This is a genomic window from Cystobacter fuscus (assembly GCF_002305875.1).
GTDB lineage: Bacteria > Myxococcota > Myxococcia > Myxococcales > Myxococcaceae > Cystobacter > Cystobacter fuscus_A.
The window spans coordinates 11,338,530-11,396,200 of sequence record NZ_CP022098.1 but is presented as its reverse complement, the minus strand read 5'-3'; the positions used below and the strand labels follow the sequence as shown (position 1 = coordinate 11,396,200).

Sequence of the window (57,671 nt, the reverse complement as noted above, 5' to 3'; positions counted from 1 at the left end):
TGTTGCCCAAGCTCACGGAGCTCGCCGGCGCGGGACAGTTCGAGCACCTGGCGCTCGTGGTGGATGCGCGCGAGGGCATCTTCCTGCACGAGGCCCCGCGGGTGCTCAGCGAGGTGCGCCGGGTGGGGCACCACGTGGAGGTGCTCTTCCTGGACGCCAGCGACGACAGCCTCATCCGCCGCTTCAGCGAGACGCGCCGCCGCCACCCGCTCGCGCCCCAGGGCACCGTGGCCGAGGGCATCGCCATCGAGCGCCAGCGGCTCAAGGATCTGCGCGAGCTGGCCGATCAGGTCATCGACTCGTCGGTGCTCAACGTCCATGACTTGAAGCGCATGGTACAGGGGCGCTTCTCCCCCGAGCCCGCCAGCCCCTCCCTGTCGGTGATGAGCTTCGGCTTCCGCCACGGCGTGCCGCCCCAGGCGGACCTGGTGCTCGACGTGCGCTTCCTGCCCAACCCCTACTTCGTCCCGGAGCTCAAGGGGCTCACCGGCCGCGACTCGCGCGTGTCCGCGTACGTGCTCGACCGCGAGGAGACGCAGCAGTTCGTGGACAAGGTGGTGGACCTGTGCCGCTTCCTCTTCCCGCGCTACCAGAAGGAGGGCAAGGCGTACCTCACCGTGGCGCTGGGCTGCACCGGCGGCAAGCACCGCTCGGTGGCCATCGCCGAGGAGCTGCGCCAGCGCCTCTCCGGGGACCATCCGCGCGTGCAGGTGTGGCACCGCGACATCGAGAAGGAGTAGCCGGGACACCCTCGCTCCTTCCGGACGGAGCGCTCGTGACGGGTGCTCGCCCCCTCGTCTGCCAGACGACAACGCGGGGCGTCGTCGAGAGTGAAATTTCGGGCGTGCCGTGCCGTTCGGCCTTAGTTTGATAGAAGGGTGACAAGGTGGGAGCAGGTAGGGAGTCGGGATTGGGCGGCAACGAAACTTTCGGTGGGGGTTGCGCGTCGTTCCGTTCAGGCGTAGTCAGGCAGCCCCGGGGGGCTGGTGGAGGTGATCATGGTCGGCCTCGTAGTGGCATCGCACGGACGTCTGGCGGACGAACTGGTGACGACCGCGGAGCAGATCGTGGGCAAGCTGCCCGCGGTGGCGACCTGCAACATCGAGCCGGGAACCTCTCTGGAGGATCTCCGGGCGAAGATGCGGCAGGCCGTGACGGAGTTGGACCAGGGCGATGGCGTCATCGTCATGGCCGACCTGTTCGGCGGTACGCCCTGTAAGGAATCGCTCATGATGTGTTCGGAGCGGTGTCAGGGGCGGCTGGAGGTGCTGGCGGGGGTGAACCTGCCCATGCTCCTCAAGGCCAACTCGCTCCGGTCCGAGGAGATGCCGCTGGCGGAGATGGCCGCCCAGCTCGCATCCTACGGGCAGCGCAACATCACCTGTGCGTCGGCCCTGTTGCGTGAGGCGCAGCAACGTCAGCAGCAGAGTGTACCGCGAACTTGACGTCCCTCCCCGGGTAGGCGATTCGAGACTGCCGTGATCTCCCTGGTCCGTGTCGACAACCGCCTCATCCATGGACAGGTCGTCGAGGCCTGGCTGCCGCACTTGAAGGTCTCGCGCGTCATCGTCGCGGATGACGAGGCCGCCGCCAGTCCGCTGGTGCGCGCGGCGATGGCCCTGGCGGTGCAGAGCGCCATCGAGGTGCAGATCCTCCCCTTGCAGCAGGTGGACTTCGCGGGGGCCTCGCGTGACGGCCTCAAGACGCTGCTGCTCCTGCGCGACGTGGCGGCGGTGCCCTTCGTCCAGACCCACGGGCTGAAGCTGGAGCACCTCAACCTGGGCAACGTGCACTTCGGCACGGGACGGCGCCAGGTGTCCCCGTCCGTCTTCCTGTCCGAGTCGGAGCTGCAGACGCTGCAGCGGCTGGGCCAGGACGGCGTGCGGGTGGAGGCACGGGCGGTGCCCACGGAGAAGCCCGTGGAGCTGCCGGAGCTGGTGGAGCGCTGGGGAAAGGCGGGGTGAGTCCGTGAGCGTGGGCTGGACCCAGGTGGCGCTCGCCGGCGTCTGGGGCGGCCTCGTCGCGGTGGAGCGCAAGGCCTTCCTCCAGGCCATGTTCTCCCGGCCCCTCGTGGCGGCCACCGCCATGGGCGTCCTGCTCGATGACGTGCCCTCGGGGCTCTTCGTGGGCCTGGTGCTGGAACTCTTCCACCTGGGCTCGGCCAACCTCGGCGCCTCGTTGCCGGACCATGACACCGTGTCGGCCACGGGCGCCTCGGCGTCGGCGGCGTGCATGGCGGCCGCCACGGGAGCCGGCTCCACCCCGGCCATCTGGTCGCTCTCCGTTCTTCTCTTCCTGGGCCTTGGCCGCCTGGGCCGCGAGGTGGATCGCTTCCTCGAGCGCTATGCGGCGCGGCTCGCCAAGAAAGCCCTCGCCTCGGCCGAGGCGGGCCAGCTCACCCGTGCCATGCGGCAGAACCTCTGGGGCATGTGGCCGCACTTCGTCCTCTTCGGCGCGATGACCAGCGTGTGCGCCCTGGTGGGCTTCCTGCTCGGACCGCTGCTGGAGCAACTGCCGCTGCGCGTGCTCCGGGGGCTCGCGTGGGCCTATCCCGCCATGGCCTCGGTGTCCGCGGCGATCGCCGCGCGGGGCAGCCATGCCAAGCGCGCCTCCTTCTTCGCGGGCCTGGGCGCGGGCGTCGTCACCCTGACCGCGTCCCTGCTGGCGCTCCGGGAGTGGCTGTGAGCACGCCGGCCCTCTCCTTGTCCTGGTGGGTGTTGCTGCGCGTCTTCATGCGCTCGCTCTTCCTGCAGGCCTCCTGGAATCCGCAGGGCATGCAGAACCTGGGGCTGGCCTACGCCGTCTACCCGGCGCTCGAGCGGCTCTACCCGGAGCAGCGGGACCTGGAGGCCGCGGTGCGCCGGCACCTCGTCTTCTTCAACACCCACCCGTACGTGGCGGCGGCCATCGTGGGGGGCGTGCTCCACCACGAGCAGCGCATCGCCCGGGGCGAGGAGACGCCGGACAAGGTGGTGGCCTTCAAGGCGGCGCTCATGGGTCCGCTGGCGGCGCTGGGGGACGGCTTCTTCTGGTTGTCGCTCAAACCTGCCACCGGAGCGGTGTGCGCGGCGCTGGTGCCGGTGCTGGCGGCGTGGGCGGCGGTGCTCTTCCTCGTGCTCTACAACCTGGTGCACTTCTGGCTCCGGGCCCGGCTGTACGTGCTGGGCCTGTCCATGGGGGACCGGCTGGTGGAGGCGGTGGCCCGGGCGAACCTGCCGGGCCGGGGGGCGAAGCTGCGGTCGGTGGGGGCGGCGTGCGCCGGGGGCCTGGCGGCCTGGCTGGCGGTGGACTTCGGGCTCAGCGCCGGGGGCCGCTTCGCCCCGTTGCTATCCATGGGCTGTCTGGCCCTGGGGGCGGTATCCTACGTCCTGGTGGCCCGGCGGGTCCCCGGCTACGTGGTGCTGTACCTCGCCGCGGGACTGGCCTGCGTGGCGGGTGCTTTCTTGTAGAAACTTCGGGCAAGACATCGAGCGAACAGGGACGGCAATGGCGAGCGTGGTCGAAGGGACATTCGAGATCATCAACGCCCTGGGGTTGCACGCGCGCGCCGCGGCGCAGCTGGTCCAGGTGGCCAACCGCTACAAGAGCGACGTGACGCTCGAGTGCGAGGGTCAGCGGGCCAATGCCAAATCCATCATGGGCGTGCTGATGTTGGCGGCGGCGCAGGGCATGCAGGTGACGGTGACGTGCAAAGGCGAGGACGCCCCGGCGTGCCTCCAGGACATCCAGAAGCTCATCGCCAACCGGTTTGGCGAGTCGCAGTGAACGCCTCCCGTGCCGCGGACGGTGGCCGCGGATGAAGAAGGAACCGTGAGCAGCCAGGCTTCTCCCACGTTGAGTCTCAAGGGCATCGGCGCCTCGCCGGGCGTGGCGGTGGGCCACGCGTACATCCTCGATCGCAAGCGCGTGCGCACCCCCAAGCTGCGCCTGGCCGAGGCCGAGGTGGACCCCGAGCGGATGCGGATGAAGACGGCGCTGGACCTGTCCGACCAGCAACTGTCCGACCTCAAGGAGCAGATCTCCCACTCGGAAGGGCCCGAGCACGCCCTCATCCTCGAGGCGCACCGGCTCATGCTCCACGATCCCATGTTCGTGGACGAGGTGAACCGGCTCATCGTGGAGGATCGCATCAACGCCGAGTGGGCGGTGCGGCGGGTGGCGCGCAAGCTCAAGCACCTCTTCGACAACATCCCGGACGAGTACTTCCGCGAGCGGCGCTCGGACGTGGAGTACGTGGCGGATCGCGTGGTGCGCAACCTGCTCGGCCAGGTGGTGGACGAGGAGGTGGCGGTGCCGGAGAACGCGGTGGTGGTGGCGCACGACCTGTCCCCGGCGGACGCGGCGCTGCTGGCGCGCTCGGGGCAGGTGGCCGGCTTCGTCACGGACCTGGGCGGACAGACGAGCCACACGGCCATCGTCGCGCGCGCCCGCTCCATCCCGGCGGTGCTCGGCGCGGGGCGCGCCAGCGAGCAGATCTCCCCCGGGGACCTGGTGGCGCTCGACGGCCAGCGTGGCGTCCTCCTGGTCAATCCCACCGAGGCCCAGCTCGCGCGCTTCCACGAGACGCGGCGCCGCTACCAGGAGAGCGAGGCGCGGGCCCTGGCGGCCAAGGATCTGCCGGCCCAGAGCACGGACGGCTTCCGCATCCGGCTGGTGGGCAACATCGAGTTCCCCGAGGAGCTGCCCTCGCTCCTGTCCCACGGCGCGGAGGGCATTGGCCTGTACCGCACCGAGTTCATGTTCCTCGACCGCAAGGAGGCCCCGAGCGAGGAGGAGCAGTACCGGGCGTACCGGCAGGTGCTGGAGGCGATGGAGGGCCGGCCCGTCACCATCCGCACGCTGGACCTGGGGGGGGACAAGGTGCCGGGCAAGGGCAAGCACGAGAAGGAGCCCAACCCGGCCATGGGGCTGCGCGCCATCCGCTACTGCCTGGCGAACCGGGAGCTGTTCCGGGTGCAGCTGCGCGCCCTGTTGCGCGCGAGCGTGCACGGCAACATGCGCCTCATGTTCCCGCTCATCAGCGGCATGAGCGAGCTGCGCGAGGCCCGGAGCGAGCTGGAGGCGTGCCGCACGGAGCTGGGGCGCGCGGGCGTTCCACTCGGCAAGCGCATCCCCATTGGCATCATGGTGGAGACGCCCAGCGCGGCGCTCATCGCCGACCGGCTCGCCCAGGAGGCGGACTTCTTCTCCGTGGGCACCAACGATCTCATCCAGTACTCCATGGCCATCGATCGGCAGAACCGGGACGTGGCCTACCTGTACAAGCCCCTGCACCTGTCGGTGCTGCGCTCGCTGCGCAACATCGTGGCGGCCGCCCGGGACGCGCGGATTCCGGTGGCCATGTGCGGAGAGATGGCGGGCGACTCCGTCTACGCGCTGGTGCTGCTGGCGCTGGGCTTCGACGAGCTGTCCATGACGGCGGGGCAGATTCCCACCGTGAAGAGCGTCCTGCGCCAGTCCAGCCGCGCCGAGGCCCAGAAGCTGCTGGACGAGGCCATGGAGTTGACCACCGCGGAGGAGATCGAGCGCTTCATCCGCATGGAGATGGACAAGCGTTTCGCCTCGGAGGGGTGAGCCGGCATGGACGGTGGGGGAAGGCGCGGCATCCTGGACGTCGCGGAGGTCTTCCGCCTCGCGGCGCGCGCGTCCACCCAGGCGGAGCTCGACGCGCTCGAGGTGCCGTTCACCGAGGAGCCGGACGCGGTGGCCTATGGGGAGCGTCTGCGCCTGCTGGAGAAGAATCCCCGCGCGGCCACGGACCTGCGCGGCCTCTCCTTCCAGCCCTCTTTCGTGAGGGATGGGCTCGTCCTCGCGTCGCAGTACGCCCCGCCGGTACGCATGTTCGTGCTCGGCGTGCTGGCCACGGGCCTGACGGACTTCCTCGACCACTTCGCGCTCATCGCCCACCGTGAGGGCACCGCGCCCCCGTCCGCGGAACTCGAGGCCGCGCGCGTGCTCCAGAAGCGCTTCTTCGCCTACTGCCTCGCCCAATGGACCGAGCTGGGGATGGAGTTCGACGAGGTCTTCCTGTCGATGAAGGAGGACGCCCTGGACCTGTTCTCCGCGGCCCAGGTGCGCGAGTGCCTCGATGGAGGGCCGGAGGCGATCCTCGGCTCGGAGCTGTTCACCGAGGAGGAGCGGGCGTTGTGGAAGGACGTCTTCGATGGCGCTCCCGGGGCGTGGACGCGGATGCGGCGGCACCTCGTCGACACGTACCAACTGCCCTTCCGGGCCCTTCCCACGTCGGCGGTCCGGCGCTGACGGACCTTGGTGCCAGGCGGCTCACGGGCGCTTGTCGTTGGGGGGTTCGTCCTCGGCCGGGAGGCGGTACTTCCTGCGCAGGTGGATGATGTGGCGCTCGACGAAGCGCAGGCCCACGAGCGTGATGAGCGCGAGCGCCACGGTGGTGCTGGCGGCCAGGGTGAAGCCCAGCCCACAGGCGAGCCCCACGGAGGCGGTCAGCCACAGGTTGGCCGCGGTGGTGAGGCCCTTGATCTGCGTCTCGTGGCGGATGATGGCTCCGCCGCCGAGGAAGCCGATGCCCACGACGATCTGACTGGCGATGCGGCTGATGTCGGCGCGCGCCTCGTGGGTGGTGTCGCTCACGAGCGGCAGGGCCACGAAGAGGCTGCTCAGGGTGAACAGACAGGAGCCCAGGCACACCAGGATGTGGGTGCGCAGTCCGGCCTGGTGCCCGCGCAGCTCGCGCTCCAGACCGAGCGTGGCGCCCAGTCCGAAGGCGAGCAGCAGCCGCAGGACGATCGTGGTGTCGTCCAGTCCCACGCCTACTCCCCGAGTTCGATCTTCTCGTTCGTGTCCTCATCGTTCAGGAGGGGATTGGGCAGGGTGTCGAGCGTGGCGCTGAGCAGGCGGAAGGAGGGCGCGACATAGGGGCCGGCCTCGGGGCCCAGCTCGCCCGCGTACTGCTCGGTGAGGGCCGCGTAGCGCTTGTCCTCGGAGTTCCAGCTCCCGGCGGCCTCGGCGGCCCAGGTCTCCCCCCCATCCGAGCAGCGCACCAACTGCGCCTTCACCCCGGCCTCCACGCCCTTGCCCACGAGCTTCACGCTCTCGGGCGCCAGCCAGAGCACGCCCTCGATGCCCTCGACGCACAGCTCCTTGAAGGAGGTGTCCTCGGGGGCGCCCGAGCGGGCGAAGTTGGCCTTCACGAGGAAGAGCCGGTTCTGGTTGACGTGGCGGCGGGCGATGAGGCTCCACAAATCGCCGAGCTGCTGCCGGTCGTCCGGCAGGGGCTGGACGACCACGGCGAGCCGCTTCACGCGCGTCTTGTCCGTGGTCTCGTAGTCCGGGCGGACGCGGCTGCTCTTCACGGTGGCGCAGCCAGCGAGCAGCGCGAGTCCCAGCACCAGCACGAGTCGATTCATCGTCGGTTTCCCTCTCCCAGGTTCCGTTCCCGCCAGTGGGAACGGAAGGCGCTTGGGTTCTACCTCACGCGCCCTGGCGGGGCGGAGGGAATGGGAGGGGGTTTCCACCCGGAGGCCGAGTGGATGACAGAAGGCGCCTCAGCGCACCACGAGCAGCACGCCCTTGGACACCGCGTAGACGATGACGGCCATGAGCGCCGAGGCGGGAATGGTGAACACCCACGCCCAGATGATGCGGCCGGCCACGCCCCACTTCACCGCGCGCCAGCCCCGGGTGGAGCCCACGCCCACGATGGCACCGGTGATGGTGTGGGTGGTGGACACCGGGATGCCGAGCTTGGCCAGGGCGATGATGGTGACGCCGCCGCCCGTCTCCGCCGCGAAGCCTCCGATGGGCGCGAGCTTGGTGAGGCTGTGGCCCATCGTCTTCACGATGCGCCAGCCGCCGAAGAACGTACCCATGGCGATCGCCGCGTGGCACGAGATGATCATCCACCAGTCGATGTGGAAGGGCCGGTCCTTCCAGATGGTGCCGAAGAGCACCACGGCGATGATGCCCATCACCTTCTGCGCGTCGTTGGTGCCGTGGCTGAAGGAGAAGATGGCCGACGACACGAGCTGCAGCCGCCGGAACCACGTGTCCACCTTGAGCGGCGTCTGCTTGTGCACCGTCCACGTGCTCGCCAGCATCATCAGCGTGCCGAGCACCATGCCGATGAGCGGCGAGAGCACGATGAAGCCGGCGATCTTCGCGATGCCCGCGCCCACCAGCCCCTGGTAGCCGAGCACCGGCAGCGTCGCGCCGATCATCCCGCCCGCGAGCGCATGCGACGAGGACGACGGCAGTCCCCACCACCACGTCAGCAGGTTCCAGGCGATGGCGCCCATGAGCGAGGAGAAGATGACGAGCAGCACGGCCTCGGAGCCCTCGGCGCGCAGCATGTCGAAGTTGATGATGCCCTTGCCCATGGTGTTGGCCACCTTCACCCCTCCGCCGAACGCGGCGACGAAGTTGAAGAAGGCCGCCCAGGCCACGGCCAGGTTGGGCGAGAGCACCCGGGTGCCCACCACGGTGGCGATGGAGTTGGCCGCGTCGTGAAAGCCGTTGATGAAGTCGAAGACGAGCGCGACCGCGACAATGAGGACGACGGCGGTGAGCAACATCTCAGGAGTGCTCCAGGACCACGCCCTCGATGACATTGCCCACGTCCTGGCACTTGTCCGTGGCCATCTCGATGAGATCGTAGATCTCCTTCCACTTGATGACCGTGAGGGGATCCACGCCGCTCTTGAACAGCCGCCCCAGGCCCGCGCGCAGCGCCTCGTCCGCCTGGGACTCCAGCTTCTTGATGTCCTTGACGCCCGCGAGGATCTGATCCGGCTGCTTGATGAGCCGCAGCGCCGCCACCACCTCGCGCACCTTCTCCGTGCACAGCACGAGCAGCCGCGCGAGCTCCGTGGCGTCCGGCAGGCTCGACTGGATCTCGTAGTACTGCAGCCGGGCCGCCGCCGCGTTCGTCAGGTCCAGCACGTCGTCGATGCGCGAGAGCAGCGAGTGGATCTGCCCGCGATCGAACGGGGTGATGAACTGCTGGTGCAGCCGGTTGAAGGCGGCATGGGTGACCTCGTCACCCTTGTGCTCCACGTCCTTGAGGGCCTTCACCCGGGCATCCACGTCCCGGTAGTCGCTCAGCAGGGCGTGCAGCATGCGCGCGCCCTCCACGGTGACGGCGCACTGCGCGTCGAAGTCGTCGAAGAACTCGTCCGACTTGGGCATCAGCTTCTCGAGCATCGTGCTTCTCCTGGGCGGACCTCGTCCCAACCGGCGGACCCCGTCCGTCACGGGGGCGTCACTACCTCACCTGGAGGCGAGCGCCAACACGAAGATGCGAGGGGTGTATGCACCCCTCATTGACGGCTCATGTCGCTTTGTTTCTTTGTTTCCAGGAGGGGACACACGCCCCCCTTCGCGATCAGACCTTGTAGATGAGATCCATGTATTTCTTGAGCAGGTCGCTCACGAGCCCCCGGAAGGGCACGGTGCCCGCCATGCCGTACACGGGCGCCATGGTTCCCTTCTCGTTCGGATTCGCGCGCACCTCCTCCACGGCGGCGCGCAGGTCCGCGAGGAAGCGCTCGGCCACGCCGGGCTGGGTGTGGCGCTGGGTCACACACAGGTGTACCGCGGGTGGCTTGTGCAGGCCGTTGAGGTTCCAGCCCTTCTCGCTCAGCCGCTCCATCACTTGATAGATGTTCAGGCTGTCCGAGCCGAAGGCGATGACGAAGAGCGGCTCGCCGAGCACGTGCAGGCCGGGGATGGCGCGGATGCCGCGCTTGATGACGTCCGCCGTCTCCAGGATGCGCCGGGTGGCCTCGCGGTAGCCCGCGTCGCCCGTGGACACGAGCGAGGCCCAGGCCGCCGCGATGAGCGCCCCCGGACGGCTGCCGGAGAAGGTGGGCGAGAAGTAGATGCCGCCGGACCACTCGGTGGAGGTGAAGTACTGGTGCGAGCGCAGCGCGGTGCCCCGGTAGAGCACCACGGACGTGCCCTTGGCCGCGTAGCCGAACTTGTGCGTGTCCGCGGAGATGGAGGTCACCCCCGGCAGGCGGAAGTCGAAGTCGGGCACGGGGTAGCCCAGCTCGCGCGCCCACGGCAGCACGAAGCCGCCCAGACACGCGTCGGTGTGGAAGCCGATGCCCCGCTCGCGCGCCAGCTCCGACAGCTCCTCGATGGGATCGATGACTCCGTGCGGGAACGAGGGCGCCGAGCCGATGACCATGACGGTGTTGCGGGAGAGCACCTTGCGCGTGGCCTGCACGTCGGCGCGATAGTCCGCGGCCACGGGCACGCGGATCATCTTCACGCCGAAGTAGTGCGCCGCCTTGTCGAAGGCGGGGTGCGCGCTCGCGGGCGCCACCATCTCCGGGTGCTCGATGCCCCGCTCGGCGCGCGCGTAATCCCGGTACGTCTTCGTGGCGAGCATGATGCTCTCCGTGCCACCGGAGGAGAGCGAGCCACAGATGTGCTCGTCCGGAGCCCTGCCCGCGTTGGCCGCTTCGGCGCCGAGCAGGTGGGCCGTCATGGCCACCACCTCGGCCTCGAACTTGGTGGCGCTGGGCCACAGGTCCACGTGCAGCGGGTTGCTCTGCGAGTTGAGGGCATACACGCGGTTGAGGAAGTCGATGTGCTCGGAGTCGCCGTGGTAGACGGCTCCCGACACGTAGCCCTCCTTCCAGCGGTCCTGCTCCCGGGCGTTCATCTGCTCCATCTCGCGCAGCACCTCCTCGCGGGGGCGGCCCTGCTCGGGAAGCCGGGTGTGGGTGGCCACCTGGCCGCGGTAGGGCTTCAGGCCCCCTTCCATCTCGGCCAGCATCGCGTCGGTCTCCTTCGCGAGCCGCTCGCGGACCATGGGGACACGTTGCAGGTAGCGCTCCGCCACGGAGATCCATCGGGGCGGGACGTGCTTCAGGAAGCGGTTTCCAAGCTCGGGCAGTTCCATGGGTGGAGTCCTCGGGTCACGCGCTGCGCTTGCGGTTGAGGCGCGCGAAGATGGCCTTGTTGTTCTTGTAGATGTTCAGGAATTCGTCGAACAGCTCGTCGTAGAGGGCCCGGTTGCGCGGGTTCGGCTCGAAGGTCTGCGCGATGGGCACCAGCGAGGGGATTTCGTCCACGCTCAGCCGCCCGAGCGCCACCGCCGCCTGGAAGGCCGCTCCCCGGGTGTTGGCGAGCACGGGCTCGTCCACCTGCTGAATGGTCCGGCCGAGCACGTCCGCGTGGATCTGACACCACAGCGGTGAGCGGGCGCCGCCTCCGATGATGCGCACGGGGTTCAGGGTGTGGCCGGCCGCCTTCTCCACGTAGGAGAAGAGCCAGCGCGAGTTGTAGGCCACGCCTTCCATCACGGCGCGCACGAAGTGTCCCCGGGTCGTCTTGAGGGACTGGTTGAGGAAACCGCCGCGCAGCGTGCTGTCGTCCACCGGGCTGCGCTCGCCGTTGAGCCAGGGCAGGAAGATGAGCTGATCACTCCCGGCGGGGATGCGCTCGGCCTCGCGGACGAGCATCGCGTAGCGCTCGGCGGAGTCCTGGGGGGCGCTCTCGGGGCCGAAGAGGATGTGATCCTTGAGGTAGGACAGGCAGATGCCGGCGGACTCCTGCTCGTTGGTGAGCAGGTAGCGGCCCGGGAGCGCCGAGGGGATGCTGCCCAACTGGTGGAAGATGTCGGTCTTCTTGGTGGGCACGTGGCAGCTCACCCAGGAGGACGTGCCGATGCACAGGTGGGCCTCGTGGTTGCGCACGGCGCCCGAGCCCACCGCGGCCGCGAGGATGTCCGGGGCGCCGGAGATGACCTGCACCGAGTCGCTCAGTCCCAGGGCCCGGGCGGCCTCGGGTTGGAGCGGCCCGAGCACGGTGGCGGCGGGGACGAGGTCGGGCAGCTTCTCGCGTTGCAGGCCCGTCATGCGCAGCAGGCCGTTGTCGTAGTCGATGTGCGCCAGGTCGCGGTTGTCCGTCACCCAGTGCAGGGTGATGGAGTCATGGGAGGACACCATGCGGCCACTCAGGCGCTGGTTGAGCCAGTCCTTGGGCTCGAGGAACTTGTAGGTGTCGCGGTAGAGCGTGGGGTGCTCGTTCTGGAGGTACAGGATGTGGCCGACCGGATCCTTGCCGGAGAGGGTGGGCGCGCCGCCACAGATGTGCAGCCAGGTGAGGGCCTTGCGCAGACTATAGCCCTCGACGGACACCAACCCCTGGGCGGCGCGCCGCACGTGTTCGCGTCCGCGCGAGTCCATCCAGAGCAGGGCGGGCCGCAGGGGCTTGCCGTGGGCGTCGACGGCGACGGTGCCGGACCACTGGGAGCTGACGTTGATGCCGACGATGTCGGAGGCCGGGACGGCGCCCGAGTCCAGCAGGCGCCGCGTGCCGCGGACGATGGCGGCCCACCAGGATTCGGGGTCCTGTTCGGCGCCGCCGTCGGGGAGGAGTTGGAGGTCGAGGGATTCCTCGGTGCCTCCGAGGATCTTCCCGCGCAGGGTGACGGCGGCCAGCTTCACGGCCGAGGTCCCGAGATCGATGGCCAGGATGGAGGCGTTACCGGAGGAGCTCACACGGGCAGTGTAGCGAGTCGGTGCTGGCTTGTGGAGAAGAGAGTGCCCTGCCGACCGTTGTGTAGTGGAAACAGGAGGGGGGTATGCCATCTTGCTCGGTGATTTACGATGCTTGAAAATGCCTATTGGCTGGGGAATTGGGTTGGGAGCAGCGGATGTCTTTCCTGGATACATTAAGCGACTATCTTCAGCAGGTTGGACAATCGGGCAAGGTCAGCGGGGATGCATCCCTGGTGGTGGGTATCGACCCTGCTTTTGCGCGCAATGCGCTTATTCGTTGCTTGGAGCGGTTGGAGGCTCAAGACAAGCCAACGGATGAGTTCGGTTATCCTCGGGATGATCCTGCATCGCTTTTCGACCGTTGGCAACATGCTGATGCGGTTGTGAAGTTTGCTAACCAGATGGCCCGGCTGCTTCGCGGGAGCATGGGTAATACTGCGTCAGACAAGGAAATCGATGCTTTGATCGAGGTTGCCATCGCCAGGCAGATCGGTGTGATGGATGCATTACCCAGCCGAATTCGAACGATGGAACTTGATCGGTTGGCAGATATCGCCAAGGGGTTCGCATTTTACACCACGTTGAGTGGGAAGATCGATAGTGCTACATATGCTGAGTCGATTAGAGCGACGAAGAAGCTTGTGTCAGGGAGTCCTCTAACTGCAATCGGGCGGGTTTTTCTCGAACTCAAAGGAAGTGATGCCATTCGTTGGCTGCTTCATGTGGAAGCTGCACAGTCTTTTGGTCCTTCTGATCCCTGGAGAGTCAGCCGTGAAACGGCAGCCCACCTTGTTCAACGGAGGGCATGGTCCTTCTGGGCTGATGATGAGAGTAACTCGGGCTTTCCTCATAACTGGGATACGATCAGAAGGTTGGCTGCCTTGGGGCTTGTTCGGATTGTTGAGGGCGAGCGTGGTTTGCGTACCGATCTTGAGGTTTTGCCTATAGGGCGTCAGTTGCTTTCTGAAATCTCAGAGGTAGGGGTGACGCCAATGTCTGTTCTGGCTGAATCCATCCTTGCGGATCTCACGCTCTCTGCAGCAAATAATGTTGCGGTGAGTTCTGGAAAGACGACAGCCAATATTGAGGCCACCGCTGTGGCGGAAGCTACCGTCCGGCAGTCACGTCTGGTCGCACATGAAATTCGCAACATGCTTGTCCCTGTCAAGACGGCCCTGGGGGCGTTCTACCGGGAGGTGCAGACTGCGGAGCATCCTGGGGACGTGGTCGCCCGGAGAAAAGAAGGCATCGACCGGGGCATTGATTCCGTTTTCCGCTTCATCGGTCAGTTGGTCGAACTCTCCCAGTTCGCGGCAACGCCGCCCGAGCCTTTCGACATGCTGGTGGCCCTTCGCGATGCCGTTTCGGTCATCGAGTCGGAGTCGGGACGCCGCATCGAGCAGGTTCTGCCGGCTCAGCTTCCTCCCGTATCGGGCCATCGTGCCCGTGTCGTGACGGCCATCGCCAACATCCTCCGGAACGCGACCCAGGCCGTGGCCACGGAGTCTCCGGTGATCCGCATCGAAGCCGAATCGATCGAGGGGGCGAGCGCGGTTCGACTCCTGGTCGAGGACAATGGGCCGGGCGTCCCCGAGCCCATGCGGAGGGCCATCTTCGACGAGGGCGTTTCCCTCCGAGGTGGAAGTGGCCTCGGGCTCGCGCTCGTGCGGGAGGTCTTCGAGAAGGAGATGCGGGGCCTGGTCGCCTGTGAGGCCTCTTCTCTGGGAGGAGCGCGATTCGTGGTAAGGGTTCCAACCACTGGGACGGAGCGGCCATGAACCCGACTGGACGAATTCTCATCGTCGATGACGAGCCCACATTCCTCGAGACCTACCGCCTCATCCTCTCCACCGAGGGGTACACGGTGGATGCGGCTGCGGACGGGCCCTCGGCGCTCGCGAAGTTGGAGCAGCCGGGCTGGGACCTGATCCTGCTCGATCGGAAGCTCCAGGGGCGGTATGGGCCTGATACCGGGCTCGACCTCATCCAGTCCATCTTGCAGCGCGCTCCGGACGTGAAGGTCATCCTCGTCACGGGCGTCGCCGATGAGGACTCGGTGAACCGCGCCTTCTCGGCGGGGGCGTACGACTACCTGGAGAAGAACGCCTACTTCGAGGCCATCCTCAAGGTGAAGGTCCGCCATGCCCTGGAAGCTCCACGCGAGCGGCGTATGGCCGCCCTGGCCAATGGGAAGCGGGAGGAGAAGATCCGCGAGTTGTGGAAGAGCGTCCTCACCGAGCGTGACTCCTCGATCAAGGGCGCCTTGCTCGAGGATCTGATGGCGTTGTTGTTCAAGTCCATTCCTGGCTTCGAGCGCACCCAGACGAACCGCAAGAGCCTGGACGAGCAGATCGACATCGTCATCCCGAATGAGTCCACCGCGCCGTTCTGGCAGCAGACCCACTCCCAGTACATCCTCGGGGAGTGCAAGAACTGGTCGAAGCCGGTGGAGCGCAGGGAACTGGATGTCTTCATCAAGGACATCGAGCGCCGCTTCGGCCGTTGCCGGCTCGGGTTCTTCATCTCCATTGGTGGATTCACCAAGGGCTTCGAGAGTGCCCTGGCGGCGGAACGTCGAGGAGATGTGCTCGTGGTGGCGCTCGACAAAGCCCGAGTCGATGAACTGGTTCAGGCACCCAACCGCGAAGCGAAGCTGAAGGAGTTCCACGATCGGGCCTTGATGGCCAGCACCACGGATTCTGTATAGGTCGCGGTACAAGGCCTCCTTCGTCACGGTCCGTGAGCAGAGAGGGTGTCAAAGAACTCGAGCGACACGACCCGGCGCTCCGGCCCCGTCCCCGGCGTCGTCACCTGAGCCCGACGCCGGGAGACGGTAAGGCTCAGGGCTTGAAGACGCCCGTGACCGCGGGCGCGTAGTGGCTCACCGGCGAGTCCTTGAAAGGATTGCTCGGGTCCACTCCCGGCCGCAGGTACGCCGTCACCTGGACGTAGTAGTGCCTGTCCGTCGCAAGCATCCCCGGAGGCAGGCGCAGCTGCGTCTCGGGCGTGTAGAGGGTCGCCATGCTCTGCCGCGAGACGGAGCCGTCCGCCATCACGGAGACCCGGTACAGGCGCAGCTGGTAGTAGGTCGGCGTGCCCAGGGCCGGCACCGTCCAGCTCAGCAGCGGCGTCGTCCCCACGCCCGTCAGATTCTCGGTGGCGACCAGGCCATTGAGCCGCAGCTCCCGGGCCGGCCCCAGCTTCGGGACGATCGTCGGATTCGAGCCGGGCACCAGCGGCTCCCGGGCGGCCGTGTACATGGGGTACGACGGCTGGGCGGTGCCCCCTTCGGGCAGCTCGATGGTGAAGGGGACCTCGGCGGTCACCTGGAAGAAGGAGAACAGGGGCCAGTGGCTCGGGTAGGGATTGCCGAACTCGAACACCGGCTGGATGTCGCCCCTGCCAGGGAGCATGGAGTACGCCGTGGCGACATCCGGTGCGGTCGTGTAACCCCCGTACCGGTCATAGGCCAGCAGCGTGCTGATGCCGAAGTTGTTGTCCCTCACCGTCGCGGCGGGGTGGCCGGCCTGCGCCAGGCTCTCGAACTCCGGAGCGCGAATGGTCAGGGACTGCGTGGTGGTGGGCAGCGGCGCCAGCTGCCCCCTCAGCAGGATGTTGCCCTGCGCCGTGTTCTCCGGGCCGGAGAACAGGATGCTCCGGCGCGCCTCCTGGACGTTGGCGCCCGTGCGCGGATCGGGGCGGCTCACCAGCTGGGTGACGAAGAGGTGGTCCTCGGTCTGGTCCAGCCAATACGCCGAGAGGCCACACTGCTCCGCGAACCAGCTGTAGGGCACAGCGCCCGAGAGGTCCGTCCCCCCCACGGCGGGCAGGGGGAAGACCGGCCCAATACAGCCGAACGTGGACAGGTAGCCGAGACCCGCGGTCTCCGAGTGGAACTGCAGGTCATCTCCGACCTGCCAGGGCGAGAACCCTTGCAGCTCCATCTCGAGGTTGGCCTCCGGCGGCCCGACCACCCGGACCTGACGATGGCCCAGCTCGACCTGGTCGAGCTCCAGGCTCCGCCCGCGGGTCCAGATGTAGCTGTTCGCGTAGCGCAGGAGGTAGGGAGACCCCTCCGTCACCTCGGGGATGACGAAGGTGCCGTGCGCGTGGCCGGTGCCGGCACGCCAGCTATAGGAGAGCCCATCGGACGTGGGCACCCAGGCCCCGAGCGCGACGTTGGTCAGGCCGAACGGAGAGGGGAGGACGGAGCCATCGGCCTGGACGCGGAGGGCATTGCGCATACCGGTCACCATCGCCGGAGTGCACTCCGAGTTCGGGGCTGGAGCGAGGGAGAAGAGCTGGCTGGCCGAGGAGCCGGCCGCGTCCTGGACGGTGACGGTGACGGTCACCGGCCCGCTGAGGCAGGCGGGTGCCCGCCAGTCGATCTCGCTCGAGGTGGCCGTCTGACGGGGAGTCCAGGGGAAGTCACCCTGGCTCGCCGACCAGGAGAAGCTCAGCGCCGTGCCCTCTGGATCGTGCGCGGTGACGCCCAGGGCCACCTTCGCGCCCCCCGAGGCCCCCGGGACGCTCTGCCAGCTCGCATCGATCTTCGGCGCGACATCCGGAGGGGGCGTGGTGCCCGCGTGGAGGATGAGGGTGCCCGAGTGCTGGCCGCCCCGCCCATCCGTGGCCGTCAGCCTGAAGGAGCAACGCCCGTTGCCCGGCAGGGCCGTCAGGGTGAAGGTGGGGCTGGCCCGCGTCGCGTCGTCGAAGCTCCCCGTGCAGGAGGACTCCCAGGAGAAGAGCGGGACGTCCCCGTCGGCGTCCGTGACGGTGGCCATCAGCCGCGCGCTCCCGCCGGGCAGCAGCACGGACGGGACGCCATTCATCGCGGTGATGGAGGGCCAGGTGTTGAAGCTGGCGTTCACCGTGGCGCTCCCCGTGGAGCCGGGCAGCAGCACGCCGATGTCGACGCTCAGGGTGGCGCTCGCGCCGCGCGAGTCCACCACCTCGAGCTGGATGCGCTGCGAGCCCTCGGTGGAGGGAGCCGTCCAGGTGGTCACCGCCGAGCCGGTGGCGCTGAAGGTGCCCGCGGTGGCGCTCCAGCTGTAGCTCAGGGTGTCCCCGGGGTTGGCGTCATGCGCGGAGGCCGTCAGCGTCACACTGCCGCCCGGCTCCACCGGGTTGGTGGAGACCACCAGGGAGTCGATCCGCGGCGCCTCGTTCTCGAAGGGCACCTGCGGCTCCACCTGCTGCAACAGGATGGCCACACTCGCCGTCTTGCCCGGCTCGATGGAGAGGGGGCCCGCCTCGCCCCGGTAGAGCAGCTTCGCGGCCGCGTCGTAGGCGCTGGCCCGGAAGAGCCGCCCCGTCCCCGCCGGGATGCCGGAGATCGTCCCCGTCCACGTGCCGCCGACCTGGACGAGCTCGGTCAACAGGGGCGCGGGGATGCCCGGCCCGGAGAGCTCGACCTGGACACGGGCCACGTCCGCGGCCGAGAGCGCCTGCGGAACCATGACCGTCAACTGAGCGCTCGCGCTGCGCGAGTCGCCACCACAGGCCACGAGCAGGCCCATGCTCAGCAGGGCCACCGCCAACGCGGCGCGCCTGCTCCTATTCCAATGAAACATGTGGGTGAATCCCCCTCTACGGGATGACTCCCGCGCATCCGGCCGCGCACGGGAACGCTACCTTGTTTACGCCGTGAGGAGAGCGCGTCGCAAGAGCACCCGCGGCAGGCGGCCCTACTGCTCGCCCAGGCCTCCCTGCAGACGTGGTGACGACGGCCCCGACGGCGCGGTGGGGAGACTCGAGCGCGGGTTGCAGCAGCTAAGCCAGCTCACGCAAGAACGACGCGACCACTTCTCCCAGGCGCTCGGGTTGTTCAAACGGAAGGCCGTGGGAGGCGCCCTGTACCTGTTCGATTCGCACGCGTGGGTTGAGGCTCCGCAGTTCCGTTGCCATCTCGAGCGTGACGACGGGGCTGCTGTCCCCAATGACGAGGAGGAGCGGGACGTCAATCGCGCTCACCACGTCGCGATACTCGGGGTTGGGCGGCGTGAGAACGTCGAAGGCGCCCATGCGGGTTTTCAGTCTCGCCTCGGCAAGAAGCTCGACGATCTCGGGCGAGCGACGCGGGTGTCGGGCTCGGGCCTGTGCAACGAGGTCGGACTTGTGTGAGCCGAGAGCCCGGCGGTGTTGATCGGCGACGTCGCTGTCGCGCACCTCGCGTTGGCGCTCGGGGCTCAAGAACGTCGGGTCGACCAGGATGAGGCCGCGGATGCCCCCCGCCCCTCGACTCGCCACCACCGCGGCGGTCATTCCGCCCATCGAGTGGCCAAGCAGAACCGGACGAGAGAGCTCCAGGCCGCGGATGAGGCCCACGACGTCGCTCGCGTGATCGTCGTACCGGTAGCCGTGGTGCGGCGCGCTCGAACCGCCGTGCCCTCTGGCGTCTGGCATGACGACGTCGAATTCACCTTCGAGCACGCGCGCCAAGGGAGTCCAGCAGGCGCCGTTCCCGGTCAATCCATGGAGCAGAACGACGGGAGGGTTGGCGCCTCCGGTTCGGAGGTAGTGGATGTTGATGCCGTTCGTTTCGCGGACTCCACTCATCCAGGTCGTCATGGAACTGTTCCAGCCTGCCGCGGCTTCGTCGGTGAAGTTCAATAGTACCTCGCGCCAGCCCACCCGGGAGCGGGAGATTCCCTCTCTTCATTCCCAACTGAGCCGCTCCAGCACATGAACTCCTTCGAAACGGAGCTGCGGCTCCCTCGCCGTCTTCAGCTCCGTCCTGACCGCGGGCCCAGGCTCCCCCCGAGTCGAGAAACGCTCAGCGCTTCTGCTGCCACAGTGCGAGTTGTTCTTCGCGAATCGTGCTCTTCTTCAGCAGACCGACTTCCTTGAAGATCTCTCGGAGCAACGCGACGTTGTCGTTCACCGAGCTTGGATACGCACTTGCAAACGTCCGCTTGTTGCGTGGAAGGTCGACACGCTGCTCCAGATCGGTCTTCTGCTTCTTGAACTCGCGCGCGCCGGTGAACTCACGAGCCCATTTTCCCGTCCGCATGCTCTCGTCGAACGTGCTGGGCCAGCGCTTCTGCTCGCTGTCGGAGACCTTCTTGAGAGATCTGTACGTGAGCTCGACCGTCGCGCACCAGGGGCACGTCTCTTTCGGCTTGAGGCCAAGGGCGCCCGGGTCGTCCGCCCCTTCGTAGGGACAGCAGAGGTGGACATCCTGGCCATCCACGAAGAAGGAGCTGATCCACGCCAGCGCTGCCGGCTCCGCGCAGTTGAAGCTGTGCCAGCGGGTAACACCCGGTGTTGGTTCGGCCAGGGACCCCGTCTGCTCGACATCCCTGTTCGTCATGGTGGCGAAGCTCAATCCCAGGTAGGAGAGCATGGCCTGGCGGCTGGGGAGCCGCAAGGACAGGAGTTCTCTCACACGGTAGTTGATCGCGAGATTGTTCGCGCGCACCATGATATCGTCGTAGTACTGATTGAATTCCACATCCTTCGAGCTGGGATTCCTGGTCTGATCGAATGGATTCTCGCCGAACCGTTGGACTTCCGGCTTCTCTTCGGCGGTGGGAATCGTGCTCGTGTACTTGTAGGCCCTGTAGGGAGGCAGCGCGCACGCGCCGAGCATCGCATCCACGAATCTTTCCTCCTTCCCATTGGGTGAACCTCCCGACATTCCCATGACAGGAACGAGCACACGCTTGTTATTGGTGGCGCACTTCGCGATCACCCAGGAAATGCACACGCATCCGCTGATGTCCGATGCGACATCACTTTTGTAGCGCATGCCGGAGTAGGACGTCCCCAAGACCTGATATTTCATCATCAGCGCATCCGCTGCGCACGCCAACTCCTCGGGGGTCTTGAACTCGTTGCTTTCGAGCGAGATCCAATCTCCACGGGGAAACACTGCGGCGGGCGGAATATAACTCGGTGCAACGATGAACCCAGCCCCGCGCAAGTACCGCCGCAGCCCCTCGAAATAATCATTACCGCAAAGCTTCTTTATCTCCGCCTTCAGCTTGACAGCCTGGTCCTGTAGAGCGACACCCTTCTTTATCTTGGTTTCGAGCCTATCAAGGTTCGTCCACTTCGCCCGCGACGGTTTCCAGGTCTCCTTGATGAGCGTTCGCTGCTCCTTGAGGCGGTCGATGGTGTGCTGGGCGGGGGGGAAGGTCTTGCTCAGCGTCTCGAGGTGGGTGAACACTTTCTGGTTGTCGGCGAGATGTTTCTCGGCGGATTCGTGCGCCTTGCAGACATTGCTCAACCAGCGCTTCTCCAGAGTGAGGATCTCCTCGACCAGGGGACCGAGTTCCCTCTTCAGCCGGAGGCGATGCGCGGCGATCTTCTCCTCATCCTTCTGCGGATCCTTCGAGTCAAGAAGGCCTTCGACGACCCCCTCCAACGCTGGACCAGACTGGAGATTCACGGAGGACAAATGCTGTCTATAGGCCGCGAGGCGTGTCACGAACTCCTTCGAGGCACTCCCTTGCGTCTGCGTTGGCTCCTTCAGTTTGATCTTGTCGACATTGGCATTCGTCTTTTCATCATACAAATCATTGGGCTGCATCAGAATGACCTTTCCGCCAGCGGCTGGGAAACACCAGCTTCTTCCGATTCGTCAGGCTCCTCGTGTCCCGTCCCACGAGATGGAGCCGTCGCGGGGGTCCTGGGTGCCGATCGCGCTCGGGTCGCTCCGCTCGGAGCATCCGTGGCAGCGAGGAACTTGTCCTGATCCGGTCCATTCAGGACTCCACGAAGGTGTCTCCACCGGCCTGGAGCGTCCGATGTCATCGGCCACGGGCCGGTGGAGCAGTGAATCATCCTATCGTAATCAGAAAGCACTGAAATTCAACAGTACCTCTTGAATCGTGCTCCGGCCATGGCCTCTGGTGGTGCGGCAGGGGGCCGCAGAACCAGAAAGGTCCTGCGCGCTATGTCACCTCGGTCCACGAGCACGTCCCGTTGATGGGCTCCTCGGCGTACTGCGCGGCCAAGGGCGGGCTCGGGCTGCTCACCAAGGTCATGGCCGCCGAGCTGGGACAGCATCAAATATGGGACGAATGGGGGACCCGTGGAGGAGGCGGGCCCGGGCGCAGCAGGCCCGGCGCGCTGACGACGAGAATCCCCGTCAGGACCAGCACGGCGCCCACGGCGAAGGAGGCGTCCGCCCGCTCGTGCAGCACCAGCACGCCCGCGCTGACGCCGAACAGGGGCGTCATGAACGAGAACACCGACAGACTGGAGGCGAGGTAGCGCCGCAGGAGCCAGAACCAGACGAGATAGCTGGCGAAGCACACCACGATGCCCTGGAAGAGCAGACTCGCCCACGCCACGCCGGTGAGCGACACCGGGCCCGCCTGACCCGTGAGGAGGGCCACGGGCAGCAGGAGCGCGAAGCCGCCCACCAGTTGGTAGAGCAGCGTCTGGGTGGGACGCGCCTCGGAAAGCGCCGAGACGCGCACCACCACGGTGGTCGCGCCCCATGCGAGGCCCGCGAGCAGGCCCAGTGCGTCACCCCCCAGCACTTCCAGGCTGACCCCTCCCCGGAGCCATCCGCCGCCGAAGGCCAGCAGGATGCCGGCGAACGCCACCCCCATGCCGGCCCACTGCGAGCTCCGCAGCCGCTCGGAGGGCACGAGCCAGTGCAGGCCCAGCGCGGCGAACACGGGCGCGGTGTAGAGGAAGACGGCCATGTGCGAGGCGTGGGTGTGGCGCAGGCCCTCGCCGACGAAGAGGAACTCCGCGGCGAACAAGGCGCCCGCCAGGAGCCCGGGGCGCCAGGTTCCGTCCCGCGAGGACAATCGCTCGCCACGCACCCAGCACAGCAGGCCCACGAGCAGCGCGCTGATGCCCGAGCGCAGGGCCATCTGCATCAACGGGGGAACGTGGGGCGCGGCCAGTTTGACGGCCACTTGCTGCATGCCCCAGATGGAGCACAGCAGGAGCATGGTCGCGAGCGCGAAGCCATCCGCGGGTTTGCGAGGGGAACTCATCCCTCCATATTGCGGATGGCGGGCCTGATTCATATAGCGAGAGTCCGACAATCCATGCCGAGAAGCCGCCATGGCGAAGCAGCTCCAGGTCCCCTTCACCACGAAGCTCCCGTACCCCGTCTATTTCCGCACGGCCAACCTGACCGAGGAGGCCTCGTACCCCCGGCACCGTCATCCCTGGGGCGAGTTCGTCTATGCCTTCAGCGGGGTGATGGAGCTCAAGCTCGCCGACAGCCACTACCTGGCGCCGCCGCAGTACGGAATCTGGCTACCACCCGACGTGGAGCACATCGGCATGAATCGCCACGAGGCGAGCCACTGCTCGCTCTACCTCTCCCGGGAGCGTTGCCGTGCCCTGCCGAAGACGACGTGCGCGCTCGCGGTCAGCCCGTTGATCAAGTCGCTCCTCGAGCACCTGCGCGAGCGCGGGGTGGACCATCCCCGCACGAGTGGTGACCGCCGGCTCCTCCAGGTGCTCATCGACCAGCTCGCCCTGGCCCCGACCCAGGGCAGCTACCTGCCCACCTCCGACGATCCGCTGCTGCGCCAGGTGCTGACGGCCCTGGAGGAGAATCCGGCGGATGGGCGCTCCCTGGCGCAGTGGGCGCGCCAGGTGCACACGACGGAGCGCACACTCGAGCGCCGCTGCCAGCAGCACCTGGGCCTGTCCTTCACGGACTGGCGCCAGCGGCTGCGCGTCGTCAAGGCGCTGGCGATGCTGGAGACGGGCCGCTCGGTGGAGGCCATCGCGCTCGACCTGGGCTACAGCAGTGCTTCCTCCTTCATCGCGATGTTCCGGAGGATGACGGGCACCACGCCGGACAAGGTGCGCGGCCAGGGCTTCACGGCTTCCTGACGAGTCGTCTGCGCTGCGCGGTGCTGACGCGGGGCTCACCTGAAGTGGTCGACCGAGAATCGGTCGTGGTCGCGCACATGTGGAGCTACTGCGGGAGCTCCTGGTCCGGCTCGAGGCAGTGTGGCAGAACACCGCGGATGAAGCAGTGGGAAAGGAGCGGCAGTAACGGATGAGCTTACTTTGGCTCGGCCTGGGCGTGTTCGCGCAAATCGCGTTCGCGGGGTTCCAGGCCATGTTGGTGATCTTCTCCGCTGGGGGCATCAGCAATCGGCGGGGGCTTACTCCGTTCCAGGATTGGTTTTTCGTCCAGTGCATGTGGTTGCTGCCGGCGATCTCCCTGGGCACGGCCGGACTCTTGATCTACTTCCACGTCACCCGCTCGCCGTACTTCTCACACGCCTGGCACCTGCTGCCGGTGACCTGCTTCGGGCTCTACCTCGGCTACGCAATGTGGCTGGGCCGCTGACCCGGGCCGGCGGCCAGCCGGCACCAATGCTGCTCGAGGTCCAGGTGGTCCAGAGGACAGCATTGCCCTGAGCTCAGGGCGCTTCCAGCCCCAAACCAGCACCCTGCTCCGCGCGTGCGAGCAATTCATGCACCTCCTCATCGGAGGTCTGCGCGAAATCCTCGTAGAAGTACCCCACGGCATGGAAGCGTTCGGGCGAGAGGACGCAGACCACCTCGTCGGCTTCGTTCTGGAACGCGGCGCACGTCTTCGGCGCTCCCACGGGAACCCCCACCACCAGGCACGCCGGCTCCTGCTCACGCAGGGCCAGGACGGCGGCCCGCATGGTGGAGCCGGTCGCCAGCCCGTCATCCACGAGGATGACCGTGCGGCCTTGGATTCGCGGCGGAGGTCTGACTCCCCGGAAGAGCCGCTCCCTCCGGACCAACTCCCGCTCCTCTCGTTCGATGGTGCGCGCGACGTCCTCGTCCGAGATGCCCAGCCTGCGCACGGTGTCCTCGTTGAGGACGCGGACGCCGCCGGTGGCGATGGCCCCCATCGCGAACTCCTCGTGACCAGGCACCCCGAGCTTGCGTACCACGAACACGTCCAGGGAAGCGCCCAGTGCCCGCGCCACCTCGAAGCCGACGGGAACGCCACCCCGCGGCAGCGCGAGCACGAGGGTGTTGCTCCGGCCGGCATACACTCCGAGGTGCTCACCGAGCACACGGCCTGCCTCGAAGCGATCTTGAAAACGTTCCATGGAGAGTCCTTTCCCGGAGGGGCCGGGGATCGCCCGCAATCTGCGCATCGGGACGGTGTCAGGGTCCGAGACAGCTCGCGCTCCCGGGCTTGTCGCCCTGCCTCCAGATGGGAGGAGAGGGGCCTCCTGCTTCGGCCGCTCGAACGCCAGGCCAGTGCGCGGGTGGCAGGCGTGGGAGCATTCGGTTCCAGCGTCCTCCGCCGCTTGCCTTCCAGGCCCTCCGCGCGGTGCCCAGATTGAGCCGTGGACCCGGACCGCACCGCGAGGGCGCGGTTCCTCTCGCGACGGGGTGCGACCGGGGTTCCATTCCTCCCGTCCATGAAGGAGTCCAGCGATGGCTCGAGTGGAGACGCAGAAGTCCTCGGTTCAGCCCTTCCTGCCGCAAGGCGGCATTCAGCTCTCCGAGGAAATGAAAGGCTGTATCAGCAATTGCATGTCATGCTCGGCCGTGTGCCTGCAAACGGTGACGTACTGCCTCCAGCAGGGCGGCAAGCACGCGGCGTCCGACCACATCCGGCTCCTCCAGGATTGTGTGCAGATCTGCAAGACGAGCGCGGACTTCATGCTGCGGGGCTCGCCCCTGCACACGCTCACCTGTGGTGTCTGTTCCGAGGTCTGTGAGCGGTGCGCGGTCGAGTGCGAGAAGATGGGCGAGGACGCGATCATGAAGGACTGCGCCGAGGCGTGCCGCCGCTGCTGGGAGTCCTGTCGCAAGATGATCGCGATGGCGTAGGGCCTGGGGAACAGGAAGGAGGGCAGACCCCCGTTCGGGCACCAGACGGATGGGCACCGAGCCCTCGCCCCTGGCTGCTCTTTCCGTCGGAGATGACCACCCTCACGGGAGGAGAGGCCAGCTTGCGGCCCACGCGCATCCACGACTACGCCGTCATCGGTGATGGGCACAGCGTTGCGCTCGTCTCGCGCGCGGGGGCCATCGACTGGCTGTGCTGGCCGCGCTTCGACAGTCCCTCGCTCTTCGCGGCGATTCTGGACCCGGACGTGGGGGGCACCTGGCGCCTGCTTCCGGTGGGCCCCTCGCGGGTGACGCGGCGCTATCTGCCGGACACCAACGTGCTCGAGACACGCTTCGAGGCGGACGGCGGCGTGCTGGTGGTGACGGACCTGATGCCCATCCACGAGGAGCGTCCGCCCCGGGTGTGGCCCTCGCGCGAGCTGGTGCGCTGCGTGTCCTGCGAGCAGGGGGAGGTGGTGCTGGAGGTCGACTATGACCCGAGGCCGGACTACGGGCGGGCGAAGGCACCGGTGAGGGACGGGGGAAGGCTCGGCTGGAGGCTGGAGCATGGCGGGTGGCTGTACACGCTGCGCGCGGACGTACCGCTGCGGCCTCGCCCCGGGGGCGGGCTGTACGGCCGGCTCACGATGCGGGCGGGGCAGCGGGCACACTTCTCGCTCACGGCGACGGACGACGGGCCGGCGGTGCTGCCGCCGGTGGGACGCTTCACCTGGGAGCACGTGGAGCGCTCGGTGAGGGCGTGGCGGGGATGGGTGCGCGGATGCCGGTACTCGGGGCCGTACCGCGAGGCGGTGGTGCGCAGCGCGCTGGCGCTGAAGCTGTTGACCTTCGGGCCCTCGGGAGGGGTGGTGGCGGCCCCCACGACGTCGCTGCCGGAGGTGCCGGGCGGGAAGGACAACTGGGACTACCGCTTCTGCTGGGTGCGGGACGCGGCCTTCACCGCGCGCGCCTTCTACGGGCTGGGCTACGAAGCGGAGGCGGAGTCCTTCGTGTCCTGGCTGCTGAGGGCCACGTGGCTCACGCAGCCGAGGATGCACGTCTTCTACGACGTCTACGGGCGGGTGCGCGCGGGCGAGCGGGAGCTGCCCCACCTGCGTGGGTACGAGGGCTCTCGCCCGGTGCGGGTGGGCAACGCGGCGGCGGTCCAGCTCCAACTGGACGCCTACGGCGAGGCCATCGACGCGGTGGCGCAGTGGGCCCGGCGCGGTGGGCACCTGAGCCGGGATGAGCTGAGGATGCTGCGGTGCTTTGGCGAATACATCACGAAGGTGTGGGACCGGCCGGACGAGGGCATCTGGGAATCGCGCTCGGGCAGGCTCGCACACACCTTTTCCAGGGTGTCGTGTTGGATGGCGCTGGAGCGGCTGCTGGAGCTGCACGGGCGCGGGGTGTTCCGGGACGTGCGCATGCCCGTGGAGCGCTTCCGGGAGGCACGCCAGTGGCTGCGGGAAGAGATCGAGACGCGAGGGTGGAACCAACGGCTGCACAGCTACGTGCGGGTGCTGGACGGGGACGCGGTGGACGCGGACCTGCTGCTGCTCTCCTGGTATGGCTTCGAGGACGCGCGCTCGGAGCGGATGCGGAGCACGTACCGGCGCATCCAGGAGCGGCTCGAGGTGGGGGACGGGCTGCTCTTCCGCAACGAGGACGATGTGCGCGAGGGAGAGGGGGCATTTGGCATCTGCTCCTTCTGGCGGGTGGGCTTCCTGGCGAAGGGGGGAGGGGATTTCGCCGAAGCGGAGGCGTCCTTCGCGCGGCTGCTGCGTTGCGCGAACGACGTGGGGCTGTACGCGGAGGAGATGGATCCGCGGACGGGGGAGGCGCGAGGCAACTTCCCGCAGGCCTTCACGCACGTGGGGCTCATCGGCGCGGCGCTGGAGCTGGAGGAGGCCAGACCCAGGCGCGAGCCGGTGTGGCGCACGGAGCGCGAGGCGTGGAGCGAGGAGGCGCGGGCGTGAGCTGGCTGTTGCGTTGGGCGGTGTGGGGTTTCGCGAGCACCCTGGTGCTGACGGGGCTGCTGGCGGGCAGTCAGCGGCTGCGGCTGACGCGGTTGAACCTGCCGTTCCTGCTGGGCTCGATGGCGACGGCGGACCGGGACAAGGCGAAGCTGTACGGGCTGGGGCTGCACCTGCTCTTCGGGTTGTTGTTCTCCGGGGTGTACGTGGCGGTGTTCGCCGCGTGGGGGAGGGCCACGTGGTGGATGGGGGCGCTGACGGGGGTGCTGCACGCGAGCTTCGTGCTGCTGGTGGTGCTGCCGGCGATGCCGGCGTTGCACCCGAGGATGGCGAGCGAGTCCCAGGGCCCGACGGAGGTGAGGCAGTTGGAGCCGCCGGGCTTCCTGGGGTTGCACTACGGGGTGCGCACACCGCTGGTGGCGCTGGTGTCTCACGTGGTGTTCGGTGTTCTGCTCGGCGGCCTCTTCCGGCTGTGAGCCCGGGTGTTTCCGGGCCACCTGAGCAGCCACAGGCCACCGAGCAGCAGGCCCGTGCCCACCACCGCCGCGCGCAGACCCCAGCGCGCCGGGGGCTTGCCCAGGCCACTCGTCACCCAGCCCCGCTCGGGGTACTCGCCCGCGGGGCCCGTGCTTCCGGAAGCCTTCGCCATCCGCACCACCTGCGCCACGTGCAGGGCCTTGCGATCCGTGTTCTGGGCGATCTGCTCCCGGCAACTGAAGCCATCCGCGATGAGGAGGGTGTCCTTGGGCGTCTCACGGACCTTGGGCAGCAGCACGCGCTCGCCCACCTTCTGGGATACCTCGTACTTCTCTCCCGCCTCGAAGCCGAACGAGCCCGCCATGCCGCAGCAGCCCGTCTCCGGCACCTGGTAGTCCAGCCCCAGCTTTTCGAGCAGGCCCTTCTCGTCGTTCATCTTGAAGAGCGACTTGTGGTGGCAGTGCCCGTGCACCACCGCCTTCTTCTCCAGGCGCGGTGGCTGCCAATCCCTGGCGTACCTGCCGAGGAAGTCACTGAAGAGGAACGTCTGGCGCCTGAGCTGCGTGGCGAGTGACCAGTCCGGGAAGAGGTTGCGCAGCTCGTCGCGGAACACGGACACGCAGCTCGGCTCCAGGCCCACCAGCGGCACGCCCTTCTCGATGTATGGCCGGAGGCGCTCGACCGTGCGCCGCAGCATCCACTTCGCCGTGGGCAGCATGCCGAAGTCGTAGAGCGGCCGGCCGCAGCACAGGAAGCCCTGGGGCACCACCACCTCGAAGCCCGCGTCCTCCAGCACCTCCAGCGCCGAGGCCGCCGTCTCCGGGAAGAAGTGGTTGTTGAAGGTGTCCGGCCACAGCAACACCCGCTGGTGGCCCTGGTGGCGCGGCACCGGCCGCTGCCGCACCACCCAGCGCTGGAAGGACTCGGGCGCGAAGCGGGGCATGGGTCGCTTCGTGGTGATGCCACCCAGCTTCTTCAGCAGCTCCTGGGTGGGCGAGTGCTGGGTGAGGAGATTCACCAGCCCCGGCGCGAGCATGGCCGCCCGCGCCCAGAACATGATGAGGCCCATGGAGTAGGCGGTCCTCGGGCGCAGGTGCCCCTGGTAGTAGTGCGAGAGGAACTCCGCCTTGTACGTGGCCAGGTCCACGTTCACCGGGCAGTCGCCCTTGCACCCCTTGCACGCCAGGCACAGGTCCAGCGACTCCTTCACGTTCTCGTCACGCCAGCCCTTCTTGATGACCTGGCCCTGCATCATCTCGAAGAGGAGGTGGGCCCGGCCGCGCGTGGTGTGCTTCTCCTCCTTCGTCACCATGTAGCTGGGGCACATGGTGCCGCCGCTGTCCCGCCGGCACTTGCCCACCCCCACGCAGCGCTCGGTGGCCCGGTACAACAGGCCGTCGTCATCCGGGTACTTGAAGTGCGTCTTCGGCTTCCACGTCCGCGCCTCGTAGTCCCGTCCAAAGCGCAGTTGCTGGTCGATGGGGTGGGGATCCACCACCTTGCCCGGGTTCATCTTCCCCAGGGGATCCCAGATGGTCTTGAACTCGCGGAAGGCGCGCACCAGCTCCGGGCCGAACATGCGCGGGAGGAACTCGGCGCGAGCCTGCCCATCCCCATGCTCGCCCGACAGCGAGCCCCCCATGGACACGCACAGGTCCACCGCCTCGCTCATGAAGGCGCGGTACTGCTGGATGCCCCGGGCCGACTTGAGGTCGAAGTTGATGCGTGTGTGCACGCACGCCTGGCCGAAGTGGCCGTAGAGCGAGGCGTCATAGCCATACTTGTCGTAGAGCTTGCGCATGCCCCGGAGGTAGTCGCCCAGCTTCTCCGGAGGAACCGCCGAGTCTTCCCAGCCGGGCCAGGTATCCGGCTGGCCGGGCACGCGCGCGGTGGCGCCCAGGCCCGACTCGCGAATCTTCCACGCGTGCTCGATGTGCTCCATGTCCGAATACAGCCGCATGTCCTCGGGGGGCCGCCGGTCCGCGCACAGCTCGTCCATCATCTCGCGCGCCCGCTCGATGGCCTCCTCCTTCGTATCCCCGCCGAGCTCGAGCATGAGGTAGCCATGGCCCCGTGGCAGCAGATCGAGGAACTCGACGTGCGAGCTCTTGGGATGGATGGACGCCAACTCGGTCGTGTGGCCCTTCACGACGACGTTGTGGATGAGCCGGTAGTCCAGTCCCTCCAGCGCGAGCGGGTGGAAGCGCTCGGCCAGCTCGTGGGCATGGTCTCCCGCGGTGTAGATGTCGGGATAGCCGAGCAGCACCAGCACCCGGTGCGGTGGGCTGTGCACGAGCCTCAGCTTCGCCTCCAGGATGGTGACGCACGTGCCCTCGGTGCCCACCAGGGCGCGCGCCACGTCGAAGCCATTCTCGGGGAGCAGGGCGTTGAGGTTGTAGCCGGAGATACGCCGGGGAATGGGCGGGTAGCGGCGGCGGATTTCGTCCGCGTAGTGGTCCCTCAGGTCGCGCAGCTTTCGGTAGATGTCACCGCGCCGGCCGCCGGAGCGGATGATGGCCTGGAGCTCCTCGTCGCTGGTGGGGCCCACCTTCAGGCGCAGGCCGTCGTAGGTGAGGACGTCCAGCTCCAGCACGTTGTGGGAGACGGGCCCGGCCATCTGCGCGTGCGAGCCACACGCGTTGTTGCCCAGCATGCCGCCCAGGGCGCAGTGATTGTGGGTGGAGGGGTCCGGGCCGAAGGTGAGGTGGTACTCCTCGGCCTGGTGGCGCAGCACGTCCAGGATGGTGCCGGGCTGTACCCGGGCCGACTTCGTGGCCGGATCTATCTCGAGCACCTTGCCGAGGTACTTCATCCAGTCGATGACCACGGCCACGTTGCAGCACTGGCCCGCGAGGCTGGTACCGCCGCCACGCGACAGCAGCGGAGCGCCATGTTCCCGGCAGACACGCACCGTCTGGATGACGTCCTCGATGCTTCGGGGGATGACGACCCCGATGGGCACCTGACGGTAGTTGGAACCATCCGTGGCGTAGAGCGCGCGGCTGCCATCGTCGAAGCGGACCTCGCCCTTCACGGAGCGGCGCAGGTCGGCCTCCAGCCCCCGCACGTCCAGCATGACCTCGCCGCCTTGTGTTCCCGGGAGCGTGCGAGGTGACGGCTGCTTGCGCGGCACCTTCGACAAGGCGCGTTGGATGGCATCCCTGGTTCGCATACCTGCTTCCTCCCTCGTCCCTGCCGCGTGACGTACGGGCATGGATTTCAAGCTAGGCACCCCGCGCCAGCGCCTGGAGAAGGGGGCCGCGGTGGTGCATGGAGGGGCTGTCTCGTCCGCATACTCCAGGGGAGATGAGACGAGGGCTCATCGGGTTCGTTCCACTCCTCTGGGTTCCACTCTCCACAGGGGGATACGCAGCTTGAGCGGTGAAATCACCTCGGATGGAGGATGCAACCCCGATGAGTGCCACCGTCAGTGACTATCTGCTCTATCGCCTCACGCAGTGGGGCATCCGCCGCCTCTACGGTTATCCGGGAGATGGAATCAACGGCCTCCTCGGCGCGCTCGGGCGCAACTCCGAGTTCCAGTTCATCCAGGCACGCCACGAGGAGATGGCGGCCTTCATGGCGTGTGCCCATGCGAAGTTCACCGGTGAGGTGGGGGTGTGCGTGGCCACCTCGGGCCCTGGTGCCATCCATCTGCTCAATGGTCTCTATGACGCGAAGCTGGACCACCAGCCCGTGGTGGCCATCGTGGGACAGCAGAAGAGCATGGGGTTGGGTGGCCACTACCAGCAGGAAGTGGACCTGCCCGTGCTCTTCAAGGACGTGGCCTCCGAGTACACCGTCATGGTCTCCAACCCCTCGGCCATCCGCCACGCGGTGGACCGGGCGGTACGCATCGCCCAGTCGCAGCGCACGGTGACATGCATCATCATTCCCAACGACGTGCAGGAGCAACCCTATCAGCGGCCTCCGCAGGTGCACGGCTCCATCCACTCCAGCGTGGGCTATAGCGAGCCGCGCGTGGTTCCCCAGGAGAAGGACCTGCGGCGCGCCGCCGAGGTGCTCAACGCCGGCAAGAAGGTGGCGATGCTGGTGGGCGCCGGTGCCATGCGCGCGGCGGATGAAATCATCGAGGTGGCGGACCTGCTGGGCGCGGGCGTGGCCAAGGCGCTCCTGGGCAAGGCGGTGCTGCCCGACGACCTGCCCTTCGTCACGGGCGCCATCGGCCTGCTGGGCACCAAACCCAGTTGGGACATGATGATGGAGTGCGACACCCTGCTCATGGTCGGCACCAGCTTCCCCTACTCGGAGTTCCTCCCGCCCGAGGGTCAGGCGCGCGGCGTGCAGATCGATATCGACGGGCGCATGCTCGCCATCCGCTACCCCATGGAGGTGCCGCTCACGGGTGACTCCAAGGAGACGCTGCGCGCGCTCGTTCCGCTGCTCAAGCGCAAGGAGGACCGCGGCTGGCGCGAGGGGTTGGAGAAGGGCATCCGCCAGTGGTGGAAGGTGGTGGAAGGGCGGGCGATGAATGGCGCCAATCCCATCAACCCCCAGCGCGTCTTCCACGAGCTGTCGCCGAAGCTGCCGGATGGGGCCATCCTCTCGTCGGACTCGGGCTCGGCGGCCAACTGGTTCGCGCGTGACCTCAAGATTCGCAAGGGGATGATGGCGTCCTTGTCTGGCAACCTGGCCACCATGGGTTGCGGCGTGCCGTATGCCATTGGCGCCAAGTTCGCCTACCCGGACCGGCCCGTCATCGCCATGGTGGGCGACGGCGCCATGCAGATGAATGGCAATGGCGAGCTCGTCACCATCGCCAAATACTGGAAGGAGTGGAAGGACCCGCGGCTCGTCATCCTGGTGCTCAACAACCGGGACCTCAACCAGGTGACGTGGGAGCAGCGGGTGCTGGCGGGAGACCCGAGGTACAAGGCGTCACAGGAACTGCCGGACTTCCCCTACGCGCGCTACGCCGAGTCGATTGGCCTCCGGGGCATCCGCGTGGACAAGCCGGAGCAGATCGCCAGCGCGTGGGACCAGGCGCTGAGCGCGGATCGTCCGGTGGTGCTCGAGGCATACACCGACCCGGACGTGCCGCCACTGCCGCCGCACATCACCCTGGAGCAGGCCAGACATTTCTCCGAGGCCCTCCTCAAGGGGGACGAGAAGTCGGTCGGTCTCATCAGGCAGTCCATCAAGGGCATGGTGGAGCAGCTCAGGCCCCACAAGAAGGACTAGCCCCGGGCGGACGAGGAGAGCGGCCATGGGCCAGACGCGCGGCGAGGCGGTGCCCATCGAGCGATGTGAGGCTCGGGCGTACGAGATACCGACGGATGCGCCGGAAGCGGATGGCACCGTGGAGTGGAACAGCACGACACTCGTCGTGGTGGAGGTGACGGCGGGAGGCAGGCGGGGGCTCGGCTACACGTACGCGGATGCGTCGGCGGCGAGCCTCATCCATCACACGCTCTCCAAGGAGCTCGAGGGGCTCGATGTGATGGACGTGCCGGCGCGGATGGTGTCGCTGCTGAGGCGGGTGCGCAACAAGGGGCGGCCAGGGCTGGTGGCCATGGCGCTCTCCGCGGTGGACGCGGCGCTGTGGGACACGAAGGCGCGGCTCCTGGACATGCCACTGGTGAGACTGCTCGGGGCGGCACGGGCAGCGGTGCCTGTCTATGGCAGTGGAGGCTTCACCTCGTACTCCATCGCGAAACTGAAGGAGCAGCTCGGGGGCTGGGTGGCGCAGGGGATTCCCCGGGTGAAGATGAAGGTGGGCAGCCATCCGGACGAGGATGGGCACCGGGTGCGGGAGGCGCGGGAGGCCATTGGCCCGGAGGCATGGCTCTTCGTGGATGGCAATGGCGCGTATACGGTGAAGCAGGCACTGGTGCTGGCGGACAGCTTCGCGGAGGCCGGCGTCGTCTGGTTCGAGGAGCCCGTGTCGAGTGATGACCTGGAGGGGCTGCACCTGCTCCGGCAGCGCATTCCCAGCGGGATGAACGTGGCGGCGGGGGAGTACGGCTGGGACGCCATCTACTTCCGGAGGATGCTGGGGGCTCGGGCGGTGGACGTACTGCAGGCGGACGCGACGCGGTGCCTGGGGGTGACGGGCTTCCTCCAGGTGGACGCGCTGTGCGAGGGTTTCCAGGTACCCCTGTCGGGTCACTGCGCGCCGAGTCTCCACCTGCACGTGGCCTGCGCGGCGCGCAACCTCGTGCATCTGGAGTACTTCCATGATCACGTGCGAATCGAGCACCTGCTCTTCGACGGAGCGAGGAGCCCGGTGAAGGGGGCGCTGACACCGGACCTGTCCAGGCCGGGAATGGGCCTGGAACTCAAGCGGCGGGATGCGGAGCGCTACGCCCTGTGAGCGGGGCCGTCGCGCCTCCCACCCGACTCCACCTGTTACTGAACCTCCACGGAACCCCGCGTCCCGGTCCCGTCCATCTTCGCGGCGAGCGCCCTCCCCTCGGGTGTCAGCGACAGACCTCCGAAGGTGACGGAGACCAGGCGCTCGAGCTGCATCTTGTCGATCACCTCGAGGAACTCGGTCCGGGGAATCCGCAGCGTCTCCCCCAACTCGTTGACCTCGTCGTGGCTCAACAGGGTTCCACCCTTGGAATCTTCAATCGAGTACAAGGCGCGTAAGAAAGCTCGAGACGTGTCTGTCATGATTGGCATTCCTGAAGCGACCTTTCTTCAGCATGGGCCCCATTATGGGCCATGGCAGTAGAGAATGGAGTGGGCCACTGGCCCTTCTCTTGGAGGGCGTTGCCGCGTTTCCGGGCAGGCATGGATGGCTCGGGCTGGCCGCCCGCCTCCTTCGCCCTCCCGCACCCGTCAGTACCTGTCAGCACCTGTCAGCACCCGTCAGCACCCGTTGGCTCCGCGATTCTTCCCTGTGTGCACCGACCCTCAACGGCACGGGGCTCTCTCTTCTTCCACGTATTCCGCTTAGGCGTCAGACGAGCGCTGATGTATCCTCCGGTAGGCAAGGACACGACGAGCCGCCCCAGGAAGTGGGCTCGGCCGCGTCCGAGCGCCCCCTTGTGCTTCGGTTGGAGAAACACCATGCGCGCCGTGCTGGGTTGGATTGCGATCGTGCAGCTCTTGTGGGCTGGAAGTGCCAGGGCGGACGAGCTGGCCACGCTCGCGTTGTCCCAGGCCAAGGCCTTCTACCAGGCGCTCGACTACGAGCGGTGCCTCAAGCGGCTGAAGCGTGCCGGTACGCTGAAGCTGTCGGAGCCGGAGCGGGCCGAGGTGGCGCTCTACCAGGGGTTGTGCGGCGCCGGCCTGGGCCAGTCCAAGGCGGCCCGGAAGTCCTTCCAGCGCGCGTTGGAGCTGGATCCGCAGCTTCAACTCCCCCTGGGAACGAGCCCCCGCATCGTCGAGCTCTTCGAGGAGGTGGGTGGAAAGCGCCGGACCCGCCCGGCGGAGGCACCGGCCGTGGCCGCCGCCCCCGCTCCCGCCGCTCCCGCCGCGGATGTGCCGTCGGCGTCGCCAGCGGAGCCTCCCGCGGTCACGCCCGGCCTGAAGCCCGCGGCCCCCCCTGTCGTCACCGAGCGTCCGGCCTTCCTTCCTCAAGCCCAGCCGCCGAAGAGTGGGGTGGTGCGCGCCATGCCCTACGTGCTGGGCGGCGCTTCGCTCGCGGTGCTCGCCACGGGCGTCGTCTTCGGGGTCCAGGCCCGCTCTTTCGAGAGCCAGGCGCGCGGCGCGCACTTCGACTCGGACATGGCCTCCTTCAACCGTCAGGCCGCCTCGCGCGCCCGCACGGCCAACATCCTCTTCGTCGGTTCGGGAGTCGTCGCCGCGGCCACCGTGGTGAGCGCGCTCCTCCAGTAGTTCGTCGCCCCCAAGGATCCCCCATGAATCGCGACACGAGAGTCGCTCTTTCGTTTCTTCTGCTCGGCCTGCTCTTCGCGCCCGGTTGCCTGGTGCAGAGCATCGATGAGGAGGGCCGCGCCTGTGATGTGGAGCACCCGTGCAGCGCGGGACGCTCCTGCGTCGAGGGGGTCTGCCTCTCCCATGTCACGCCCGCCGCGGATGGCGGTCCCTCGGAACAGGGGGATGGGGGCCCCGCGGATGGCGGTGAGAGCTGCCTGGACGCGTGCGTGGACTGGCTCTGTGGCACCTCCAACGCCTGTGGAGCCGTCTGCCAGCCCGTGAACGGGTGCGTCGAGGGGAGCCTGTTGGACGGCTTCGAGCCGGGGGGCACGGGCTGGATCATCTTCAAGGATGAGTCGACCACCTTCCAGATGACGGCCGTCTCCAGCCCGGCCCTGAGCGGGCAGGCGCTGCGGCTGGACTACGACATCAACCCGGCGGGTGGCTTCGGTGGAATCGAGCGGCTCCTCGGCGAGGGTCAGGACTGGCGGCAGGCCACCGGTCTTGGAATCTGGGTGTATGGGGCCTCCACCGGCCATCCCTTCCGATTGGAGCTCTACGACACCCATCGGGTGCGCTTCGAGTTCTCGGTCGCGGTGGATTGGACGGGCTGGAAGCACGTGTATGCCCCGTTCAGCGCCTTCACCCTCTCGGGCTTCCAGACCGTTCCCGACGCGGGCAGCGCCACGCTGGCGCTCGATGCGGTCAAGGGCCTGAGTATCTCCCCCGGGTACTTGTCTGGCGCCCACGGGTCCGTGGTGGTGGATGAGCTCGCGCTGCTGCAACGGCCCGAGGCGGGTGCCATCGTTCCGCTCTACATCTATCCCTCCCCCGGCGCATGGGCGCCGCTCATCGAGGGCAAGGCCGCGCATCCGACGGTGCCGGTGCTGGCCATCATCAATCCAGACACCGGCCCGGGAGCGGCCATCAACCCGGAGTACGTCACTTCCATCAGCGCGCTGGCGGATGCCGGCATCACGGTGCTCGGCTACGTGCATGCCTCGTACAGCCAGCGTGACGAGGGCCTGGTGCGCGAGGACATCAACCGCTATCGCTCCTTCTACCCGGAGACGCGGGGCATCTTCATCGACGAGATGGCGAACACCCAGGGGCAGGAGGGCTACTACCGCGCGCTCAGCGACCATGCGCGGGACGCGGGCTTCTCGCTCACCGTGGGCAATCCGGGCGCTCGCACGCCCGTGAGCTTCCGCGGAACGGTGGATGTGCTCACCATCTCCGAGGGGCCTGGACTGACGGATGCCGGCCTCATCCATGAAGCGGCGGCTGGCTTCGACCGGAGCTCCCTGAGCGTGCTGCGCTACGGCCTTCCCACCGCCAGCCCGGCCTACGTCAATCAGGTTCGCCGCGACGTGCGCTACATCTACCTCACGCATGATGCGCAGAACCCCTGGACCTCCCTGCCTCCGTACCTGAACAACCTGCTCGCCTCGTTACGTTGAGCCCCCGCGCGCCATGACCCAGGTTCAGCTACCCCAGCTCGGGAAGTACCGGTTGCTCGAAGTCATCGCCAAGGGAGGAATGGGCGAGGTGTACAAGGCCCAGCAGGAAGGGCCGGCGGGGTTCTCGAAGACCGTGGTGGTCAAGCGCGTCCTTCCTCACCTGGCGGACGCGGAGAACTTCATCGACATGTTCCTCGAGGAGGCCCGCCTGGCGGCGCGGCTGTCCCATCCCAACGTGGTGCAGATCTTCGAGCTGGGCGAGGACCGGGGCGAGTACTTCATCGCCATGGAGTACATCCAGGGGCCCTCGCTCCACCGCGTGCGCAAGCGCCTGCGGGAGCTGGGGCATCCCTTTCCCGTCGACATCGCCGCGTACGTCGTCGCGCAGGCGCTCCAGGGACTGCACTACGCGCACGAGCTGCGGGACGAGGCCGGCAAGCCCCTGGGAATCGTCCACCGCGACATCAGCCCCGACAACATCCTGGTGACGATGGATGGTGTGGTGAAGGTCGTGGACTTCGGCATCGCCAAGGCGGCGGATTCTTCGTCCAAGACCCAGTCGGGCACACTGAAGGGCAAGCTCTCGTACATCTCGCCCGAGCAGGTCAATGGCTGGCCCGCCTCGGTGCACTCGGACATCTACGCCACCGGAGTGGTGCTCTACCAGCTGTTCACCAACACGCTGCCCTTTCGCGCGCCCTCGAACGCGGCGCTGCTCCAGCAGATCGCCACGGCCGAGCCCGAAGCGCCGGATCGGCTCGAGCTGGACGTGCCTCCCGTGCTCAGCCGCATCGTCATGAAGGCGCTGCGCAAGGAGCCAGGTGAGCGCTTCGCCACCGCACAGGAGATGTCCCGGGCGCTCCTCGAGGCCCTGGAGTCCTGTCAGCGGAGGCTCTTCCCGGAGGACCTCGGCGCGTTCCTCAAACAGCTCTTCGAGCAGGAGGGCTCGCCGCGGCGCTTCTTCGCGCAGCCCACTCCGCGCGGCACGGGGCGCTCCTCTCCCCCCATGGTCGTGGAGGACGAGGCGACGGCACCCCTGGCGGGTCCCGTGCTCTCGAACCCGCCGACGGTGACCATGGAGTCCGCACGCCCGCGCAATCGCGCGATCGCGTGGGCGGTGGGAGGAGCCCTGCTCTCGGTGGCCGTGGGCGTGGTCGCCCTGCGGCCGTGGGAGCGGGGCACTCCTCCTGCACCCGCTCCGGTGGCGCCCTCCTCCGAGGCGCCGGCTCCAGCTCCCGAGAACGTCCAGGCCCAGAAGCCAGTCACCCCGGAGCCATCACCGGAGAAGGCAGCGGTGCCACCACCGCGGGAGGCGGCACCCCCACCGGACGAGCCTACGCCCGAGCCCACCACCCCATCCCCGGCGCCGTCGCCCCAGGAGCCCTCCCGGGTGGCCGCCATGGGACGGGTGCAGGTCCGGGTCAACCCCTGGGCGGAGGTCTTCTACGAGGGCCACAGACTGGGCATCACTCCCATGCCCGCCATCCGGCTCCCCGCGGGAAGACGGACCCTCACCCTGAAGAACAAGGAGCTCGGGGTGTCTCGCGACTACCGCGTCTCCGTGCCGGCCAACGGCGAGGTCACGCTGAAGGCGGACCTGTTGGAATAGGGCTCGCTCCGCGCTACGGCGTCATCCAGTTGCGCGAGACGCTCAGCATGGCCAGCAGCTTGATCGTGTCGCCGTAGTAGTCCTCGGTGGGGGCGGTGGAGACGATCTGGTTCCACAAGCTGTCCAGCCACGCCTGGCCGCCGGAGTCCACGGTGGCCGCGACGGCGAACGGCGCCATGAAGACCATGTCGTTGTAGGACTCGAGCGCGGTGCCGTTGAGTTGGTAGCCGGCGCGGATGCTGTTCGGCTTGCCTCCGGTCTTGCCGCGAATCCAACGGCTGATCAGGCTGGCCGCGTTGCGCGAGCGGGTGTCGCCGCTGATGGCCGCGTCGATGCCGATGCGCCACGGCACGCGGCACGCATTCCAGGAGTAGCTGCCGTCGTACGGAGCCTCGAGGAACTCGGCGGGCGCGGGGCGAGGCGTGGTGTTCGCGTTGATGATGAAGTCGGGCACCAGGCCGGTCGCGCTGGCGTAGGTGGTCTGCATCTTCTCGAGCACCGTCTGATGCGCGCTCAGCACCTGCGACCAGTCGGTGCTGGCGTGGCCGATGAAGCCGCGGAAGTGGCCGAGCATCCAGTCGGAGCTGCGCGTGGCGTAGTAATAGTCCGGAGCATCCTGCTTCAGCAGGCTGGCCCAGTCGCCGAGATTGACCAGTCGCGTGGTCGGGTTGATGTTGCTCTGCGCGATCGCGTTGAGCACGCGCGTGGCTTCGGCCGCGTAGTTGATGGAACCGTTGGAGCCCCACTGCTTGTGCGCGAGCAGCAGCGCGTAGGCGATGTCGAGATCGCCATCGGTGGCCGAGTCGTGATCGAGGATGTCGTTGCAGTTGGCATCCTGCGCCCAGGCCAGCAGGTCGGGATTGTTCTGGCTGGGATGCCGGAGGTTGTAGCGGTGCAAGCCATCGAAGATGGTCTGGGCCTGCGGGTCCTGCCCGGCCATCATCACGGCGATCAGCATGCCGTAGCCCTGGCCCTCGGACACGACATAGGCGCCGTCACCCGTGCTGGCCTTGATGCGGTAGTCGCCCGCGTGGCACCCGGCGACGACGTAGCGGCTCTTCCACTTCCAATAGAAGTCAGCCGTCGCGCTGTCGGCCGCGGCCGTGCCGGCCGAAACGCTCAAGGTCGATGCGTTATAGGTCTGATGGTGGCTGCCGAACGGATGGTTCTGGGCCTGCGCGGCGCCAGCGATGCCAAACACGGTCAGTGCCAATCCTGGCAGAAGGCGTTTCAACGAAGGCATGGGCATGGACGTGCTCTCCAGTCAGAGAAGGAATGGAGCACGCAGATGCCGCACGGGCGCTTCGAATGCAAGGCCAGAAGAGGAAGGGCCGCAATGACTGAATATCGAGAAATGAGAAGAGTTCCGGGGGTGATGTGAGGAGGACCGTCTCGTGGCCTCCTCGCCCCCGGGAACTTCAGAGCAGCCAGCTTCCGCGCGAGCTTCGCGTCAGTAGCTGGTCTTCAGCCACTGGCTCTTCGCCCAGGTGAGCTTCCCAGCGCCCGCTCCATCGGCGGCCGTCAGCCGGCTCTTGAGGGTCGACGGATCCTCCGGCGTATAGCTGTAGGGCAGGGTGGAGAAGCCATTCCAGGAGAAGGCCTTCACGTCAGCGGGCACCGGGCCGAGCGAGCTGCCGGAGGAGTCGCTGTTTCCCCGGAAGACCACCCCATTCAGGGAGTCGATCGTGTCGACGGCGCGGATCTTCCCCGTATAGCTTGCATCCTCGGGATCCGTCTGGTTGTTGCGCACCGGGTACTGGATGTCGATGATGTGCGACTTCTCGACCAGGACGGCGCCGCTCTCGGTGGAGATCGCACCGTTGCTCGTCACGGTGAAGTGGTAGCCCTTGGAGGAGATGGCGGTGGCCATGGCCGAGGTGATCTTGTTCTTGGCGGCCCAGGCTCCCGCGCTGTCCATGACGATGTTGTAGGCGTGCGCGTTGCCGCCCCGCAGGCGGGGCATGCGATCCTGGATGTCCTTGTAGTAGTTGTGATGCAACGTGATGGAGAGGTTCGGGTTGTCCGAGGCGAATTCCGTCGAGCCGACCAGGTGGCCCTTCTTCTGCGAGCCCGCGATCGCGGTGATGTCCTGCCTGCTCAGACCCACCGAGCTGCCGCGCAGGTAGTTGTACATCGGGTAGGCGGACTTGTTGGCCTCGAGCGCATCGAACTGCCTGGCCACGAAGCTGGTCGCGCTGCCGTCATCCCCCTTGAACGTGGACCAGGAGATGGTCACGCCCGAGGTGCCCTTCTTCGAGTCGACGAGGCCATCGTAGGCCTTGTTGAAGGTGCAGTGGTCGATCCAGACCTTGCTGCTCTCCTCCAGCGTCAGGTAATCCCAGTCGTTGGAGTCGTAGTCGCCCTTGGTCTTCTCGTCCCACTCCCACAGCTCATCGAACTCCAGGTTCCGGATGATCACGTTCGAGCTGCGCTTGATCGTGATGGCCACGTGCTTGAGCCTGGCGCCGTTGGCGGAGAAGATGGTCAGCCCGCTGAAGCTGTCCACGTTGATCTTGCTGACCCCCGTCTGGAGGAGCACGGGATGGGTCAGCGCCGAATTGTGGGCGGAGAAGGGAGAGACCTTGGCCGCGGCGGGAAGCTCGTTCCAGCCCAGGTTGAGATCATTCATGATCTCCACGACCTTGACGCCCGAGCCCTTCTTCAAGGCCTGGGCGAGCTCCGTCGCGGTGTAGACCTTCTTATAGCGGGCGGTGTCCGACTCGCTGATCTCCCCTCCACCGGTGTTGCCAGCGGAAAACCCCGTGAGGTTGTAGTCGGTGACCCCGGCGGCCCGGGCCTCCGTGGCGGGGATGGCGGAAAACGCCAGACCCAAGGCCATAGACAGGCTGCACATCCCCTTGAAATGAATGTTCATGGAAACCCTTCCCAGTCCGAGATGACTCAATCCCTGGATTCGCTCCCTGGAATGACTTCATCTCTAACAAGAGACGTATCCGAGGTCAAACGTTTTCCCAAGATTAACCGGATTAATACTGAAATGAGGGATGTGATGCCACAAGACGAATCGTGTCAGTCCGATGAGACGAGTTGTGAAGGGGGCTCGAGCCACGAAAAAAAAGAAGCCCCCGGCCAGAGGAAGGCCGGGGGCTCCGAGTTCAAACAATCGACTGGCTACGGCTCGAGACCACCCGCCAGCGTGCCGTTGCGGTAGACGGTGATGTTGCTGTTGTCGCCATAGGCCGTCTGCCCGGCCTTGTACGAGTAGTCATCCGCCTCGTTGAAGTTCGACCAGGACGTGTTGTTCACGCGCAGCTGGATGTCACCCGTGTCCTGGCCCGCCGCCAGGGTGCCGCTGAGGAAGCTGACCTCGAGGTAGTGGGTGGCGCCAGGCCGCGGAGCGGAGAGCTGCCCGGACTGGAAGCTCATGCTCGAGCAGCCCAGGAGGGCCCAATCGCAGTTGATCTGGAGGGCGGCAGCGCCGTCCAGCGAGATGTAGTAGCGGACCTTGATGTCCGCCAGGCTGACCGACGTGGTGCCGCCGTTCTTCACCCGGAGGTGGGGGCGGAACTGGTTGGTGATCGGGGAGTTGTTGTTCCCGTCGCGGTAGAGGACGGAGAAGGCGCCCACGCTGGCGGCCTGCGTCGTGGCGGAGGCCTCGTTGGAACCGGCGGACTCGAGGGCGGCGTTGAAGGCCGTCACCTTGTAGTAGTAGGTCGTGCTGGGCAGCAGGCCCGTCTGGGTGGAGCTGGTGGTGGAGCTGGTGCCCACCCGGTTGGCCGCGGTGATGGCCACGCTCGGCGAGGTGGAGCGATAGATGTTGTAGCCGGTGGCGTTGGCGGAGCCCGTCCAGCTCAGGGAGATCTGGCTGGAGCCGGCCGCCGTCGCGGTCAGGCTGGAGGGCGCGGCCAGGACCTGCTCGGCCGGAGTCGCGGAGACCGGGCTGCTGTTGGCGCTCTCACCGTTGGCGTTGGACGCGCTGACCACGAAGTAATAGGTCGTGCCATTGGTCAGTCCGGTATTGCTGTAGGTCGTCCCCGTGACGGAGGCCACCGTGGCGAACGGTCCGGTGCTGGCGCTGCCCCGCTTGACGGTGTAGCTCGTCGCGCCGAGCGAACCGCTCCAGCTGATCGTCACCTGCTTGTTGCCCGGGGTGGCCGTCAGGCTCGTGGGCGGAAGGGCCGGGTCATTGTCTCCGGCGGTCTGCGGGATGGCCGGATACGCGTTCTGCACCAGCATCGTGAACTGCTCGTGGAACCAGTGGCCGGACAGCGGCGCGTTCGGCAGGGCGTTGGTCTTCGTGGTGTACTGCGTGGTGAAGTCCGGGTCGCACATCGGGTCGGCGCCCTTGCCCTCGTTGTTCGGGATGTACTTGCTCGCGCCGTCCGAATCGCCCGGCGGCTTGACCCAGACGAAGGCATCCAGGTGAGAACCGCCATAGCCCGCCGGAGTCGACTGGGGCGGCTGCCCCATGCCAGTCCCGGCCTGGTTGCACCAGAGGCCGCGGTGGGCGCGCCGGTCGATGCGGCCGGAGTCGGCGTACGTGTCGACCGTGGTGCCGTAGGCGCCCGTCGGCCGGTTGGGTCCACCCCAGCCGTTGCGCGAGGTGTCGATGAGGAAGCCGATGCTGGCCGGCCAGCCCGCGGACGTGAAGCCGGTGTAGAGGGAGGCCGCGAAGTCGGTCTCGTCGAAGTTGGGGTTCCACTCGTAGTACTTCGCCGACCGGAGCGGCTGCCCGCCCACGGTCACGTTCGGGTCCACCAGGTTCGGCTCCGCGAGCGGCGTGTAGTTGGCCGTGTTGGTCACGAAGCCATCCACGCTGGACAGCCCCGCCGTCGTCGCGCCCACCACGGAGGTGTAGAGCGCGATGGTCTTCTGACGGTTGTCGTCCCAGCCCAGCCACCCCGAGTGGCCGAGGTCCATGTAGATGTAGACGTTCGGGATGGCGTGCAGCTTGTTCATGGCGTACTGCGCGGCCGCCACGTAGATGCCGGTGGAGTGGGCCTGGGCGCACGCCGGGTCGCTCAGGTTGGTCACCAGGTTGGGCAGGCCGTCCGGCTCGAGGGCCGTGACGATCCGGACGTCCTGGTACTTCGGATCGGCGAAGATGGTCGTGATGGGATCGATGTACTCCGTCTTGTAGCGCTGCAGGCCCTCCGCCGTCAGCGGCAGCTCGCCGTTGGACGCCAGCGCATGGCAGTCGCGCCCTGGCATGTCGTAGATGACGAAGCTCGCGGTGATGGGCTGGCCGGCCTTCTTCTGGGCCAGCGCCAGGTCGAGGTGGTCACGCAGGCTCTTGCGGCCGCCGTTCGCGCTGCCGCCGTGAATCGCCACGATGCGGTCCAGCCAGACCGAGGTCGGATACTTTTTGACCGTGCGCATCTTCGCGGCCAGCGTGCTGTCGGTCGTCTTGGCGATCGAGCTGTCGACCTGCGCCGCGTAGTCGGGATTGATGTATGCGCTCGCGCCCGCGAACGGATTGTCCACATGCGTTTCCGCGGAGGCGACTCCTCCACAGAGTGCCAGCAGCAGGAATGGTAGGGACCTCAGCGCCTGGCTGCGGGTGTTGGAATGCGTTTGTTGCATGCGTTCCCTCCTGATGAAATGTTGCAGTAAATCTAAAAAACGAGGAATACGATTCCGTCGCGGAAAACGATTAAAAGCGGAAAAGCTCATACAATGAAAACGTTTTGATTGCAACCTGTCCGCGGATGAACAGAGCAGATGCTCGTGTTTGACGCGGGAGCACATCAGAACGCTTTCATTTGCCAGTCGTGGGAAGTCTGCTGACTCGTGGCAATAGGCCTTTTTTCTTATCCTCACAGGCTTTGGGAGCGCCTGCGTGGGGCCAGTCTTTCAACGCAAGGCGTCAAGGATTGCCGCCGGTCTCTCCCCTGTCCGCCGGATGGCCGGGCGCGTCGTAACGTTGTCATCTTCATTTCAACGCAAGGCGTCAAGGATTGCGAGCCGAGCGCGCCGAAACGTGTCAGCGACACCGGGCTCGCGCTGGTGGACGGCTTCGACTAGATGGCCGCGATGCGCGAGGCGGGGTTGGGTTCGAAGGGCTGGGGCGACCTGCTGGCCGAGGGGCGTCTGCCACGTTTCGCGCTGATCTGCCTGGGCGTCTGGTTGAACGCCGCCGACGCGCTGGTCACCGCGACCATCATGCCGAGCGTGGGCGCGGACCTCGGCGGCTATGCCTATTTCAGCTGGTCGGTGGCCGGGTTCCTGGTGGGCGCGATCCTGGCCGGCGCGAGCGCCGGGCGGCTCGCGGAGCTGTTTGGCTTGCGCCGGGCCAGCGCGTTGGCGGGGCTGGTCTGTATGGCTGGCTGCGTCATGAGCGCGATGGCGCCCGATGTGTGGCTCTTCCTGGCGGGACGTGTGGTGCAGGGGATGAGCTGTGGTTGGGTGTCGGGCTTCTCCATGGTGGCCGTGGCCCTGCTGTTCCCGGAGCGGCACCTCGCCCGGGTGTTCGCGTCCATTTCCGGCGTGTGGGGTGTCGCCACGGTGCTGGGGCCGCTGGTCGGCGGGCTCTTCGCGGAAGCGGGCGCCTGGCGCGGCGTGTTCTGGCTGTTCGCCGTGCAGGCCCTGGCCTTCAGCGCGGCGGCGCTCTGGCTGCTGCGCGGCTCGGCCAGGCCCGCTGGCGTCGCGGGCATTCCGTGGACGCAGCTCGCGGTGCTCACCCTCGGGGTCGGCGCCATCGCCGTGGCCGACGTCATCCGGCATCCCTGGACGGCGCTGGGCCTGGTGGCGGCGGGCGTCGCGCTGCTCGGCCTGGTGCTGCGCATCGATGCCCGCGCGAGGGTTCGGCTGCTGCCGCGTCAGGCGGGTGATGTCCGCACCGTGGTGGGGGTGGGCTACTCGGCCATGTTCTGGATGACGGCGGCGTCGGCCAGAACGCCCAGGACCGCCATCGTCGTCGCCAGGATGGATGAGGGAATGGCTGTTTCTCTCGTTTTCCTTGAAAAAATGGATGTTCTCGTCCAGGAAAGTGATGGTCACGAGCTCGTGGCCTCGAGGAGGAGAACGTCATGCGCCGCACCCGACCGGATGAGTCGTTCCTGGTGATTCACCCCCGCCGCACGCATGTCCTGGGGCTCGCGGCCATGTCGCTCCTCGCGGCCAGTGTCGGTTGCGCTGGGGCCCCGGAGTGGGAGCAGGACGAGGTGATGGGCACCCAGGAGGCGGCAGCCGGAGCCCAGGGCAGCATCCTCTTCGTCGGCAACAGCTTCACCCACGGCCACGAGGAGCCGGTCTACTCGTACAACAAGGGCGCGATCACCGATGCCAACAACTCGGGGCAGGGCGGTGTGCCGGGCATCTTCAAGAAGCTGACCGTGCAGGCCGGTCTGGCCTATGACGTCACCCTCGAGACGGTCAGCGGAGAGACCCTCAGTGGGCACTACGCCACGAAGGCCGCGATCATCGGCCGTGCCTGGGACACCGTCGTCCTGCAGGAGAACAGCACGCGTCCCCTGCCCACGGCCCGGGGGGGCAATCCCACGGACTTCTTCACCGGCGCCAACAACCTGCGCAATCTCGTGTTGACGGCCAACCCGGCGGCCCGTGTGTTCCTGTACGAGACCTGGGCATCGCCCGCGTCGGTCTCGGCCCAGGGCTACACGAGCGGCACCGCGGGCCTGCAAGCAATGCAGAGCGATCTGCGCACCGCGTACTTCAAGGCCTATGACGATTTCGACTTCACGGGGGTGGCCCGGGTGGGTGACGGGTTCCTGCGCGCGGTCGAACAGGGGCTGGCGGATCCCTCCAATGGAACCTCCGCGGGGACCTTCAAGCTCTGGAGCACCTCGGACAACCGCCATGCGAGCAAGTACGGCAGCTATCTCTCGGCGGCGGTGCTGTACGCGAAGATCACCGGGGCCGACCCCCGCAACCTGTCCGTCGGCGCGGGCAGCGCGGCGGCCGAGCTGGGCATTGGCGCGACCGATGCCTCCAACCTCAACCGCATCGCCTACGAGAGCGCCACGTTGCCCGATCCGAGCGGGGTCTCCATTCCCCTGCCCGCCACCCGTGCGAGCTTCACGGGCTCGGTGACGACCGGTACCCCGGCGAACCTCACCGGCAATGCGCAGTTGAGCTCCCTCACCACGTCGGAGGGCACCTTCACGAACCTCCTCGGCGCGACGGCCAGTGGCATCACGGGGACCAACACGCCCAACTCGCGGGGCTCGACGCCCACGAATGCCAATACGGCCGCCTCGGGCCTCACCGTGAATGACGGCGCGAACAACCTGGGCACGGGCAACTTCCAGTTCGGCACGGCCTTCACCGCGAAGACCCGCTTCTTCATCGTCGAGACCGCCCTCACCTCCGGAACGATGGGCGATGACACCGTCGTCACGCTGATCGATGCGTCGAACAATCGGGTTGGCTCGTTCTCGCTCTCCCTGCTCGCGAGTCAGTTCACGGCCTCGGCCGCGGGCAACACGTCGAACGCGCTGGCGACGATCAACTACACGGGCGGCGTCGCGAGCGTCACCGGCAGTCCCCCGGGCTCGGTGCAGTCGAAGCTGGGCGCGGTCACGTTCTCGCTGGCGGATCTGGGCGTCACCAACCCCACGAGCGTCAGCACCGCCACCGGCCTTCGCCTCGTCAGCTCCACGCTCGATCCAAGCGTGGTCGGCCTCTACACCGTGCCCTGACCCGCGAACCGCGGGAGGAGTTCGGCGAGGAGCCAGGATAGACTGCGGGATATGACCCGTCTCGTCATGCCCCGTGAGCAGACTCCTCCTGTTGTTGCCGCCCGGCGAGAGGGGAGCGCGCGGCTCGCCTTCGAGCGCGTGGGCCCCCGCACCGTGGTGCGCACCGCGCTCGCGCACAGTCCGCTGCGCCTGCTGACACCGCGCAACCATGGGCATGCCGCCTGGGTCTACACCAGCTCGCTCGGCGGAGGACTCGTGGATGGCGACCACCTCCACATGGACCTGGAGGTCGCCTCCGGCGCCTCGGCGCTGCTGTCGAGCCAGGGGTTCACCCGCGTCTACCGCTCGCCGCGCGGCTGCCGCAACGAGCTGGAGGCCCGGGTGGGAGAGGGTGCTCTGCTCGCGCTGGTGCCCGACCCCACCGTGTGTTTCACGGACGCCCGCTACACCCAGCGCCAGGACATCCAGCTCGCTCCGGACGCCTCGCTCGTGCTGATGGACCTCGTCAACGCCGGACGCAGCGCCAACGGTGAGCGCTGGGCCTGCGCCTCGTTCTCCTCCTCGCTTCGTGTCCGGCAACAGGGCCGCGTGCTGCTCGACGAGCGCTGGTTGCTCGAGCCCCGTCACGGCCACCTCCCCGAGCGGCTCGGCCGCTTCGACGCGCTCGGCACCGTGCTGCTCATCGGCCCCGCGCTCGCCTCCGCCCGCGAGGCGCTCGCCGCCCGGGTGGGCGCCCTTCCCGTCATCCCTCGCGCCGGGCTCATCTGCTCCACCAGCCCCCTCGGGCCCGACGGAATCATCCTCCGCGCGGCGGCCACCTTCGCGGAGGCCCTGCTCCAGCAGACGCGGGAGTGGCTGGGCTTCCTTCCCTCGCTCCTGGGAGACGATCCCTGGGCACGGCGGGCCTGAGTCTCCACCTCCCCCTGGCCGCGCATGACGCGTCGCGGTAGGGTCCGTGGGTCGTCCCGGTTTTCACTCCGGGGCCACCTGTTCGGAGGAACGCATGCATTTGTCGCCGCGTGAGATCGACAAGCTGCTGCTGCACGGCGCGGGCTTCCTGGCCCAGAAGCGTCTGGCGCGGGGCTTGCGGCTCAGTTACCCCGAGTCCGTGGCGCTCATCGCCACGCAGCTGCTCGAATTCATCCGCGATGGCCGGAGCGTCGCCGAGCTGATGGACCTGGGGCGCAAGCTCCTGGGCCGCGCGCAGGTGATGGAGGGCGTGCCGGAGATGGTGGCGGAGGTGCAGGTGGAGGGCACCTTTCCGGACGGCTCGAAGCTGGTGACGGTGCACCACCCCATCGAGGCCGAGCACGGAGACCTGTCCCTGGCCCTCTACGGCAGCTTCCTGCCGGTCCCCTCGCTGGAGCGCTTCTCGCGCGCGGCGGACGCGACAGCCGCGGAGCAGCGGCCCGGTGAGGTGATCGTGCAGCCGGGCGAGCTGGTGCTCAACGAGGGCCGCGACGCGGTCACCCTGGAGGTCGTCAACAAGGGAGACCGTCCCATCCAGGTGGGCAGCCACTACCCGTTCTTCGAGACGAACCGGGCGCTCGTCTTCGACCGCACCCAGGCCTATGGGCGGCGGCTGAACATCCCCGCGGGCACGGCGGTGCGCTTCGAGCCGGGAGACCCCAAGAAGGTGTCGCTGGTGACCATCGCGGGAGCGCAGGTGGTGCGCGGTGGCAATGCGTTGAGTTCCGGGCCGATGACGCCGGAGAACAAGGAGCGCGCCCTGGCCGAGGTGGCCGCGCGTGGGTTCGGACACAAGGAGGGCGCATGAGCCGGAAGATGGATCGCCGTCACTACGCGGACATGTTCGGTCCCACGACGGGAGACCGGGTCCGCCTGGGTGACACGGGGCTGGTGGCGCAGGTGGAGCGCGACCACACCGTCTACGGGGACGAGTGCAAGTTCGGCGGCGGCAAGGTGCTGCGCGACGGCATGGGTCAGAAGGCGGGCGCGAGTGACGCCGAGGCGCTCGACTGCGTCATCACCAACGCGCTCATCATCGACTGGACGGGCATCTACAAGGCGGACATCGGCATCAAGGCGGGGCGCATCGCCGGCATCGGCAAGGCGGGCAACCCGGACCTCATGGCCGGGGTGACGCCGGGCATGGTGGTGGGCGTCACCACCGAGGCCATCGCCGGCGAGGGGCTCATCGTCACCGCGGGCGGCTTCGACTCGCACATCCACTTCATCTGCCCCCAGCAGGCGGACGAGGCCATCGCCAGCGGCATCACCACCTGGGTGGGCGGTGGCACGGGCCCCGCCACGGGCACCAACGCCACCACGTGCACCCCGGGCTCCTGGTACCTGCGGCGCATGCTGGAGTCCTGTGACACCCTTCCCCTCAACATCGGCCTCACCGGCAAGGGCAACAGCTCGCGCCCCGAGGGACTGCTGGAGCAGATCGCCGCCGGGGCCATCGGTCTCAAGCTGCACGAGGACTGGGGCACCACGCCAGCCACCATCGACACCTGTCTGTCGATGGCCGAGGGCGAAGACGTGCAGATCACCATCCACACGGACACGCTCAACGAGTCGGGCTTCGTGGATGACTCGATCGCCGCCTTCAAGGGCCGCACCATCCATACCTACCACTCGGAGGGCGCGGGCGGCGGACACGCTCCGGACATCATCCGCGTGTGCGGCGAGCCCAACGTGCTGCCCAGTTCCACCAACCCCACGCGTCCGTATACGGTGAACACGTTGGATGAGCACCTGGACATGCTCATGGTGTGTCACCACCTGGACCGGGAGATTCCCGAGGACGTGGCCTTCGCGGAGAGCCGCATCCGGGGCTCGACGATCGCCGCCGAGGACGTGCTGCACGACCTGGGCGCCATCAGCATGATGTCCTCGGACAGCCAGGCCATGGGCCGGGTGGGCGAGGTCATCACCCGCACGTGGCAGACGGCGCACAAGATGCGCGAGCAGCGCGGGCGCCTGCGCGAGGAGCAGGGCGACAACGACAACGTGCGCATCCGCCGCTACGTGGCCAAGTACACCATCAACCCGGCCATCGCCCACGGCATGGCGCACGAGCTGGGCTCGGTGGAGCCGGGCAAGCTCGCGGACCTGGTGCTCTGGCGCCCGGCCTTCTTCGGCCTGCGTCCGGAGCTGGTCATCAAGGGCGGCTTCATCGCCTGGTCGCAGATGGGAGACGCGGGCGCGTCCATCCCCACGCCGCAGCCCTACTTCATGCGCCCCATGTTCGGCGCACGAGGCCGGGCGACGGGCTCCACGAGCCTCGCCTTCGTGTCGGCGCGCGCGCTGGCCGAGGGCACGGTGCGGGGGCTCGGGCTGACGAAACAGCTCGCCGCGGTGCGCCGCTGTCGGGGCATCGGCAAGCGGGACATGAAGCTCAACGACGCGCTGCCCCGCATCACCGTGGACTCGGAGACGTACGAGGTGCGCGCGGATGGGGAGCTGCTCGTGTGCGAGCCCGCCGTCCGGCTGCCGCTCGCGCAGCGCTACTCGCTGTTTTGAGACTCGCACCATGGGCTCTTCCTGGAGGGTGTTGCAGCTGGCGGACTCGGGCTTTCCCACCGGGGGCTTCGCGCACTCGGGGGGACTGGAGGCGGCGGTGCAGCACGGCGAGGTGCGCGGCCGCGAGGGGCTGGAGCGCTTCGCGCGGGAGCTGCTCTGGCAGGTGGGGCATGGCGCCCTGCCCGCGCTGGGCGCCGCCCACCGCGAGCCCTCCCAGGTGGCGGTGGTGGACGCGCGGGTGGAGGCGTTCCTCACCAACCACGTGGCCAACCGGGCGAGCCGCACCCAGGGCCGGGCCTTCCTGGACACCTGCGCGCGCATCTTCCCCGAGCAGGTCGGGCCCCTGCGCCATGCCGCGCGCGAGGCCGGGGTGCGCTTCCACCACGCGCCCCTCTTCGGCGCGGTGCTGCGCGTGCTGGAGGTGGAGCTGCTCGAGGCCCAGCAGCTCCTGCTGTCCCTGTCGCTCCGCGGCGCGCTGTCGGCGGCGGTGCGCATGGGAATCGTCGGCACGCACGAGTCCCACCAGCTTCAGCACCAGCTCACCCCACTGCTCGACGAGGTGCTCGCTACCTGTGGCGGACTGGGCCTGGAGGCGCTCGCCCAGACGTCACCGTTGTTGGACCTGCTCGGCTCCACGCATGACCGGTTGTACTCGCGGCTCTTTCTCTCTTGAGGTGATCCATGCACGACGACGAACACCGTGGCCACGGCCAGGACGACGCTGACCACACGCACGAGGAGTGGGACCATCCCGGGCACTTCCACGAACGCGAGAAGCCCCACCGCGCCGACTTCGCCCAGCGCTCCTTCACCATCGGCATTGGCGGGCCGGTGGGCAGTGGCAAGACGGCGCTGGTGCTGGCCCTGTGCCGGGCGCTGCGCGACAACTACCGCCTGGGCGTGGTGACCAACGACATCTTCACCAAGGAGGACGCCGAGTTCCTCGTGCGCAACCAGGCCCTGTCGCCCGAGCGCATCAAGGCGGTGGAGACGGGCGGCTGCCCCCACGCGGCCATCCGCGAGGACATCAGCCACAACCTGCTCGCCCTGGAAGAGCTGATGGAGGAGCTCAAGCCGGAGCTGCTCATCGTGGAGAGCGGTGGCGACAACCTGGCGGCGCAGTACAGCCGGGAGCTGGCCGACTACACCCTCTACGTCATCGACGTGGCGGGTGGGGACAAGGTGCCGCGCAAGGGCGGGCCGGGCATCACCCAGTCGGACCTGCTCATCATCAACAAGACGGACCTCGCGCCGCACGTGGGCGCGGATCTGGCCGTCATGGAGCGTGATGCCCGGAAGATGCGCGGCGACGGGCCCTTCGTCTTCACCCAGGTGACCAAGGGGGTGGGGCTCCAGTCGGTCATCGATCACATCATCGGCGCCTGGCGCAAGGCCACCGGGCCGGCGTCCCGGAGCTGAGTTCCGGGGCGGAACGGGTGGATCCGGACAGGTGCTTCCGGCTCCACCACCGGGTTTCTCAGGCGGCGTGCTCCGGCGTGTCCGACTTGTCGGTGGACGGAGCGCTGGGGGCGCCCGGAGCGGAAGCACTCGCGGCGCGCTGACCCGCGCGGCGATCCCACATCACCTGCATCACCGCGGCGAGCACCGTGAAGGACACGATGAGCGTGGTGATGAGGCCGATGCACGCCACGAGCCCCATGGACTTCAGGCCGTTGTGGCTGGCGACGAGCAGGGCGGCGAAGCCCGCGGCCGTCGTCAGCGTGGACGAGGCCACGGCGGCGCCCACGCTGCGCAGGGCCACCATGGGGGAGGTGCCCTCGAGGAAGCGGTGCAGCAGGTACAGGCCGTGGCTCACCCCGAAGCCCAGGAGGATGGGCAGGATGATGATGTTCATGAAGTTCAGGTGGATGTCCGCCAGCGACATGATGCCGAGCATCATCGCCAGACCCACCGTGAGCGGGATGACCGAGGCGAGTGCCAGCGACACGCTGCGGAAGTCCAGGAAGTGCATGAACAGAATCCACAGCGTCACCAGGAACACCGCCAGCTTGCCGTCCGCGAGCACGATGCGCGCCAGCCGCGCGAACAGCGGCGCCGCCCCCGCGGCCCGGTGGATCTGCGCCGGGGCGATCACCTTGCCCGACGCGTCCTTGATTTCAGGCGTGGGGATGGAGCTCGTCTGGTCCGCGAAGTCGAGCATCTTCTTGCCGTCCCACAGGTCCACGGCCGGGTAGATGAAGGTGAGGTAGCCGTGGTTCTCCGGCTTCGTCTCCGGCAGGTGGATGAACTGCTCGCGGTAGTTGGCCGGCACGCCGTGCACGTCGAAGGGCCGGGCCTCGAGCATCTTCATGAACAGCGCCGCCTTGTCCTGGGTCTCGGGCGGCAGCGCGTTCACGTCGATGTCCTTGAGCTCTTCCTTCCACTCCTGGAGGATCTTCGCGTTGGCGGCCGCCGTCTCGGGCGGCGGAACGAAGGTGTAGATGCTCACCACCTGATCCACGGTGTTGTACTTGTCCGGGTGCTGGGTGAGCTCCTCGTAGATGGCCTTCGCCTCCTCCAGCGTCTTGGAATAGACGGCGATGGGGTCCGCGGAGATGTTGAAGCGCCTGGTGATCTCATCCTGCAGCCGCACCGACGGCTGGCCCTCGGGGATGAGCGCGCGGCTGTTGTAGTTGAAGCGCACGCCTCCCTTGACGCGCTCCCACAGGGTGGTGGAGCGGTCCAGGGGGATCTCCTCGCTCGTCCAGTTGATGGCGCAGGCGCACAGGGCGAGCACGACGACGGTGCTCACGCCGAGCACCAGCCCCGGCTTGGGCACGCGCAGCTCCTGGCCCGACTTGCTGTTGAGCGCCGGGGGCTTCATCTCGCCGATGAGCTTGCGCGGCAGCTCGGGGTTGATGCGGCCCGCGATGGACAGCAGCGCGGGGCTCCATGCGAAGAGCAGCACGCCGATGATGAAGGTGCCGCAGCCGGCCAGGAAGCCGAACTGGCTGAAGCCGCGGAACTCGCTGACCATGAGCACGAAGAACGAGCCGGACGTCACCACCGCGGCCACCAGGGCGGGCCGGCCCGCGTTCACCACCGCGTCGCGGATGGCCTGGTCGTACCGCTTGCCCTGGCCCAGCTCCAGCCGGGTGCGGAAGATGAAGTGGATGCCGTAGTCGATGCCGAAGCCCATGAGCAAGCCACCGAGGATGCTGGTGATCATGTTCAGCTCGCCCACGGTCACGTAGGTGAAGCCCATGGTGATGATGGTGCCGACCACCGTGCCGCTCGCCACGATGATGGTGGGCACCCACTTGCGGAAGGCGAAGATGGTGATGATGAAGATGGCCGCGAACGCCAGCAGCGTCACCGGCTGGAGCGACTCCTCGATGGCGTACGAGTCGTCCACCGCCGTCTTGTAGGAGCCCGTGAAGCCATAGGCCACGGTCTGCTTGTTGCCCATCAGCTCGTAGTCCTCCACGAGCTTCACCCCGCCGGACTCGGGCAGGCTCGAGTAGGCCGTGAGCTTCTGGCGCAGCTCCTCGATGTACGCCCGGGACTTGCCCAGCTCGTTGGAGTCCCACATCGGCTTGATGAGCATCATGATCATCTTCTTGTCGTTCGAGATGTTGTAGTCATCCCGGATGCTCTTCTTGCCGACGCTGCCGTACTTGTTCAGGAGGTCCGTCATGTCGAGCTTCACCGGCTCGGTCTTCTGGATCTCGATGAAGAAGGGGTTGGCGCGGCGGATCTGATCCTTGAGGAAGGCCATGATGCGGCGCTTGCCCTCGACCAGGTCCTCCGTCTTGATGAACAGGGCCATGTTCTGCTGGATGAACTCCACGGGCAGCTTCCAGGTGACGGAGCGCACGTTCTGCTTGTCCGCCAGCAACTGGGCGCCGAGGTCGTCCGCGACCTTCTTGAGCGTGGCCTCGTCGTCTCCGCGCAGCGCGAGCATCAGGTGGCCGCTGCCACCGATCATGTCGATGATGCGCTTGACCTCCTTGACCTCGGGCAGGCCCTGGTCGATGAGGTCGAGCTGGTTGGAGTTGATGGTCAGCTTCGTGGTTCCCCACAGGCACACGGCGAACAACGCGGCGATGACCAGGAGAACGAGCCCGGGCCTGCGGACCAGCAGGCTGGCATAGGCGAGGGCGAGGCGCGGCGGCTTGTGGATCGAGTCACTCATGCGGCCGCGGACCCTAGCGGAGAACCGCCCCCACCAGAAGCGCGGCGAGGGTCCTCATCGCCCGTCCAGCCGCTCTCCGGGGTGCCCTGGGGCCCGAGCCTCCCGATGGGAATAAACCCGGGCCCCCGCGGCAAGACCACGACTGCTACTTCTTGGACAGTTCCGCGTCCTTCTTGCGCATCATGTCGAGCAGGTGCTCCCAACCCCCCTGCTGGAAGATGGGGCGCACCTGGTCATCGCGGATACCGGTGAGCATGGAGTCGCCGAGCACGAACACGTCGAGCACCTTCCAGGCGTTCGAGTCCTTCACCACCGCGTACTTCAGCTTCATCTCCTGCTTCTTCATCGGGTGGTTGATGATGACGAGCGAGCCCACGTTGCCCTTGTTCCCTTCCACCGAGGGCGGGTCGTAGGTGATGGATTGCAGGTTCTTGAAGTTCTCGCGCACCTTGGGGAAGGCGATCTTCGCGAAGAGGCTGTGGAAGAGCCTGGTGAATTCCTTGCGCTGGGCGTCGGTGCCCTTGGCCCAGTCCTCGCCGAGCAGGAAGCGGCCCATCTCCTCGTCGGCCAACTGCTTGAGCGCCAGGTCGTCCTTGCTCAGGCGCACGGACTGGACGACCGTCTTCACGGGCTTGGCCGCGGCCTCGTTGGACTCCGCGGCGAGCGCGGGCATGCAGAGCACGAGAGAGGCCAGGAGGGTCAGGGAGCGAAGTCGAGTGTTCATGAGGTTCCTTCAGGTTGAGGAGCGGTCTCTACTAGCCCAGAGAGGAACGGAAGGCCGGGGGTGAAATTCAGAAGGCTTTCTGCCGGTGGACACAGCCGGGGGCCCGCCTGGCCGGTGGCAGCGGTGGGTGAATTTTCCAGGAGTGGTTCCGGGTTTGACTCTCCTGAATCCCCAAGTCTACTGTGACCCGCTTCCTCGATTCGCCTGCCCGTCAACCCCCAAGAAGAACTCATGCCGACTGACTACCTGTTCACCTCCGAATCCGTCACTGAAGGGCACCCGGACAAGATCGCCGATCAGATCTCCGACGGGGTGCTGGACGCCATCCTCTCCAAGGATCCCCAGGGCCGCGTGGCCGTGGAGACCCTGGTGAAGACGGGTCTGGCGATCGTCGCTGGTGAGGTGACCACCAACTGTTACGTCGACATCCCGAAGATCGTCCGCAGCACCATCTGCCGCATCGGCTACACGGACAGCTCCATGGGCTATGACGGCAACACCTGCGGCGTCATGGTGGCCATCGAGGGCCAGAGCCAGGACATCGCGCGCGGCGTGGACAACAAGAAGGAGCAGGGCGCGGGCGACCAGGGCATGATGTTTGGCTTCGCCTGTGACGAGACGCCGGAGTTCATGCCGGCCCCCATCCACTACGCCCACGCGCTCACCAGGCGCCTGGCGGACGTGCGCCGCAAGACGCACGACTGGCTGCGTCCGGACGGCAAGAGCCAGGTCACCGTCGAGTACCGGGGCGGCCGTCCCGTGCGCATCGACGCGGTGGTGCTGTCCACGCAGCACTCGGACGACATCTCCAACAAGAAGATCCACGAGGCCATCCGCGAGGACGTCATCGCCAAGGCCCTGCCCAAGAAGCTCATCGACGCCAAGACGAAGATCTACATCAACCCCACCGGGCGCTTCGTCATCGGCGGCCCCATGGGCGACTCGGGCGTGACGGGCCGGAAGATCATCGTGGACACCTACGGCGGCATGGGCCGTCACGGTGGCGGTGCCTTCTCGGGCAAGGATCCGTCCAAGGTGGATCGCTCGGCCGCGTACATGGGCCGCTACATCGCCAAGAACGTGGTGGCCGCGGGACTCGCGCGCCGCTGCGAGGTGCAGGTCTCCTACGCCATCGGCGTGGCCGACCCCGTGAGCGTCCTGGTGGAGACCTTCGGCACGGCCGCCGTGCCCGAGGAGAAGATCGTCGCCGCCATCAAGCAGACGTTTGGCCTCAAGCCGCGCGAGATTACCGAGCACCTGGATCTGCTGCGCCCCATCTACCAGAAGACCGCCGCGTACGGTCACTTCGGCCGCGCGGAGAAGGAGTTCACCTGGGAGCGCATCGACAAGAAGGATGCCCTGCGCGCTTTCGTGGGCCTCTCCGCGTCGGCGCCGGCGCCGGCGCCGGTGGCCGCCAGCACCCGCCTCAAGGCGGCCGTCTGACGTCGCGCGCCTGAGCGCATCCGGAGCATGAACGCGCGTGGGCCTCTGGGGTCCACGCGCGTTTTTCGTTTCATCCGCCGAGCGCGAAGTCGACGAAGATCTCCACGTCCGAGCTCAGTCCCACGTCCGAGAACTCCCACTGGAGCAGGCGCTGGCGAAGGCACTCGGCCAGCTCCCGGGGCAGGCGCTGTCCGGACGCGAAGGCGACCGACTTCGTGGCTCCCCCGCGCGCCACGCGAATCCTCGCTCCCAGCGTCGTGGGCGCTCCGGGGGGCAGGGCGCAGGCGCGCAGGTCCGGGGCTCGCGCCTCCATGGCCCGGCGCAGCAGCGCCCGCTGCGAGGACATGGGCGCCGCCGGGGGGGGAGGGGAGGGCTTGGGTGCCACCTTCTTCTTCACCACCGGTCGCGTGACGACGGGGGGCGGCGGTGGTGCCTCGGGCACGGCCACGGGTGGGGGCACGGGCTCGGGAGTGGAGGGCCACAGCCAGAAGAGCATGAACAGTAGGAGCAGCGCCGCGAGGCCCCACCTCCAGCGCCGCGCGGGCCGGGACGCGGCGGTCGGGCGCCTCCTGGCCCCACGTGCGGCCACGACTCGGGGCGCTCCGCGCGGACGCCAGGCGGTGCGGACTCCCCCCGCCACCGGCCCGG

47 protein-coding genes (1 of these 47 only partly in view) are annotated in these 57,671 nt (G+C 67.5%); 28 read left to right on the top strand and 19 right to left on the bottom strand.

Annotated elements, in window-relative coordinates; genetic code table 11:
* From rapZ to CYFUS_RS46080, 8 genes are all read left to right on the top strand, one after another.
* Positions 1 to 740 carry the 3' portion of an RNase adapter RapZ gene (gene rapZ, locus CYFUS_RS46115; protein ID WP_095991022.1) on the top strand. 124 nt of this gene lie to the left of the window's left edge, so the window shows 740 of its 864 coding nt (coding positions 125-864); the start codon falls outside the window, past its left edge; its stop codon occupies positions 738 to 740.
* Between the two features lie 258 nt (positions 741 to 998).
* Positions 999 to 1,445 (top strand): PTS sugar transporter subunit IIA, encoded by a 447-nt coding sequence (locus tag CYFUS_RS46110; protein ID WP_095991021.1) that lies wholly within the window; start codon positions 999 to 1,001, stop codon positions 1,443 to 1,445.
* Between the two features lie 33 nt (positions 1,446 to 1,478).
* Entirely contained in the window at positions 1,479 to 1,964 is a 486-nt protein-coding gene (locus CYFUS_RS46105) for a PTS system mannose/fructose/N-acetylgalactosamine-transporter subunit IIB (RefSeq protein ID WP_095991020.1), read from the top strand.
* 4 nt (positions 1,965 to 1,968) lie between these two features.
* Positions 1,969 to 2,685 (top strand): PTS sugar transporter subunit IIC, encoded by a 717-nt coding sequence (locus tag CYFUS_RS46100; protein WP_095991019.1) that lies wholly within the window; start codon positions 1,969 to 1,971, stop codon positions 2,683 to 2,685.
* Positions 2,682 to 3,449, top strand: coding sequence for a PTS system mannose/fructose/sorbose family transporter subunit IID (locus CYFUS_RS54235; RefSeq protein ID WP_095991018.1), 768 nt, complete (start codon positions 2,682 to 2,684; stop codon positions 3,447 to 3,449). Before CYFUS_RS46100 ends, CYFUS_RS54235 begins: the two co-directional genes overlap by 4 nt.
* Before the next feature lie 37 nt (positions 3,450 to 3,486).
* A complete protein-coding gene (locus CYFUS_RS46090) occupies positions 3,487 to 3,765 on the top strand; it encodes an HPr family phosphocarrier protein (RefSeq protein WP_002622468.1) in 279 nt (92 codons plus the stop codon).
* Between the two features lie 45 nt (positions 3,766 to 3,810).
* A complete protein-coding gene (ptsP, locus tag CYFUS_RS46085) occupies positions 3,811 to 5,574 on the top strand; it encodes a phosphoenolpyruvate--protein phosphotransferase (protein ID WP_095991017.1) in 1,764 nt (587 codons plus the stop codon).
* A gap of 6 nt (positions 5,575 to 5,580) precedes the next feature.
* Positions 5,581 to 6,261 (top strand): hypothetical protein, encoded by a 681-nt coding sequence (locus CYFUS_RS46080; RefSeq protein WP_095991016.1) that lies wholly within the window; start codon positions 5,581 to 5,583, stop codon positions 6,259 to 6,261.
* 21 nt (positions 6,262 to 6,282) lie between these two features.
* Here CYFUS_RS46080 and CYFUS_RS46075 read toward each other — a convergent pair whose 3' ends face one another.
* From CYFUS_RS46075 to CYFUS_RS46050, 6 genes are all read right to left on the bottom strand, one after another.
* Positions 6,283 to 6,783: an MgtC/SapB family protein gene (locus CYFUS_RS46075; RefSeq protein WP_420042668.1), complete on the bottom strand. Its 501-nt coding sequence runs from the start codon at positions 6,781 to 6,783 to the stop codon at positions 6,283 to 6,285.
* A 2-nt stretch (positions 6,784 to 6,785) separates the two neighbouring features.
* Entirely contained in the window at positions 6,786 to 7,382 is a 597-nt protein-coding gene (locus tag CYFUS_RS46070) for an MXAN_6521/LA_1396 family lipoprotein (RefSeq protein WP_095991015.1), read from the bottom strand.
* A gap of 138 nt (positions 7,383 to 7,520) precedes the next feature.
* Positions 7,521 to 8,546 (bottom strand): inorganic phosphate transporter, encoded by a 1,026-nt coding sequence (locus CYFUS_RS46065; RefSeq protein ID WP_095991014.1) that lies wholly within the window; start codon positions 8,544 to 8,546, stop codon positions 7,521 to 7,523.
* A 1-nt stretch (position 8,547) separates the two neighbouring features.
* Positions 8,548 to 9,174, bottom strand: a complete 627-nt coding sequence (locus CYFUS_RS46060) for a DUF47 domain-containing protein (protein WP_095991013.1) — start codon at positions 9,172 to 9,174, stop codon at positions 8,548 to 8,550.
* Positions 9,175 to 9,355: 181 nt separating this feature from the next.
* The gene (locus tag CYFUS_RS46055; protein WP_095991012.1) at positions 9,356 to 10,882 is read right to left on the bottom strand and encodes a pyridoxal phosphate-dependent decarboxylase family protein; all 1,527 of its coding nucleotides are present in this window, start codon (positions 10,880 to 10,882) and stop codon (positions 9,356 to 9,358) included.
* 16 nt (positions 10,883 to 10,898) lie between these two features.
* Positions 10,899 to 12,485: a xylulokinase gene (locus tag CYFUS_RS46050; protein WP_095991011.1), complete on the bottom strand. Its 1,587-nt coding sequence runs from the start codon at positions 12,483 to 12,485 to the stop codon at positions 10,899 to 10,901.
* Between the two features lie 155 nt (positions 12,486 to 12,640).
* On the opposite strand from CYFUS_RS46050, the gene CYFUS_RS46045 reads away from it, so the two are divergent.
* Both CYFUS_RS46045 and CYFUS_RS46040 read left to right on the top strand, forming a co-directional pair.
* On the top strand, positions 12,641 to 14,263 hold the full coding sequence (locus CYFUS_RS46045) for a sensor histidine kinase (RefSeq protein WP_157759046.1): 1,623 nt from the start codon (positions 12,641 to 12,643) through the stop codon (positions 14,261 to 14,263).
* On the top strand, positions 14,260 to 15,192 hold the full coding sequence (locus tag CYFUS_RS46040) for a response regulator (RefSeq protein WP_095991009.1): 933 nt from the start codon (positions 14,260 to 14,262) through the stop codon (positions 15,190 to 15,192). Before CYFUS_RS46045 ends, CYFUS_RS46040 begins: the two co-directional genes overlap by 4 nt.
* A 133-nt stretch (positions 15,193 to 15,325) precedes the next feature.
* Here the strand turns inward: CYFUS_RS46040 and CYFUS_RS46035 are convergent, their stop codons facing one another.
* The 4 genes from CYFUS_RS46035 to CYFUS_RS46015 all read right to left on the bottom strand — a co-directional run bounded on the left by CYFUS_RS46035 (position 15,326) and on the right by CYFUS_RS46015 (position 22,444).
* Positions 15,326 to 18,058, bottom strand: a complete 2,733-nt coding sequence (locus CYFUS_RS46035) for a PKD domain-containing protein (RefSeq protein WP_157759045.1) — start codon at positions 18,056 to 18,058, stop codon at positions 15,326 to 15,328.
* 199 nt (positions 18,059 to 18,257) lie between these two features.
* On the bottom strand, positions 18,258 to 19,097 hold the full coding sequence (locus CYFUS_RS46030) for an alpha/beta fold hydrolase (RefSeq protein ID WP_232537195.1): 840 nt from the start codon (positions 19,095 to 19,097) through the stop codon (positions 18,258 to 18,260).
* A gap of 163 nt (positions 19,098 to 19,260) precedes the next feature.
* Positions 19,261 to 21,018 (bottom strand): hypothetical protein, encoded by a 1,758-nt coding sequence (locus tag CYFUS_RS46025; protein WP_095991007.1) that lies wholly within the window; start codon positions 21,016 to 21,018, stop codon positions 19,261 to 19,263.
* 478 nt (positions 21,019 to 21,496) lie between these two features.
* Positions 21,497 to 22,444: a DMT family transporter gene (locus CYFUS_RS46015; protein ID WP_095991006.1), complete on the bottom strand. Its 948-nt coding sequence runs from the start codon at positions 22,442 to 22,444 to the stop codon at positions 21,497 to 21,499.
* 70 nt (positions 22,445 to 22,514) lie between these two features.
* Here CYFUS_RS46015 and CYFUS_RS46010 point away from each other — a divergent pair, with 70 nt between their 5' ends.
* Together CYFUS_RS46010 and CYFUS_RS46005 are read left to right on the top strand one after the other, a co-directional pair.
* Complete coding sequence (locus CYFUS_RS46010) at positions 22,515 to 23,300, top strand: AraC family transcriptional regulator (RefSeq protein WP_095991005.1); 786 nt, start codon at positions 22,515 to 22,517, stop codon at positions 23,298 to 23,300.
* 169 nt (positions 23,301 to 23,469) lie between these two features.
* On the top strand, positions 23,470 to 23,766 hold the full coding sequence (locus CYFUS_RS46005; protein WP_095991004.1) for a hypothetical protein: 297 nt from the start codon (positions 23,470 to 23,472) through the stop codon (positions 23,764 to 23,766).
* Positions 23,767 to 23,839: 73 nt separating this feature from the next.
* On the opposite strand, the gene CYFUS_RS46000 is transcribed toward CYFUS_RS46005, so the two are convergent.
* Positions 23,840 to 24,508 (bottom strand): phosphoribosyltransferase, encoded by a 669-nt coding sequence (locus tag CYFUS_RS46000; RefSeq protein ID WP_095991003.1) that lies wholly within the window; start codon positions 24,506 to 24,508, stop codon positions 23,840 to 23,842.
* Positions 24,509 to 24,842: 334 nt separating this feature from the next.
* Between CYFUS_RS46000 and CYFUS_RS45995 the strand changes: the two genes are divergently transcribed.
* The 3 genes from CYFUS_RS45995 (at position 24,843) to CYFUS_RS45985 (ending at position 27,693) form a co-directional block, all read left to right on the top strand.
* Positions 24,843 to 25,241 carry a four-helix bundle copper-binding protein gene (locus CYFUS_RS45995; protein ID WP_095991002.1) on the top strand — a complete coding sequence of 133 codons (399 nt, stop codon included), beginning with the start codon at positions 24,843 to 24,845 and terminating at the stop codon, positions 25,239 to 25,241.
* 122 nt (positions 25,242 to 25,363) lie between these two features.
* A complete protein-coding gene (locus tag CYFUS_RS45990) occupies positions 25,364 to 27,220 on the top strand; it encodes a glycoside hydrolase family 15 protein (RefSeq protein ID WP_198316364.1) in 1,857 nt (618 codons plus the stop codon).
* A complete protein-coding gene (locus CYFUS_RS45985) occupies positions 27,217 to 27,693 on the top strand; it encodes a hypothetical protein (protein WP_232537194.1) in 477 nt (158 codons plus the stop codon). Before CYFUS_RS45990 ends, CYFUS_RS45985 begins: the two co-directional genes overlap by 4 nt.
* Here the strand turns inward: CYFUS_RS45985 and CYFUS_RS45980 are convergent.
* On the bottom strand, positions 27,648 to 30,866 hold the full coding sequence (locus CYFUS_RS45980) for an FAD-binding and (Fe-S)-binding domain-containing protein (protein ID WP_095991000.1): 3,219 nt from the start codon (positions 30,864 to 30,866) through the stop codon (positions 27,648 to 27,650). The genes CYFUS_RS45985 and CYFUS_RS45980 overlap by 46 nt on opposite strands.
* 242 nt (positions 30,867 to 31,108) lie before the next feature.
* On the opposite strand from CYFUS_RS45980, the gene CYFUS_RS45975 reads away from it, so the two are divergent.
* Entirely contained in the window at positions 31,109 to 32,896 is a 1,788-nt protein-coding gene (locus CYFUS_RS45975) for a thiamine pyrophosphate-requiring protein (RefSeq protein ID WP_095990999.1), read from the top strand.
* 25 nt (positions 32,897 to 32,921) lie between these two features.
* The gene (locus CYFUS_RS45970) at positions 32,922 to 34,028 is read left to right on the top strand and encodes an enolase C-terminal domain-like protein (protein WP_095990998.1); all 1,107 of its coding nucleotides are present in this window, start codon (positions 32,922 to 32,924) and stop codon (positions 34,026 to 34,028) included.
* A 35-nt stretch (positions 34,029 to 34,063) separates the two neighbouring features.
* Here CYFUS_RS45970 and CYFUS_RS45965 read toward each other — a convergent pair whose 3' ends face one another.
* On the bottom strand, positions 34,064 to 34,261 hold the full coding sequence (locus tag CYFUS_RS45965) for a hypothetical protein (protein ID WP_157759044.1): 198 nt from the start codon (positions 34,259 to 34,261) through the stop codon (positions 34,064 to 34,066).
* A 468-nt stretch (positions 34,262 to 34,729) separates the two neighbouring features.
* Here CYFUS_RS45965 and CYFUS_RS51450 point away from each other — a divergent pair, with 468 nt between their 5' ends.
* Genes CYFUS_RS51450 through CYFUS_RS45955 form a run of 3 tightly spaced genes read left to right on the top strand, consistent with a single transcriptional unit; the run spans position 34,730 to position 38,611 of the window.
* Entirely contained in the window at positions 34,730 to 35,500 is a 771-nt protein-coding gene (locus CYFUS_RS51450; RefSeq protein WP_157759043.1) for a tetratricopeptide repeat protein, read from the top strand.
* A 23-nt stretch (positions 35,501 to 35,523) separates the two neighbouring features.
* Positions 35,524 to 37,002 carry a spherulation-specific family 4 protein gene (locus CYFUS_RS51445; RefSeq protein ID WP_157759042.1) on the top strand — a complete coding sequence of 493 codons (1,479 nt, stop codon included), beginning with the start codon at positions 35,524 to 35,526 and terminating at the stop codon, positions 37,000 to 37,002.
* Between the two features lie 13 nt (positions 37,003 to 37,015).
* Positions 37,016 to 38,611 carry a serine/threonine protein kinase gene (locus CYFUS_RS45955; protein ID WP_095990995.1) on the top strand — a complete coding sequence of 532 codons (1,596 nt, stop codon included), beginning with the start codon at positions 37,016 to 37,018 and terminating at the stop codon, positions 38,609 to 38,611.
* Positions 38,612 to 38,624: 13 nt separating this feature from the next.
* Here the strand turns inward: CYFUS_RS45955 and CYFUS_RS45950 are convergent, their stop codons facing one another.
* The 3 genes from CYFUS_RS45950 to CYFUS_RS45940 form a co-directional block, all read right to left on the bottom strand.
* Positions 38,625 to 39,734, bottom strand: coding sequence for a glycosyl hydrolase family 8 (locus tag CYFUS_RS45950; RefSeq protein WP_232537193.1), 1,110 nt, complete (start codon positions 39,732 to 39,734; stop codon positions 38,625 to 38,627).
* A gap of 327 nt (positions 39,735 to 40,061) precedes the next feature.
* Positions 40,062 to 41,486, bottom strand: a complete 1,425-nt coding sequence (locus CYFUS_RS45945; protein WP_095990993.1) for a hypothetical protein — start codon at positions 41,484 to 41,486, stop codon at positions 40,062 to 40,064.
* Positions 41,487 to 41,743: 257 nt separating this feature from the next.
* Positions 41,744 to 44,155 carry a glycoside hydrolase family 6 protein gene (locus tag CYFUS_RS45940; protein ID WP_095990992.1) on the bottom strand — a complete coding sequence of 804 codons (2,412 nt, stop codon included), beginning with the start codon at positions 44,153 to 44,155 and terminating at the stop codon, positions 41,744 to 41,746.
* A gap of 441 nt (positions 44,156 to 44,596) precedes the next feature.
* Between CYFUS_RS45940 and CYFUS_RS45935 the strand changes: the two genes are divergently transcribed.
* The 7 genes from CYFUS_RS45935 (at position 44,597) to ureG (ending at position 52,140) form a co-directional block, all read left to right on the top strand.
* The gene (locus CYFUS_RS45935; RefSeq protein ID WP_232537192.1) at positions 44,597 to 45,637 is read left to right on the top strand and encodes an MFS transporter; all 1,041 of its coding nucleotides are present in this window, start codon (positions 44,597 to 44,599) and stop codon (positions 45,635 to 45,637) included.
* Positions 45,601 to 47,232, top strand: coding sequence for a cell division protein FtsK (locus tag CYFUS_RS45930; protein WP_095990991.1), 1,632 nt, complete (start codon positions 45,601 to 45,603; stop codon positions 47,230 to 47,232). The genes CYFUS_RS45935 and CYFUS_RS45930 overlap by 37 nt, the downstream gene beginning before the upstream one ends.
* A gap of 51 nt (positions 47,233 to 47,283) precedes the next feature.
* A complete protein-coding gene (locus tag CYFUS_RS45925; RefSeq protein WP_232537191.1) occupies positions 47,284 to 48,141 on the top strand; it encodes an urease accessory protein UreD in 858 nt (285 codons plus the stop codon).
* A gap of 94 nt (positions 48,142 to 48,235) precedes the next feature.
* Positions 48,236 to 49,009 carry an urease subunit gamma gene (gene ureA / locus CYFUS_RS45920; protein ID WP_095990990.1) on the top strand — a complete coding sequence of 258 codons (774 nt, stop codon included), beginning with the start codon at positions 48,236 to 48,238 and terminating at the stop codon, positions 49,007 to 49,009.
* The gene (gene ureC, locus CYFUS_RS45915; RefSeq protein WP_095990989.1) at positions 49,006 to 50,721 is read left to right on the top strand and encodes an urease subunit alpha; all 1,716 of its coding nucleotides are present in this window, start codon (positions 49,006 to 49,008) and stop codon (positions 50,719 to 50,721) included. The genes ureA and ureC overlap by 4 nt, the downstream gene beginning before the upstream one ends.
* A 10-nt stretch (positions 50,722 to 50,731) precedes the next feature.
* Positions 50,732 to 51,394: an urease accessory protein UreF gene (locus CYFUS_RS45910; protein ID WP_095990988.1), complete on the top strand. Its 663-nt coding sequence runs from the start codon at positions 50,732 to 50,734 to the stop codon at positions 51,392 to 51,394.
* A gap of 8 nt (positions 51,395 to 51,402) precedes the next feature.
* Positions 51,403 to 52,140 carry an urease accessory protein UreG gene (gene ureG / locus CYFUS_RS45905; RefSeq protein WP_095990987.1) on the top strand — a complete coding sequence of 246 codons (738 nt, stop codon included), beginning with the start codon at positions 51,403 to 51,405 and terminating at the stop codon, positions 52,138 to 52,140.
* A 58-nt stretch (positions 52,141 to 52,198) separates the two neighbouring features.
* Here the strand turns inward: ureG and CYFUS_RS45900 are convergent, their stop codons facing one another.
* Positions 52,199 to 54,856 (bottom strand): efflux RND transporter permease subunit, encoded by a 2,658-nt coding sequence (locus tag CYFUS_RS45900; protein WP_095990986.1) that lies wholly within the window; start codon positions 54,854 to 54,856, stop codon positions 52,199 to 52,201.
* A 145-nt stretch (positions 54,857 to 55,001) separates the two neighbouring features.
* A complete protein-coding gene (locus tag CYFUS_RS45895; RefSeq protein WP_095990985.1) occupies positions 55,002 to 55,580 on the bottom strand; it encodes an MlaC/ttg2D family ABC transporter substrate-binding protein in 579 nt (192 codons plus the stop codon).
* A gap of 231 nt (positions 55,581 to 55,811) precedes the next feature.
* Between CYFUS_RS45895 and metK the strand changes: the two genes are divergently transcribed.
* Complete coding sequence (gene metK / locus CYFUS_RS45890; RefSeq protein WP_095990984.1) at positions 55,812 to 57,023, top strand: methionine adenosyltransferase; 1,212 nt, start codon at positions 55,812 to 55,814, stop codon at positions 57,021 to 57,023.
* A 70-nt stretch (positions 57,024 to 57,093) separates the two neighbouring features.
* On the opposite strand, the gene CYFUS_RS45885 is transcribed toward metK, so the two are convergent.
* Positions 57,094 to 57,612 (bottom strand): hypothetical protein, encoded by a 519-nt coding sequence (locus tag CYFUS_RS45885; RefSeq protein ID WP_157759041.1) that lies wholly within the window; start codon positions 57,610 to 57,612, stop codon positions 57,094 to 57,096.
* Positions 57,613 to 57,671 lie beyond the last annotated feature (59 nt).

Coding starts and splice junctions, on each gene's coding strand:
- CYFUS_RS46110 (WP_095991021.1), top strand. CDS start 999: ATGGTCGGCCTCGTAGTGGCATCGCACGGACGTCTGGCGGACGAACTG.
- CYFUS_RS46090 (WP_002622468.1), top strand. CDS start 3,487: ATGGCGAGCGTGGTCGAAGGGACATTCGAGATCATCAACGCCCTGGGG.
- CYFUS_RS46080 (WP_095991016.1), top strand. CDS start 5,581: ATGGACGGTGGGGGAAGGCGCGGCATCCTGGACGTCGCGGAGGTCTTC.
- CYFUS_RS46070 (WP_095991015.1), bottom strand. CDS start 7,382: ATGAATCGACTCGTGCTGGTGCTGGGACTCGCGCTGCTCGCTGGCTGC.
- CYFUS_RS46065 (WP_095991014.1), bottom strand. CDS start 8,546: ATGTTGCTCACCGCCGTCGTCCTCATTGTCGCGGTCGCGCTCGTCTTC.
- CYFUS_RS46060 (WP_095991013.1), bottom strand. CDS start 9,174: ATGCTCGAGAAGCTGATGCCCAAGTCGGACGAGTTCTTCGACGACTTC.
- CYFUS_RS46055 (WP_095991012.1), bottom strand. CDS start 10,882: ATGGAACTGCCCGAGCTTGGAAACCGCTTCCTGAAGCACGTCCCGCCC.
- CYFUS_RS46045 (WP_157759046.1), top strand. CDS start 12,641: ATGTCTTTCCTGGATACATTAAGCGACTATCTTCAGCAGGTTGGACAA.
- CYFUS_RS46040 (WP_095991009.1), top strand. CDS start 14,260: ATGAACCCGACTGGACGAATTCTCATCGTCGATGACGAGCCCACATTC.
- CYFUS_RS46035 (WP_157759045.1), bottom strand. CDS start 18,058: ATGTTTCATTGGAATAGGAGCAGGCGCGCCGCGTTGGCGGTGGCCCTG.
- CYFUS_RS46025 (WP_095991007.1), bottom strand. CDS start 21,018: ATGCAGCCCAATGATTTGTATGATGAAAAGACGAATGCCAATGTCGAC.
- CYFUS_RS46015 (WP_095991006.1), bottom strand. CDS start 22,444: ATGAGTTCCCCTCGCAAACCCGCGGATGGCTTCGCGCTCGCGACCATG.
- CYFUS_RS46010 (WP_095991005.1), top strand. CDS start 22,515: ATGGCGAAGCAGCTCCAGGTCCCCTTCACCACGAAGCTCCCGTACCCC.
- CYFUS_RS46005 (WP_095991004.1), top strand. CDS start 23,470: ATGAGCTTACTTTGGCTCGGCCTGGGCGTGTTCGCGCAAATCGCGTTC.
- CYFUS_RS46000 (WP_095991003.1), bottom strand. CDS start 24,508: ATGGAACGTTTTCAAGATCGCTTCGAGGCAGGCCGTGTGCTCGGTGAG.
- CYFUS_RS45995 (WP_095991002.1), top strand. CDS start 24,843: ATGGCTCGAGTGGAGACGCAGAAGTCCTCGGTTCAGCCCTTCCTGCCG.
- CYFUS_RS45980 (WP_095991000.1), bottom strand. CDS start 30,866: ATGCGAACCAGGGATGCCATCCAACGCGCCTTGTCGAAGGTGCCGCGC.
- CYFUS_RS45975 (WP_095990999.1), top strand. CDS start 31,109: ATGAGTGCCACCGTCAGTGACTATCTGCTCTATCGCCTCACGCAGTGG.
- CYFUS_RS45970 (WP_095990998.1), top strand. CDS start 32,922: ATGGGCCAGACGCGCGGCGAGGCGGTGCCCATCGAGCGATGTGAGGCT.
- CYFUS_RS51450 (WP_157759043.1), top strand. CDS start 34,730: ATGCGCGCCGTGCTGGGTTGGATTGCGATCGTGCAGCTCTTGTGGGCT.
- CYFUS_RS51445 (WP_157759042.1), top strand. CDS start 35,524: ATGAATCGCGACACGAGAGTCGCTCTTTCGTTTCTTCTGCTCGGCCTG.
- CYFUS_RS45955 (WP_095990995.1), top strand. CDS start 37,016: ATGACCCAGGTTCAGCTACCCCAGCTCGGGAAGTACCGGTTGCTCGAA.
- CYFUS_RS45945 (WP_095990993.1), bottom strand. CDS start 41,486: ATGAACATTCATTTCAAGGGGATGTGCAGCCTGTCTATGGCCTTGGGT.
- CYFUS_RS45940 (WP_095990992.1), bottom strand. CDS start 44,155: ATGCAACAAACGCATTCCAACACCCGCAGCCAGGCGCTGAGGTCCCTA.
- CYFUS_RS45935 (WP_232537192.1), top strand. CDS start 44,597: ATGGCCGCGATGCGCGAGGCGGGGTTGGGTTCGAAGGGCTGGGGCGAC.
- CYFUS_RS45930 (WP_095990991.1), top strand. CDS start 45,601: ATGCGCCGCACCCGACCGGATGAGTCGTTCCTGGTGATTCACCCCCGC.
- CYFUS_RS45925 (WP_232537191.1), top strand. CDS start 47,284: ATGACCCGTCTCGTCATGCCCCGTGAGCAGACTCCTCCTGTTGTTGCC.
- ureA (WP_095990990.1), top strand. CDS start 48,236: ATGCATTTGTCGCCGCGTGAGATCGACAAGCTGCTGCTGCACGGCGCG.
- ureC (WP_095990989.1), top strand. CDS start 49,006: ATGAGCCGGAAGATGGATCGCCGTCACTACGCGGACATGTTCGGTCCC.
- CYFUS_RS45910 (WP_095990988.1), top strand. CDS start 50,732: ATGGGCTCTTCCTGGAGGGTGTTGCAGCTGGCGGACTCGGGCTTTCCC.
- ureG (WP_095990987.1), top strand. CDS start 51,403: ATGCACGACGACGAACACCGTGGCCACGGCCAGGACGACGCTGACCAC.
- CYFUS_RS45900 (WP_095990986.1), bottom strand. CDS start 54,856: ATGAGTGACTCGATCCACAAGCCGCCGCGCCTCGCCCTCGCCTATGCC.
- CYFUS_RS45895 (WP_095990985.1), bottom strand. CDS start 55,580: ATGAACACTCGACTTCGCTCCCTGACCCTCCTGGCCTCTCTCGTGCTC.
- metK (WP_095990984.1), top strand. CDS start 55,812: ATGCCGACTGACTACCTGTTCACCTCCGAATCCGTCACTGAAGGGCAC.